The organism is Streptomyces hoynatensis, from assembly GCF_003626535.1.
GTDB lineage: Bacteria > Actinomycetota > Actinomycetes > Streptomycetales > Streptomycetaceae > Streptomyces > Streptomyces hoynatensis.
Genome location: NZ_RBAL01000030.1, coordinates 1 through 56588, shown reverse-complemented (window position 1 = coordinate 56588; position 56588 = coordinate 1). Strand labels below are relative to the sequence as shown.

General features: G+C 71.6%; 52 protein-coding genes, 1 tRNA gene and 2 pseudogenes. 21 read left to right on the top strand and 34 right to left on the bottom strand.

Annotated elements, in window-relative coordinates; translation table 11 throughout:
* On the top strand, positions 1–1123 hold a 1123-nt coding region (locus D7294_RS29610), incomplete at its 5' end, for a class F sortase (protein ID WP_147450937.1).
* 151 nt (positions 1124–1274) lie between these two features.
* On the opposite strand, the gene D7294_RS29605 is transcribed toward D7294_RS29610, so the two are convergent.
* The 7 genes and pseudogenes from D7294_RS29605 to D7294_RS29575 all read right to left on the bottom strand — a co-directional run bounded on the left by D7294_RS29605 (position 1275) and on the right by D7294_RS29575 (position 7319).
* Entirely contained in the window at positions 1275–1688 is a 414-nt protein-coding gene (locus tag D7294_RS29605) for a DUF3151 domain-containing protein (RefSeq protein WP_120684898.1), read from the bottom strand.
* Between the two features lie 44 nt (positions 1689–1732).
* Entirely contained in the window at positions 1733–2755 is a 1023-nt protein-coding gene (gene fbaA / locus D7294_RS29600) for a class II fructose-bisphosphate aldolase (protein ID WP_120684897.1), read from the bottom strand.
* Between the two features lie 244 nt (positions 2756–2999).
* Positions 3000–3536 (bottom strand): phosphoribosyltransferase family protein, encoded by a 537-nt coding sequence (locus D7294_RS29595; protein ID WP_120684896.1) that lies wholly within the window; start codon positions 3534–3536, stop codon positions 3000–3002.
* 103 nt (positions 3537–3639) lie between these two features.
* The gene (locus D7294_RS29590) at positions 3640–4455 is read right to left on the bottom strand and encodes an aldose epimerase family protein (protein WP_120684895.1); all 816 of its coding nucleotides are present in this window, start codon (positions 4453–4455) and stop codon (positions 3640–3642) included.
* A gap of 104 nt (positions 4456–4559) precedes the next feature.
* A complete protein-coding gene (locus D7294_RS29585; protein ID WP_241562713.1) occupies positions 4560–5768 on the bottom strand; it encodes an SRPBCC family protein in 1209 nt (402 codons plus the stop codon).
* Between the two features lie 232 nt (positions 5769–6000).
* Positions 6001–6750: pseudogene (locus tag D7294_RS29580) on the bottom strand (spermidine synthase); the annotation flags it as partial.
* Positions 6747–7319 carry a DUF2617 family protein gene (locus D7294_RS29575; protein ID WP_120684894.1) on the bottom strand — a complete coding sequence of 191 codons (573 nt, stop codon included), beginning with the start codon at positions 7317–7319 and terminating at the stop codon, positions 6747–6749. The pseudogene D7294_RS29580 and the gene D7294_RS29575, both read right to left, overlap by 4 nt.
* Before the next feature lie 388 nt (positions 7320–7707).
* On the opposite strand from D7294_RS29575, the gene D7294_RS29570 reads away from it, so the two are divergent.
* The 5 genes from D7294_RS29570 (at position 7708) to D7294_RS29550 (ending at position 14583) form a co-directional block, all read left to right on the top strand.
* A complete protein-coding gene (locus tag D7294_RS29570) occupies positions 7708–9465 on the top strand; it encodes an ABC transporter family substrate-binding protein (protein ID WP_120684893.1) in 1758 nt (585 codons plus the stop codon).
* Between the two features lie 236 nt (positions 9466–9701).
* Positions 9702–11213 carry an ABC transporter permease gene (locus D7294_RS29565; protein ID WP_120684892.1) on the top strand — a complete coding sequence of 504 codons (1512 nt, stop codon included), beginning with the start codon at positions 9702–9704 and terminating at the stop codon, positions 11211–11213.
* 12 nt (positions 11214–11225) lie between these two features.
* A complete protein-coding gene (locus tag D7294_RS29560; RefSeq protein WP_120684891.1) occupies positions 11226–12227 on the top strand; it encodes an ABC transporter permease in 1002 nt (333 codons plus the stop codon).
* Positions 12227–13372 (top strand): ABC transporter ATP-binding protein, encoded by a 1146-nt coding sequence (locus tag D7294_RS29555; RefSeq protein ID WP_120684890.1) that lies wholly within the window; start codon positions 12227–12229, stop codon positions 13370–13372. The genes D7294_RS29560 and D7294_RS29555 overlap by 1 nt, the downstream gene beginning before the upstream one ends.
* Positions 13369–14583: an ABC transporter ATP-binding protein gene (locus tag D7294_RS29550; RefSeq protein WP_241562712.1), complete on the top strand. Its 1215-nt coding sequence runs from the start codon at positions 13369–13371 to the stop codon at positions 14581–14583. Before D7294_RS29555 ends, D7294_RS29550 begins: the two co-directional genes overlap by 4 nt.
* Before the next feature lie 102 nt (positions 14584–14685).
* On the opposite strand, the gene D7294_RS29545 is transcribed toward D7294_RS29550, so the two are convergent.
* The 3 genes and pseudogenes from D7294_RS29545 to clpB form a co-directional block, all read right to left on the bottom strand.
* Positions 14686–14976, bottom strand: a complete 291-nt coding sequence (locus D7294_RS29545; RefSeq protein ID WP_120684889.1) for an MTH1187 family thiamine-binding protein — start codon at positions 14974–14976, stop codon at positions 14686–14688.
* A gap of 110 nt (positions 14977–15086) precedes the next feature.
* Positions 15087–15671, bottom strand: a pseudogene (locus tag D7294_RS29540) (YbjN domain-containing protein); the annotation flags it as partial.
* 47 nt (positions 15672–15718) lie between these two features.
* On the bottom strand, positions 15719–18328 hold the full coding sequence (gene clpB, locus D7294_RS29535; protein WP_120684887.1) for an ATP-dependent chaperone ClpB: 2610 nt from the start codon (positions 18326–18328) through the stop codon (positions 15719–15721).
* Positions 18329–18503: 175 nt separating this feature from the next.
* Here clpB and D7294_RS29530 point away from each other — a divergent pair, with 175 nt between their 5' ends.
* The 3 genes from D7294_RS29530 (at position 18504) to D7294_RS29520 (ending at position 20462) form a co-directional block, all read left to right on the top strand.
* A complete protein-coding gene (locus D7294_RS29530; protein WP_120684886.1) occupies positions 18504–19088 on the top strand; it encodes a Uma2 family endonuclease in 585 nt (194 codons plus the stop codon).
* Positions 19089–19199: 111 nt separating this feature from the next.
* Positions 19200–19784, top strand: coding sequence for a Uma2 family endonuclease (locus tag D7294_RS29525; protein ID WP_120684885.1), 585 nt, complete (start codon positions 19200–19202; stop codon positions 19782–19784).
* A 111-nt stretch (positions 19785–19895) separates the two neighbouring features.
* On the top strand, positions 19896–20462 hold the full coding sequence (locus tag D7294_RS29520) for a Uma2 family endonuclease (protein ID WP_120684884.1): 567 nt from the start codon (positions 19896–19898) through the stop codon (positions 20460–20462).
* Between the two features lie 149 nt (positions 20463–20611).
* Here the strand turns inward: D7294_RS29520 and D7294_RS29515 are convergent, their stop codons facing one another.
* Positions 20612–21406, bottom strand: a complete 795-nt coding sequence (locus D7294_RS29515; RefSeq protein WP_147450936.1) for a trypsin-like serine peptidase — start codon at positions 21404–21406, stop codon at positions 20612–20614.
* Between the two features lie 287 nt (positions 21407–21693).
* Between D7294_RS29515 and D7294_RS29510 the strand changes: the two genes are divergently transcribed.
* Together D7294_RS29510 and D7294_RS29505 are read left to right on the top strand one after the other, a co-directional pair.
* Complete coding sequence (locus tag D7294_RS29510) at positions 21694–23730, top strand: N-acetylmuramoyl-L-alanine amidase (RefSeq protein ID WP_120684882.1); 2037 nt, start codon at positions 21694–21696, stop codon at positions 23728–23730.
* Between the two features lie 95 nt (positions 23731–23825).
* A complete protein-coding gene (locus tag D7294_RS29505; protein ID WP_120684881.1) occupies positions 23826–24452 on the top strand; it encodes a phosphatase PAP2 family protein in 627 nt (208 codons plus the stop codon).
* 117 nt (positions 24453–24569) lie between these two features.
* Here the strand turns inward: D7294_RS29505 and D7294_RS29500 are convergent, their stop codons facing one another.
* Positions 24570–25169 carry a MarR family winged helix-turn-helix transcriptional regulator gene (locus tag D7294_RS29500; RefSeq protein WP_120684880.1) on the bottom strand — a complete coding sequence of 200 codons (600 nt, stop codon included), beginning with the start codon at positions 25167–25169 and terminating at the stop codon, positions 24570–24572.
* Positions 25170–25312: 143 nt separating this feature from the next.
* Between D7294_RS29500 and D7294_RS29495 the strand changes: the two genes are divergently transcribed.
* The 3 genes from D7294_RS29495 to D7294_RS29485 all read left to right on the top strand — a co-directional run bounded on the left by D7294_RS29495 (position 25313) and on the right by D7294_RS29485 (position 29113).
* Complete coding sequence (locus D7294_RS29495; RefSeq protein ID WP_120684879.1) at positions 25313–26380, top strand: EamA family transporter; 1068 nt, start codon at positions 25313–25315, stop codon at positions 26378–26380.
* A 111-nt stretch (positions 26381–26491) separates the two neighbouring features.
* Positions 26492–28042 (top strand): PstS family phosphate ABC transporter substrate-binding protein, encoded by a 1551-nt coding sequence (locus tag D7294_RS29490; RefSeq protein ID WP_120684878.1) that lies wholly within the window; start codon positions 26492–26494, stop codon positions 28040–28042.
* Between the two features lie 183 nt (positions 28043–28225).
* Positions 28226–29113: an oxidoreductase gene (locus D7294_RS29485; RefSeq protein ID WP_120684877.1), complete on the top strand. Its 888-nt coding sequence runs from the start codon at positions 28226–28228 to the stop codon at positions 29111–29113.
* Here D7294_RS29485 and D7294_RS29480 read toward each other — a convergent pair.
* The 9 genes from D7294_RS29480 to D7294_RS29440 form a co-directional block, all read right to left on the bottom strand.
* On the bottom strand, positions 29082–29999 hold the full coding sequence (locus D7294_RS29480; protein ID WP_120684876.1) for a MerR family transcriptional regulator: 918 nt from the start codon (positions 29997–29999) through the stop codon (positions 29082–29084). The genes D7294_RS29485 and D7294_RS29480 overlap by 32 nt on opposite strands.
* 266 nt (positions 30000–30265) lie before the next feature.
* The gene (locus tag D7294_RS29475) at positions 30266–30718 is read right to left on the bottom strand and encodes a heat shock protein transcriptional repressor HspR (protein WP_120684875.1); all 453 of its coding nucleotides are present in this window, start codon (positions 30716–30718) and stop codon (positions 30266–30268) included.
* Positions 30719–30721: 3 nt separating this feature from the next.
* Entirely contained in the window at positions 30722–31903 is a 1182-nt protein-coding gene (gene dnaJ / locus D7294_RS29470) for a molecular chaperone DnaJ (protein ID WP_120684874.1), read from the bottom strand.
* Between the two features lie 33 nt (positions 31904–31936).
* Complete coding sequence (grpE, locus tag D7294_RS29465) at positions 31937–32671, bottom strand: nucleotide exchange factor GrpE (RefSeq protein ID WP_120684873.1); 735 nt, start codon at positions 32669–32671, stop codon at positions 31937–31939.
* Positions 32668–34518, bottom strand: a complete 1851-nt coding sequence (gene dnaK / locus D7294_RS29460) for a molecular chaperone DnaK (protein ID WP_120684872.1) — start codon at positions 34516–34518, stop codon at positions 32668–32670. The genes grpE and dnaK overlap by 4 nt, the downstream gene beginning before the upstream one ends.
* Positions 34519–34730: 212 nt before the next feature.
* Complete coding sequence (locus D7294_RS29455; RefSeq protein WP_158674718.1) at positions 34731–36035, bottom strand: PP2C family protein-serine/threonine phosphatase; 1305 nt, start codon at positions 36033–36035, stop codon at positions 34731–34733.
* A gap of 47 nt (positions 36036–36082) precedes the next feature.
* Positions 36083–36904 (bottom strand): peptidoglycan recognition protein family protein, encoded by an 822-nt coding sequence (locus tag D7294_RS29450; protein WP_120684870.1) that lies wholly within the window; start codon positions 36902–36904, stop codon positions 36083–36085.
* Positions 36905–36930: 26 nt separating this feature from the next.
* Complete coding sequence (locus D7294_RS29445) at positions 36931–37671, bottom strand: NADPH-dependent F420 reductase (protein ID WP_241562711.1); 741 nt, start codon at positions 37669–37671, stop codon at positions 36931–36933.
* A 62-nt stretch (positions 37672–37733) separates the two neighbouring features.
* Positions 37734–38717 (bottom strand): LCP family protein, encoded by a 984-nt coding sequence (locus tag D7294_RS29440; RefSeq protein ID WP_120684868.1) that lies wholly within the window; start codon positions 38715–38717, stop codon positions 37734–37736.
* Positions 38718–38917: 200 nt separating this feature from the next.
* Between D7294_RS29440 and D7294_RS29435 the strand changes: the two genes are divergently transcribed.
* Both D7294_RS29435 and D7294_RS29430 read left to right on the top strand, forming a co-directional pair.
* Positions 38918–41137, top strand: coding sequence for a (Fe-S)-binding protein (locus tag D7294_RS29435; protein WP_120684867.1), 2220 nt, complete (start codon positions 38918–38920; stop codon positions 41135–41137).
* A gap of 2 nt (positions 41138–41139) precedes the next feature.
* Complete coding sequence (locus D7294_RS29430; protein ID WP_120684866.1) at positions 41140–42033, top strand: Yip1 family protein; 894 nt, start codon at positions 41140–41142, stop codon at positions 42031–42033.
* A 240-nt stretch (positions 42034–42273) separates the two neighbouring features.
* On the opposite strand, the gene D7294_RS29425 is transcribed toward D7294_RS29430, so the two are convergent.
* Positions 42274–42828 carry a DUF3574 domain-containing protein gene (locus D7294_RS29425; RefSeq protein ID WP_120684865.1) on the bottom strand — a complete coding sequence of 185 codons (555 nt, stop codon included), beginning with the start codon at positions 42826–42828 and terminating at the stop codon, positions 42274–42276.
* Positions 42829–42940: 112 nt separating this feature from the next.
* On the opposite strand from D7294_RS29425, the gene dcd reads away from it, so the two are divergent.
* On the top strand, positions 42941–43516 hold the full coding sequence (gene dcd / locus D7294_RS29420) for a dCTP deaminase (protein ID WP_120684864.1): 576 nt from the start codon (positions 42941–42943) through the stop codon (positions 43514–43516).
* Positions 43517–44007: 491 nt separating this feature from the next.
* Positions 44008–44081, top strand: a tRNA-Gly gene (locus D7294_RS29415).
* A gap of 63 nt (positions 44082–44144) precedes the next feature.
* On the opposite strand, the gene D7294_RS29410 is transcribed toward D7294_RS29415, so the two are convergent.
* The 7 genes from D7294_RS29410 to D7294_RS29380 form a co-directional block, all read right to left on the bottom strand.
* Positions 44145–45296: a tyrosine-type recombinase/integrase gene (locus D7294_RS29410; protein WP_120684863.1), complete on the bottom strand. Its 1152-nt coding sequence runs from the start codon at positions 45294–45296 to the stop codon at positions 44145–44147.
* A 1-nt stretch (position 45297) separates the two neighbouring features.
* On the bottom strand, positions 45298–45510 hold the full coding sequence (locus D7294_RS29405) for a helix-turn-helix domain-containing protein (protein ID WP_120684862.1): 213 nt from the start codon (positions 45508–45510) through the stop codon (positions 45298–45300).
* Entirely contained in the window at positions 45510–46946 is a 1437-nt protein-coding gene (locus D7294_RS29400; protein ID WP_120684861.1) for a replication initiator, read from the bottom strand. The genes D7294_RS29405 and D7294_RS29400 overlap by 1 nt, the downstream gene beginning before the upstream one ends.
* A gap of 103 nt (positions 46947–47049) precedes the next feature.
* Complete coding sequence (locus D7294_RS29395; protein ID WP_120684860.1) at positions 47050–47682, bottom strand: DUF2637 domain-containing protein; 633 nt, start codon at positions 47680–47682, stop codon at positions 47050–47052.
* Positions 47683–47721: 39 nt separating this feature from the next.
* Positions 47722–49113, bottom strand: a complete 1392-nt coding sequence (locus D7294_RS29390) for an FtsK/SpoIIIE domain-containing protein (protein WP_120684859.1) — start codon at positions 49111–49113, stop codon at positions 47722–47724.
* Positions 49110–49319: a hypothetical protein gene (locus D7294_RS29385; protein ID WP_120684858.1), complete on the bottom strand. Its 210-nt coding sequence runs from the start codon at positions 49317–49319 to the stop codon at positions 49110–49112. Before D7294_RS29385 ends, D7294_RS29390 begins: the two co-directional genes overlap by 4 nt.
* Positions 49316–49651, bottom strand: coding sequence for an SCO3933 family regulatory protein (locus tag D7294_RS29380; protein ID WP_338325703.1), 336 nt, complete (start codon positions 49649–49651; stop codon positions 49316–49318). The genes D7294_RS29385 and D7294_RS29380 overlap by 4 nt, the downstream gene beginning before the upstream one ends.
* Positions 49652–49811: 160 nt before the next feature.
* Between D7294_RS29380 and D7294_RS29375 the strand changes: the two genes are divergently transcribed.
* Positions 49812–50222, top strand: coding sequence for a GntR family transcriptional regulator (locus D7294_RS29375; protein ID WP_120684856.1), 411 nt, complete (start codon positions 49812–49814; stop codon positions 50220–50222).
* Here D7294_RS29375 and D7294_RS31700 read toward each other — a convergent pair.
* The 3 genes from D7294_RS31700 to D7294_RS29365 form a co-directional block, all read right to left on the bottom strand.
* A complete protein-coding gene (locus D7294_RS31700) occupies positions 50188–50388 on the bottom strand; it encodes a hypothetical protein (RefSeq protein ID WP_147450935.1) in 201 nt (66 codons plus the stop codon). The genes D7294_RS29375 and D7294_RS31700 overlap by 35 nt on opposite strands.
* An 863-nt stretch (positions 50389–51251) precedes the next feature.
* Positions 51252–51530, bottom strand: a complete 279-nt coding sequence (locus D7294_RS34115) for a DUF7848 domain-containing protein (protein ID WP_120684855.1) — start codon at positions 51528–51530, stop codon at positions 51252–51254.
* A gap of 178 nt (positions 51531–51708) precedes the next feature.
* Positions 51709–52017: a hypothetical protein gene (locus tag D7294_RS29365; RefSeq protein ID WP_120684854.1), complete on the bottom strand. Its 309-nt coding sequence runs from the start codon at positions 52015–52017 to the stop codon at positions 51709–51711.
* Positions 52018–52230: 213 nt separating this feature from the next.
* On the opposite strand from D7294_RS29365, the gene D7294_RS29360 reads away from it, so the two are divergent.
* Together D7294_RS29360 and D7294_RS29355 are read left to right on the top strand one after the other, a co-directional pair.
* Entirely contained in the window at positions 52231–52950 is a 720-nt protein-coding gene (locus D7294_RS29360) for a helix-turn-helix domain-containing protein (protein ID WP_174248469.1), read from the top strand.
* A gap of 2 nt (positions 52951–52952) precedes the next feature.
* Positions 52953–53423, top strand: coding sequence for an NUDIX domain-containing protein (locus D7294_RS29355; RefSeq protein ID WP_120684852.1), 471 nt, complete (start codon positions 52953–52955; stop codon positions 53421–53423).
* Positions 53424–53484: 61 nt separating this feature from the next.
* Here D7294_RS29355 and D7294_RS29350 read toward each other — a convergent pair whose 3' ends face one another.
* Both D7294_RS29350 and D7294_RS31695 read right to left on the bottom strand, forming a co-directional pair.
* Complete coding sequence (locus D7294_RS29350) at positions 53485–54360, bottom strand: DUF4238 domain-containing protein (RefSeq protein ID WP_120684851.1); 876 nt, start codon at positions 54358–54360, stop codon at positions 53485–53487.
* Between the two features lie 81 nt (positions 54361–54441).
* The gene (locus tag D7294_RS31695) at positions 54442–56097 is read right to left on the bottom strand and encodes an ORC-CDC6 family AAA ATPase (RefSeq protein ID WP_147450934.1); all 1656 of its coding nucleotides are present in this window, start codon (positions 56095–56097) and stop codon (positions 54442–54444) included.
* Positions 56098–56588 lie beyond the last annotated feature (491 nt).

Here is a 56588-nt window from a genome sequence, read left to right as displayed (position 1 = left end):
CCCTCCCCGCCGCTCTCCCGACCTGGGCGGCGCGCCGCGGGAGCCGCGGGCCGGCCGCACGCCCCGCGGCCCCTCCCCGGCGCCGGCCGAGGGCCCGCGCGCGAGGGCCGGCGGGCCGGGACCGGCCCCCGGCCGCCCGGGCCCGCGCCGGCCGGGCAAGCCGGGTGGGGCGGGAAAGCCGGGAGGACCGGCAGGAGGGGGCAGGCTGCTGCGGGCGGTGGTGCGCGTCCCGCTGCCGCTGCGGGTGGCCTGGCGCCTGGGCACGCTGCCCGTGCGCGCGGCGGGCCGGGCCGCCGGCCGTTGCGCGCGCCGCATCCCGCCCCTGGTGGCCGCGGCCCGGGGCCGCCTCGACTGGGCCCTGGGCCGCGGCCTGGCCACGCCGCGCACCACCCGCCACCAGCGCCTCGCCTTCCGCAGCCGCCGCCTTGAGGTGGCGGCCGCGGTCGCGGCCGTCGCCGCCGGCGTCGGGGCCGGGCTGCTCGCGCCCGGCCCCGGGGACGCCGTCCGCGCCGCCCAGGCGTCCAGCAGCATCGCGGAGGGCGTCTCGCGTCCCGGGGCGGTCGACGCGCCGGCCGACCCACCCGACGCCGGCTCGACCGCGGGCCTCGACCCGTGGACGGGCGAACCCTCGGCGGTGGTGGCCCCGCCGCTGAACAGGTCGGTGCCCACCCGGCTGCGCATCCCGCAACTCGGCACCGACGTCGAGGTCTTCGGCGCCGAGCTCGGCACCGACGGCGGGCCTCCCGCCCCGGCCGAGGAGGACGCCATGCGGGCCGCCTGGTACTCGGGCGGGGTCTCCCCGGGGGAACGCGGCCCGGCGATCATGGTCGGCCACCTCGACACGTACACCGGCCCCGCCGCGTTCGCCGGGCTCGGCCAGCTGCGGCCCGGCGAGACGATCGAGATCGACCGCGAGGACGGGCAGACCGCCATCTTCACCGTCGACTCCGTGGAGCAGTACCCGAAGACCGCCTTCCCCGACGAACGGGTCTACGGCTCGGTGGAGTCCCCCCAGCTGCGGCTGATCACCTGCGGCGGCGCCTGGACCGCCAACGGCGGCTACGACTCCAACATCGTCGCCTACGCCCGGCTCACCGCCAGCATGCCCACGAAAATGCTCTGACGGCCCGCTCTGCGCAAGCTCCGCCGGGCTGCTCCGCCGGCCCGGCGACCGTCCCGTGCCCTCGGCGCGCGGCGGCCGGGGACAAGGCGAAAGGCGCCCCGCGTGCGGGGCGCCTTTCCTTCGTGGCTCCTGGCCGAGCGGGCGGCGGCCCTCAGGAGAGGGTCTCGGCCGCCGTCGGCGAGCTGTCGCGCAGGAACTGCGTGCAGCGCTCGTACTCCTCCTGCTCGCCGATCGCCTGGGCGGCCCTGGCCAGGGCGTGCAGGGCCCGCAGGAACCCGCGGTTCGGCTCGTGCTCGAAGGGGATCGGGCCCTGCCCGCGCCAGCCGTTGCGCCGCAGCGCGTCGAGGCCACGGTGGTAGCCGGTGCGGGCGAAGGCGTACGACTCGATCGTGCGGCCCTCGGCGAACGCGTCGTCCGCGAGCTGTGCCCAGGCCAGCGAGGAGGCCGGGTACTTCGCCGCCACCTCGGCCGGGGCCGTGCCCGCGGCGAGGAGGTCGCGCGGCTCCGGGTCGTCGGGCAGGTGGGTCGGGGGCACGCCCCCGAGCAGGTTCTCGTGAATGGCCATGCCGTCCAGTCTGCCTTCCCGCGCGGCGCTCCGGCGCCCGCGGCCTACTTCAGCCGCGTGCCGGTGGAGCGCAGGTGGGCGCAGGCGGTGGTGACGCGGGCGGCCATGCTCGCCTCGGCCAGCTTGCCCCAGCTGCGCGGGTCGTAGGTCTTCTTGTTGCCGACCTCGCCGTCGACCTTCAGCACGCCGTCGTAGTTGCGCAGCACGTGGTCCGCGATGGCCCGGGTGAAGGCGTACTGGGTGTCGGTGTCGAGGTTCATCTTCACCACGCCGTTGGACAGGGCCGTGGTGATCTCCTCCTCGGTGGAGCCGGATCCGCCGTGGAAGACGAAGTCGAACGGGGCCGGCTTGCCGAACTTCGCGGCCACGCCCTCCTGGAGGTCCTTCAGCAGCTCGGGGCGCAGCACGACGTTGCCCGGCTTGTAGACCCCGTGCACGTTGCCGAAGGAGGCGGCCAGCAGGTAGCGGCCCTTCTCGCCGAGGCCGAGCGCCTCCGCGGTGCGCAGCGCGTCCTCGACCGTGGTGTACAGCTTGTCGTTGATCTCGTGGCTGACGCCGTCCTCCTCGCCGCCGGTCGGGGTGATCTCCACCTCCAGCACGATCTTGGCGGCGGCGGCCTGGGCGAGCAGTTCCCCGGCGATCTCCAGGTTGTCCTTCAGCGTCTCCGCGGAGCCGTCCCACATGTGGGACTGGAACAGCGGGTTCTCCCCGCGGTCCACCCGCTCCTTGGACAGCGCGAGCAGCGGGCGGACGTAGCCGTCCAGCTTGTCCTTGGGACAGTGGTCCGTGTGCAGGGCGATGTTCACCGGGTACTTCTCGGCGACGATGTGCGCGAACTCCGCCAGCGCCCTGGCACCGGAGACCATGTCCTTCCGGTACTGGCCGCCGAGGAACTCGGCGCCGCCGGTGGAGATCTGGACGATGCCGTCGCTCTCCGCCTCGGCGAAGCCGCGCAGGGCGGCGTGCAGGGTCTGCGTCGAGGTGACGTTGATGGCCGGGTAGGCGAACTTGCCGGCCTTCGCCCGGTCCAGCATCTCGTTGTAGACCTCGGGGGTCGCGATGGGCATCTGTCCGCTCCTTGACGTGTGTTGCGGCTGCTCGAAGAGTCACTCGCGGGCTCGGCGCGGTGGGCAGCCAAAGTGGCGGCCACGGGTGAGATCGCGGTGAACGGATAACCGGGGAGTACCCGCGGAACTCCGGGTGCTGACGTCGTCGTCCCGCTTATCTTCCCAGACCCGGGCACCCACCGTACGGACCCGTGAACGGTTTCACGTGAAACCACTACGGAACGTGATAGCCGCTGTTCAGCGGTCAGTCCAGGCCGAGATCGGCCATCGTGAAAACGGCGTGGTACGGCAGCCCGGCCCGCTCGATCGCCGGGGCCGCGCCGCGTTCCACGATCACCGCCACGGCCACCACCTCGGCGCCCGCCTCGCGCAGCGCCTCGACGGCGGTGAGCACCGAGCCGCCGGTGGTGGAGGTGTCCTCCAGGGCCAGGACGCGGCGCCCGGCCACGTCGGGGCCCTCGATCCGCCGCTGGAGGCCGTGCGCCTTGCCCGCCTTGCGCACGACGAAGGCGTCCAGCCGGCGGCCGCGGGCGGCGGCGGCGTGCAGCATCGCGGTGGCCACCGGGTCGGCGCCCAGGGTGAGCCCGCCGACGGCCTCGTAGTCCAGGCCGGCCGTCAGGTCGAGGAGGACCTCGCCGACCAGCGGGGCGGCCTGACCGTCCAGGGTGATCCGGCGCAGGTCGACGTAGCGGTCGGCCTCCAGGCCCGAGGAGAGGGTCACCCGGCCGTGGACGACGGCCTTGTCCTTGATCTGCCGCAGCAGCTCGTCACGCGCGCTCATGGCACGAGACCCTACGTCAGGCTTCCGGACGGCCGGGCGGCCAGGGCGGGCCCGGGGTCCGGGACCCGGGCGCGGGGCCCGGACCCGGGGCCCGATTCCGGGCTCAGTCCAGGCTCTCCCAGGACCAGGTGGTGGAGATCTCCAGCGGCTCCAGCGGGGTCACCAGCTGCGGGTGCGTGTTCAGGCCGTTGGGCGGCCCGGACTGCGGCTCGACGCACACCGCCTCGGGCAGCTCGTCGTAGACCACGGCCCACGGGCTGCGGGAGGCGAGGCGCAGCCGGAGCCGCCCGGGCCAGGTCAGCGTGACCGAGACCCCGTCCGGCATCCCGAAGCAGTCGTCCCAGGGGCCCGGGCGCGGGTCGATGCGCCGCCCGGTGGGCAGGTGGTCCTCGCCGCGCTCCTCCTGCCACGCGGCGTCGAACTCGATCCTCGCCTCCTCGCCCTCCGGGCTCAGGCGCCGCAGGAACCAGGGGTGCCAGCCCGCCTGCGCCGGGAAGGAGTCGCCGAGGGTCTCGACGCCCAGGGTCAGGCTGAGGCTGCCGCCGTCGGGGGCGAGTTCGACGAGCTGGGTGACCCGGCCGCGGTAGGGCCAGGGGTCGGCGAGGTCGGTGAACAGGGCCGCGGAGGTCTCGTCGGCGCCGGCGACGCGCCACTCGCGATGCCGGACGGTCCCGTGGATGGCGTGCGGGCCGGCGTCGAGCGGCAGCTGGTGCACCGTGCCGCCGTTGCGGAACCTGCCCTCCCCGGTGCGTCCGCACCAGGGCGCCATCACGAAGGAGCCGAACCGCTCGCCCTGGCGCAGCAGTTCGGTGCCGCGGACGCGGAGCGAGGAGATCCGGCCGCCCTGATCGGGCCGCAGCGTCAACTCGCAGTCGGCGGCGCGGAGTCGTACTCCGCGGTCGGTGTCATGCGTGGTCACGCACGAACGATAACGATCCGATGTATGTAAATCATAGTGACGCCCTCATGCTGGACGGGTTCACGCGGCCGCCCCGAGGACTCACCCCGTCGGCGGCGGGCGGTTCAGGAACGCCGCCTGCGCAGCACCCGGCCGAGGACGACGGCCGAGGCCAGGGCGAGGGCCGCGGCCGGCGCCGCCCACCGCAGGGCCGCCGGGGAGCCCGGGGAGCGGCCCGGCGCGGGTTCGGGGGCGTACCGGCCGCGCGGCGGGGCGTGGTCGACCTCTTCCGCGCTGCGTCCGATCATCGTGCGCCGGGCGAAGTCGGCCTCGGGCTCGGGATCGTCGGCCCCCGCCGTCGCGAGTTCCTCCACCTCCAGGCCCTCGGCCACGAGTCCCTCCTCCGCCGCCTCCTCGGCGAGCTCCCCGGCCAGCTCGTCCGCGAGGAACTCCCCGGGGAACTCGCCCTCGCCGCCCGCGAACGCGCCGCCGCCCGCGCCCGGCTCCCCGCCGGCCTCCTCCCCCGGCAGGCCCTCCCCGGGGAACTCCCCGGCGAGGTCTCCGGCAAGGTCCCCGGCCACGTCTCCGGCAAGGTCCTCGGCAAGGTCCCCGGCCACGAGGTCCTCCGGGGCGAGTTCGTCGCCCGCGAGGCCCTCCCGGGAGAGGTCCTCCTCCGCCACGGCCTCCCCGGCCGGCTCCTCCGCGCCGTGGGCCGCGGGCCGTGGGCCGCGGCGGGAGGGCGCCTCCTCCCCCGCCGGGTCCTGGGACTCCTGCCCCGCCGCGGCGGCCGCGGCCGCCTCCGGCTCAGGCGCCGCCGGAATGCCGGGAATCACCCGCTCGTTGTCGCCGGGCTCGCCGATGCCGCCCGCGACGGGCGGCGGTTCGGCCACCCGGGCCAGCTCCTCGGTCAGCGTCTCGGCGAAGCGGTCGAACAGCCGCCGGGCCGCCGTGGCCCGCTGCTCCGGGGTGAAGGCGTCGCCGAGCCGCCCGGTGCCCTCGGCCGAACCGCTGAAGGCCAGGGTGGTGCCCGCGCCGTCCGGCACCGGCCGCGCCACCACGCGCAGCGCCACGCGGGCCGAGCCGCTGCCGCGCGCCTCCTCGCCGCGCGCCTCGACGCGTAGCCCGTCGCCCTCCGGGGCGAGGACGGCCGAGCCGCGGTAGGTGATGGTGGAGGAGCCGATGCGCAGCCGCAGCCGCCCGGTGGGGGCGGCCGGGTCGCCGCCCGGCTCCGGCTGAAGCCCGGGAACGCAGCGGGCCACAAGACCCGGATCGGCGAACGCGCCGCGCACGGCGCCGAGGGACAGCGGGACGTAGACCTCGTGCTCCATGGCCATGGCGCGGAGCCTACCCACCAGACTCCGGCGGATCACTCATCCGTGGTCCGGGAGTCCTTTCGTTTTACTGTCCGCTCTGATGGCCGGTGACGGCCAACGCCGGCGCCGGCCATCGGCGCCCCGGCGGGGCCAGGCGCCCGCCCGGCCGCCGCCCCCGCTACTGCTCGTCCGCGGGGTGCGGGGGCGCCGCGGGCGCGGGCGGTCCCGGCGGGGACTCGGCGAGCCGGGTGGCCGCGGCCCGTTCCAGTGGCGTGACGGCCGTGGCGCAGGCGAGCAGCGCGGCGATCACCGCCAGGTTGGCGGCGAGCAGGCGGCGGCGGGCGCGCCGGGAGAGGTCGCCGCGGAAGAGCCAGAGCACCAGCAGCCCGCCCGCGAGCGCGTTCACCACGCCGGTGACCAGCGCGGCGTTCACCTGGCCGAAGAGCGGCAGCAGGAGGAAGGGGAAGGCGAGGCCGCCGAGGAGGGCGCCCACGTAGTCGGCGGCGGACAGGTCGGCCACCGCGCGGCTGGCGTCCTGGGCGCGGATGCGCTGGATCAGCGTCATCAGCAGGGGCATCTCCGCGCCGATCAGCACCCCCATGGCGAGCGAGAAGCCGACGAGCATCGGTATCGCGTCCCCGCACAGCAGGTAGCAGGCGTAGAGGCTGATCGCGGAGCAGCCGCCGACCAGCGCGAGCAGCGCCTCGATGAGCCCGAAGTTCGCCGAGGCGCGCACCCGCAGCCGCTTGGCGCACAGCGAGCCCACGCCCATGGCGAAGACCATCAGCGAGAGGATGATCGAGGTGTGGGTGACCGTGTCGCCGGCCAGGTAGTCGGCCAGCGCGATGAGTTCGAGCTCGTAGACCAGGCCGCAGGCGGCGCAGACGAAGACCGTGGCCAGCACGAGGAACCGCCCGGTCTCGGCCGACACCGGCAGCCCCACCACGGGGCGGCGCTCGGCCTCGGCCCGCTCGGCGCGCTCGGCCTGCGGGGTGCCGATCATGAACCGAAGGCGGCGTCGTACCTGCGCCGCCTGAGGGCCTCGCCCGGGGGTGCGGGCGCCGCGCTGCGCGTCCCGGTTATCCGCGTGCGCGTGACGACGAGCCGCTGCTCCTGGGGGTAGGTGTGCCAGGTCCGCCAGTGGACCTGGTCGTCCCGGCGCTGGGCGAGCAGCGCGGTGAACGCGTGCGGGTCGCCGGGGAACATCCCCGCCAGCCCGTGGGGGTGCTCGGCCACCAGGGCCAGCAGTTCCTGCGCGCGGCCCGCGAAGGAGCCCGCGCTCAGCCGCTCCACCCGGGCGGCGAACTCGTACTCGAAGTTTCCCAGCCGCTTGGAGACGCCGAGGGGCAGCGGGGTGGTGCTGCCCGGCATGCAGGCGACGGTCTCGGAACAGGAGCCGCCGCGGCTTTCGAGCAGCACCTGGTGCGAGGCCCCCAGAATCCTCAACTGCACCTGGGCCGAGTCCAGTTGGAGGTCTAAGGTGGCCAGGGACGGCAGCGGCTCCCGGCCGAGGGACCAGGCCAGATCGTGGGCCCGGGTGTCCGTGAAGGCGGTCTTGATTTCGGTGAGCATGGGTCGGCCCTCGCATGCGCGCAGTCGAGAGTGGTGCGGTGGTACGGACCGCCCCTCGGAGACATCGGGACCACCGAACCACGGAACACCCAGCCACCACAGCGTTTTTACCCAACTTCACCAGGTTTCCATCCAGTCGGGGACAGTGAGGTCAGGTGTTCACCAAGAAGCCGCGCGCTATGCGAACGCATATGCACAGTCAACGCGCGGAGACTCCCGCGAATCGCACCATTCGCCCCTGAATCCACCGAAATGCTGGTCACAGCTCAGCGTGCTTCACATTTCGGCTGCGCAACGGTCACCCTGGCGCACTTGGCAGCGCACGTTCCACTGGCGAAGCTCGGCGCAACTTCACACCCGAAGCCATGACACCGTGGAAGGCCCATAGATGACCCGATTCGGCAGAACGTCGAAGCTCGTCGCGGCCATGCTGGGAGGGGCTCTAGTGCTCTCGGCGTGCAGCAGCGACGACGACGGCGACGACGACGAAAGCAACAACTCCAGCGGCGGCCCGTCCGGCACGGTCACCTACGGCATGGAGCAGCCCTTCGACAGCTACAACAACACCACGGCCGGCGCCAACACGGTGGCCAACGGGCAGGTCCTCAACTCGGTGCTGACCGGCTTCTGGCAGTTCGGCAACGAGGACGGCCAGCCCGTCCCCAACGAGGAGTTCGGCACCTTCGAGAAGGTCTCGGACGACCCGCTGACCGTCAACTACACCATCAACGACGCCGCGGTCTGGTCGGACGGCACGCCGATCGACTGCGACGACGTCATGCTGTGGTGGACGGCGATGAGCGGCGCCTTCGACGGCCTGTTCTCCGCGGTCGGCACCCAGGGCATCGAGGACACCGCGATGCCCGACTGCGAGCCGGGCGGCAAGAGCTTCTCGCTGGTCTACAGCAAGCCCTACGCGGACTGGCTGACCGCGGGCCCTGGCAACGGCAACACGGTGATCATGCCGGCCCACGTGGTCGCCGAGCAGGGCGGCTTCGACAGCCCCGAGGCGTTCCTCGAGGCGCTGCGCGGCGACGACCCGTCCGTCCTGCAGGACGCCGCCGATTTCTACAACAACGGCTGGCTGCTGAACGGCGCGCTGCCCGACCCCTCGCTGATCCCGTCCTCCGGTCCCTACATGGTGACCGGGTACGAGCCCGAGCAGTCGGTCACGCTGACCTACAACGAGAACTACTGGGGCACCCCGCCGGCCGCCGAGACCATCGTCATCCGGCAGATCCCCGACTCCGAGCAGGTCCAGGCGCTGCAGAACGGCGAGATCGACGTCATCCAGCCGCAGCCGACGGTGGACATGGCGCAGCAGATCGACTCCGCCTCCGGCATCGAGTCCCAGGTGTACAACCAGTACACCTACGAGCACCTGGACTTCAACTTCAACCAGGGCCCGTTCGCGGACTCGCTGGCGCTGCGGCAGGCGTTCGCCCTCTGCGTGCCGCGCGAGACGCTGGTGGAGAACCTGATCCAGCCGGTCGTGCCGGACGCCGAGGTGCTCAACGCCCGCAACACCGCCCCGTGGGACCCGGGCTATGACCAGTCCGTGCAGGCCTCGCAGGAGTACATCGACGAGTTCGGCACCCAGGACATCGACCGCGCCCACGAGATCCTGGAGCAGGAAGACGCCGTCGGCACCACCGTCCGGCTCGCGACGCTGGACAACCAGCGCCGCAACGACGCCGGCGCGCTGATCGCCGACGCCTGCAACCAGGCCGGCTTCGACGTGCAGTTCTCCTCGACCGCCGACTTCTTCGACACCAACGGCGCGCTGGCGCAGAACGCCTTCGACGTCGCGATGTTCGCGTGGGCCGGCTCCCCTGACCGCTCCGGCTGGAACTCCACCTACCGGACCGTCCAGGAGTGCACCCCGGAGGGCAAGGGCAACAACAACGGCTGCTACTCGAACCCGGAGATGGACGACCTGCTCGACCAGGTGCTGCGCGCCTCCGACGAGCAGCAGGCCATCGACCTCACCTCCCAGATCGAGGCCCTGCTGTGGCAGGACATGGTGACGATCCCGCTGTACCAGCACCCCGGCATCACCGCCTGGGGCTCCACGGTGGAGAACGTCGTCCCCAACCCGTCGCAGAACGGCATCGTGTGGAACGTGGCCGAGTGGAGCAAGTCCTGATCCCTCACGGATCGGGCGCACCGAGCCGGGCCTGACCCGGCCGCCCTGCCGCACGACCGCACCAACGCCTCGCGGGGCCGGGGGTCTGACCCTCCGGCCCCGCGTTCGCGTGAGGCGGTCCTCCAGGGCGCGGCGGGCGCCGCGGGTCCCCGCGCCGGGCCCCCGCTCCGGCTCCCGTCCTCGCCCCGTCCCGCCCGCCCCCGAATTTTTCCCTCGATCCTCAGGAGTCAGCGCACATGCTCGTCTTCATCGCGCGGCGGCTCTTCGTCTCGGTCTGGGTCTTCCTCGTCGCGACCGTCGTGGTCTTCTTCCTGGCGACGAACATCAGGGACCCGCTGGCCGACGCGCGGCAGCTTCCGGACCAGGCGCGTGCCAGCAAGATCGCCGAAATCACCGAGCGGATGCACCTGGACGACCCCGCGCTCGTCCGCTACTTCCGGTGGCTCGGCGACCTGCTCACCGGCAACTTCGGCAAGGACCGCGAGGGCCAGAAGGTCAACGCCGCGCTGGACCACGCGCTCTCCGCAACGCTTCAGCTGATCATCGGCGCCACGGTCATCGCCATCGTCGTCGGCATCACCATCGGCGTGATCTCGGCGCTGCGCCAGTACACGGCCCTCGACCAGTCCGTCACCTTCGTCGCCTTCGTCTGCTTCTCGCTGCCGCTCTTCTGGGTCGGCACCCTGCTGAAGCAGTTCCTGGCCCTCGACTTCAACGACTGGCTGGCCGACCCCGAGATCTCCCCGCTGTTCATCGGCGGGATCTCCCTGATCACCGGCCTCGGCTGCGGCGCCCTCGTGGTCGGCGACCGGCGCACCCGCTGGGCCGTCTTCGGCATCACCACCGTGGCGATGGTGGCGCTGCTGATCGCCCTCTCGGCGAGCGAGTGGTTCGCCGACCCGGGGCTCGGCCCGATCGTCATCGCGCTCACCGCGGTCGGCGGCGCGCTCGGCTTCACCGCCCTGGTCAGCGGCCTGGAGTGGAAGCCGCCGCTGCAGGCGGCGCTGATCGCGGCGGCCCTCGGCGTCGTGGCCTCCCTCGCCCTCGACCCGGTGCTCGACGACCCGCAGCTGATCACCCTGCTCGGCCTCGCCGTCCTGACGGCCCTCATCTGCGGCGCCGTCGGCTGGTTCCTCGGCGGCGAGCTCTACCGCCGCTCCGCCATCCCGGCCGCCGTCTTCACCGGCCTGTTCACCGGGGCGGTCATCTTCACCGACCGGATGTTCCAGTCCTTCGCCGACTACTCCGACTCGGTCGGCGGGCGCCCGATCTCGACCATCGGCGCCGAGACACCCAACTACGAGGGCACCTTCTGGGAGACCGGCCTCGACTCCTTCGGCCACTTGGCCCTGCCCACCCTGGCGCTCGTGCTCATCTCCCTGGCCACCTACACCCGTTACACCCGGGCCAGCATGCTGGAGGTGATGAACCAGGACTTCGTGCGCACGGCGCGGGCCAAGGGCCTGGGGGAGCGCGCGGTGATCACCAGGCACGTGCTGCGCAACGGCCTGATCCCGATCACCACCCTGGTCGCCTACGACATCGGCACGATCATCGGCGGCGCCGTGGTCACCGAGCAGGTCTTCGGCTGGTCGGCCATGGGCAGCCTGCTGTTCAAGGGCATCGAGGAGGGCGACCCGATGCCCATCATGGCCTTCTTCGTGGTCTCCGGCGGCGCCATCGTGGTGTTCAACACGATCGCCGACCTGGCCTACGCCTTCCTCGACCCCCGCATCCGGCTGTCGTAAAGGAGAACGGACATGACATCCCAGACCCAGACAGCCGAGGCGGGCACGCCCCCGCCGCCCCAGGCGGGGGACGCCGCCCAGGGCCTGAACATCGTCGCCCGCTCCCAGGGGCAGCTGATCCGGCGCCGGTTCTTCCGGCACCGCGGCGCCCTGGTCGGCATGGTCCTCTTCTTCCTCGTGGTGCTGCTGGCCGTAAGCTCCATCGGCTGGGGCCCGATCCCCGGCTGGTGGGACAAGGACGCCACCACCACGGGCACCGTCACCAACGGCGGCGACCCGACCCTCTCGGTGGTGCCGGGATTCCTCGGCGGCGGCGGGGTCCACCTCGGGGAGCACCCCTTCGGCCAGGACAACACCGGCCGCGACTACTTCGCCCTGACGATGCGCGGCACCCAGACCTCGCTGCTCATCGCCATCATCGTCGGCCTGGTGTCCACCCTGGTCGGCACGGTGGTCGGCGCCGTGGCCGGGTACTTCCGCGGCCGCACCGAGTCGGTGCTGATGCGGATCACCGACGTGGTGATCGCCGTCCCCACCCTGCTGCTCGCCGGCCTGATCGGCGTCATCGTCGCCGGCCACGGCATCCTGCTCTTCGCGCTGTTCCTCGGCCTGTGCCTGTGGACGCAGATCGCCAGGCTGGTGCGCGGCGAGGTGCTCTCGCTGCGCGAGAAGGAGTTCGTCGAGGCCGCCCGCTCGGTCGGCACCCCGGCCCGGCGGATCATCTTCAAGCACATCCTGCCGAACACGATGGGCATCATCATCGTCTCGGCCACCCTCGCCATCGCCAGTGCGGTGCTGACCGAGTCCGCGCTGTCCTTCCTCAGCCTGGGCGTGCAGCCGCCCGACACCTCGCTCGGCCGCCTGATCACCGACTACCGCACCGCGCTCTCGGTGCGGCCGTGGCTGTTCTACTGGCCGGGCCTGTTCATCGTCGCGATCGCCCTCTCGGTCAACTTCATCGGCGACGGGCTGCGCGACGCCTTCGATCCCCGACAGACCCGGGTGCGTGACTGATGACCTCCCTGACTCCCCCCGCGAACACGCCCACGGCGCCCGACGTGCCCACGGACGCGTCGATCATCGAGGCGGAAGAAGAGGTGCACGCGGGCCGCACCCTGGCCGACTCCCAGCCCCCCTCGGACGAGGAGATCCTCGTCGTGGAGGACCTCACCGTGGAGTTCCCCACGGACGACGGCCTGGTGAAGGCCGTGCGCGGCGTCGACTACACGCTGCACGCCCGCGAGGTGCTCGGCATCGTCGGCGAGTCCGGCTCGGGCAAGTCGGTCTCCTCCATGGCCGTCATGGGCCTGCTGCCGAAGAACGCCAGGGTCCGCGGCAGCATCCGCTACCGCGGTCGCGACCTGCTGAAGCTGCGCCCCAAGGAGCAGCGGGCGCTGCGCGGCCGGAACATCGCGATGATCTTCCAGGACCCGATGACCTCGCTGAACCCGGTGCGCAGCGTGGGCGACCAGCTCAGCGAGGCGGTCCTGGCCCACCACCTGGTGCCGCGCAAGCAGGCCATGGCCCGGGCGAAGGAGATGCTCGACCTCGTCGGCATCCCGCAGGCCGAGCGGCGGCTGCGCGCGTACCCGCACGAGTTCTCCGGCGGCATGCGGCAGCGCGTGATGATCGCGATGGCGATCATCAACGACCCGGACGTCATCATCGCCGACGAGCCGACCACGGCCCTCGACGTGACCGTCCAGGCCCAGATCCTGGAGAAGCTCCTTGAGGTCAAGGACGCGGTGAACGCCGCGATCGTGCTGATCACGCACGACCTCGGGGTGATCGCCGGCATGGCCCACCGCACGCTGGTCATGTACGCGGGGAAGCCGGTGGAGGTGGGCGAGACCGACCAGGTCTTCTACACCCCGCGCATGCCGTACACCGCGGGCCTGCTCGGCTCCATCCCCTCGCTGGAGGGCGAGCGGGACGGGCGGCTGCGGCCCATCGCGGGCACGCCGCCCTCGCTGATCAACCTGCCCAGCGGCTGCCCGTTCTCGCCGCGCTGCCCGCTGGCGACGGACGTCTGCCGGGAGCGCGAGCCCGAACTGGCCGAGAAGGGCGACGACCACCTGGCCGCCTGCCACCACAGCGACCGACTGGCAGAAGCGGAGGACGCCACGGCGTTCTTCCGGGTCCCCGAGGAGGAACGATGACGAGCCAGGCCCCGGCCTCGCCCGCCGACGGCGCGGACGGCGCGAAGCCCGCCGAGAACGCCAAGAACGCCAAGAACGCCGAGACCACCGAGAACGCCGGGACCGGCAGGGAGGCCGGCACCGCGGGAAACGCCGAAGGAACCGAGAACCCCGAGACCGCAGGCAACGCCGAGGCCACCGGGGACGGCGGGACGGACGGGCGGAGGGAACTACTGCGCGTCACCGATCTGGTGGTCAACTTCCCGGTCCGCGGCGGCGGCCTGATCCAGCGGGTGGTCGCCCAGGTCCAGGCGGTCAGCGGCGTCTCCTTCCACGTGGCCGAGGGCGAGACCCTCGGCGTGGTCGGCGAGTCGGGCTGCGGGAAGTCCACCACCGGGCGGGCCGTGCTCCAGCTGATCAAGCCCACCTCGGGCTCGGTGCGCTTCGACGGGCAGGAGATCACCGGCCTCTCGGCCGCGCGGCTGCGGCCGGTGCAGCGCAAGGCGGGCATGGTCTTCCAGGACCCGTACGCCTCCCTGAACCCCAGGCTCCCGGTGAACGACATCATCGCCGAGCCGCTGAAGGTGCAGGGCTCCTGGCGTTCCGGCGGCAAGGCGCGGGTCGCGGAGCTGCTGCGCCTGGTCGGGCTGAGCCCCGAGCACGGCAACCGCTACCCGCACGAGTTCTCCGGCGGCCAGCGGCAGCGCATCGGCATCGCCAGGGCGCTCGCCCTCGACCCGAAGCTGCTGGTGCTCGACGAGCCGGTGTCCGCGCTCGACGTCTCGGTGCAGGCCGGCGTGGTCAACCTGCTGGAGGACATCCAGGACCGGCTGGGCGTGGCCTACGTGTTCATCGCCCACGACCTGTCGGTGGTGCGGCACATCTCCGACCGGGTCGCGGTCATGTACCTGGGCAAGATCGTGGAGACGGGCACCAGGCAGCAGGTGTACGAGCACCCCTCGCACCCCTACACCCAGGCGCTGATGTCGGCCGCCCCGCTGGCCGACCCGAAGAAGGAGCGCCGCCGCAGGCGGACGGTGCTGACCGGCGACGTGCCCAGCCCCCTCGACCCGCCGAGCGGCTGCCGCTTCCGGACGCGCTGCTGGAAGGCGCAGGAGATCTGCGCCGTCGAGGAGCCGAAGCTGATCAAGCGGGACACGGATCACCCGGTGGCCTGCCACTTCGCCGAGGAGACGGTGGGCACGCCGGCCCCGGCCCCGGCCGCGGCCTGAGCCCCCGCCAGGGGCGTTCCGGGAGGCCCCCCGGACAGCGCAGGGGCCGCCGTCCCCGCAGGTGGCGGGTGCGGCGGCCCTCGTGCGCCGGGGCGCCCGGCGTCAGCCGAGCAGTTCCTCGATCCGGGCGACCTTCCTGGTCAGGCCGTCCGTGACGCCGGGGCGCACGTCGGCCTTGAGGACCAGGCTGACCCGGTGGGAGCGGGCCGAGACGGCCTCCACGGCCCGCTTCACGACCGCCATCACCTCGTCCCACTCCCCCTCGATCGAGGTGAACATGGCGTCGGTGCGGTGGGGCAGGCCGCTTTCGCGCACCACCCGGACGGCCTCGGCCACCTCCTCGGCGACGTCCTCCCCCGCGCCGATCGGGGTCACGGAGAAGGCGACGATCACGCGCCCTCCCCCGGGCCCGCGCCGGGCTCGCCGTCGGCGCCGGCCTCCGGGAGCGGGCCGTTCTCGCCGTTGGTCTCCCCGCCCGGCTCGCCGTTCGCCTCGCCGCTCGTCTCCCCGCTTGTCTCCCCGCTTGTCTCCAGGTCTTTCTCAAGCCCCAGCCGGTCCACCAGCCACTTGTCGAACTCGACCGCGGCACGCACCCAGCTGACCAGGCTCGACACGAAGTGATCGAAGCCGACGCCGACTCCGATCAGCATCTGCGCCTCGCCGATCAGGCGGACGGTGCCCTCGTCGTTGGTGTGCGTGTAGACCTTGGGCCACAGGGTGGTGTGGTGCCACTCGTCCACGCTCTCCAGCAGCCGGGGCTTGTCATCGAGCGTGTACGGCCGGTCGTAGAAGGTCCGCACCGACATGATCCGCTGCTGCTTCTCGCCGCGGAACATGATGTAGGTGCGGAACGACTTCCACGGGGCGACCAGGTCGCCCTGCTTGTCGACCACGTACTTCAGCTTCATCCGCTCCAGCAGCTGCTTCACCAGCTCCTGGTTCGGCAGGATCGGCGCGGTCGGCCGCCGGCCCTGCTGCGGCTGGCCCTGCTGCGGCTGGCCCTGCTGCGGGCCGCCTGGCTGCCGGCCGTCGGGGCCGCCACGTGGCTGACCCCCGAAATTCGGAATTGCGGACGGGTCGACGGACACGGGTTTCGTCCCTTCGTACGGCTTCGGGGCGCGTCCATCCTCCCCCATCACTCCCGGGGCATGGCAACCAGCCTGAGCCCACCGTCGGCGCTGGCGTCGACCCGGACCGTGTCCCCGTCGCGGACCTCGCCCGCGAGGATCTGCCGGGCCAGCGGGTCGCCGATCGCGGTCTGCACCAGCCGCCGCAGCGGGCGGGCGCCGTACGCCGGGTCGTTGCCCTCGTCGGCGAGCCAGCGCAGGGCCAGCTCGGTGACGTCGAGGGTGAGCCGCCGCTCGGCCAGCCGCCGCTGCAGCGCGTCGACCTGGAGCCGGGCGATCCTGCCGAGCTCCCCGGCGCCGAGCGCCTGGAAGACCACCAGGTCGTCGAGCCGGTTCAGGAACTCGGGGCGGAACGCCGCCCGCACCGCGGCCAGCACCTCCTCGCGCCGGTCGGCCGGCTTGGCCAGCGGGTCGATCAGGTGCTGGGAGCCGAGGTTCGAGGTCAGGATCAGCAGCGTGTTGCGGAAGTCGACCGTGCGGCCCTGCCCGTCGGTCAGCCGCCCGTCGTCCAGCACCTGGAGCAGGATGTCGAAGACGTCGTGGTGCGCCTTCTCCACCTCGTCCAGCAGGACCACGGTGTACGGCCGCCGCCGCACGGCCTCCGTCAGCTGCCCGCCCTCCTCGTAGCCCACGTAGCCGGGGGGCGCGCCCACCAGCCTGGCGACCGAGTGCTTCTCGGCGTACTCGCTCATGTCGATGCGGACCATCGCCCGCTCGTCGTCGAAGAGGAAGTCCGCCAGGGCCTTGGCCAGCTCGGTCTTGCCGACGCCGGTCGGGCCGAGGAACAGGAAGGAGCCGGTGGGCCGGTCGGGGTCGGCGATCCCGGCCCGGCTGCGGCGCACCGCGTCCGAGACGGCCCGCACGGCCTCCGCCTGCCCGATCAGCCTGCGGCCCAGCTCCTCCTCCATCCGCAGCAGCTTCTCCGTCTCCCCCTCCAGGAGCCGCCCGGCGGGGATGCCGGTCCAGGCGGAGACCACGTCGGCGATGTCGTCCGGGCCGACCTCCTCCTTCACCATCGTCGGCCGCGCCCCGCCGCCCGACAGCGCGGCCTGCTCCGCCTCGGTGGCGGCGGCCAGCTCGCGCTCCAGGGCCGGGATCTCCCCGTAGAGCAGCTTGGAGGCGGCCTCGAAGTCCCCGTCGCGCTGGGCCCGTTCGGCCAGGCCGCGGGTCTCGTCCAGGCGTTCCTTCAGCTCGCCCACCCGGTTGAGGCCCTGCTTCTCCTTCTCCCAGCGGGCGGTCAGCCCGCGCAGCTCCTCCTCGCGGTCGGCCAGCTCGCGCCGAATCCGCTCCAGCCGCTCCCGGGAGGAGGTGTCCGACTCGCCCGCCAGCGCCATCTCCTCCATCCTCAGCCGGTCCACGGAGCGCTGGAGCTCGTCGATCTCCACGGGCGAGGAGTCGATCTCCATCCGCAGCCGCGAGGCGGCCTCGTCCACCAGGTCGATGGCCTTGTCCGGCAGGAAGCGGGAGGTGATGTACCGGTCGGAGAGCGTGGCGGCGGCCACCAGCGAGCCGTCCGCGATCTGCACCTTGTGGTGGGCCTCGTAGCGGCCCTTGAGCCCGCGCAGGATGGCGACGGTGTCCTCCACCGTCGGCTCGGCGACCAGCACCTGCTGGAAGCGGCGTTCGAGGGCCGCGTCCTTCTCGATCCGCTCGCGGTACTCGTCGAGCGTGGTCGCGCCGACCATCCGCAGCTCGCCGCGGGCCAGCATCGGCTTGAGCATGTTGCCCGCGTCCATGGCGGAGTCGGCGCCCGCGCCCGCGCCGACGACGGTGTGCAGCTCGTCGATGAAGGTGATGATCCGGCCGTCGCCGGCCTTGATCTCCGCGAGCACCGACTTCAGCCGCTCCTCGAACTCGCCGCGGTACTTGGCGCCCGCGACCATCGCCCCGAGGTCGAGCGCGACCAGCCGCTTGTTCTTCAGCGACTCGGGCACGTCGCCCTTCACGATGCGCTGGGCGAGCCCCTCGACGACGGCGGTCTTGCCGACGCCCGGCTCGCCGATGAGGACCGGGTTGTTCTTGGTGCGGCGGGCGAGGACCTGGACGACCCGGCGGATCTCGTGGTCGCGGCCGATGACGGGGTCGAGCCGGCCCTCCCTGGCGGCGGCGGTGAAGTCGGTGCCGAACTTCTCCAGCGCCTTGTACGTGCCCTCCGGGTCGGGGCTGTCGATCCGCTGGCCGCCCCTGGCGGCCTGGAAGGCGTCGAGCAGCTTGCGGTCGGCGGCGCCCTGGGCGGCGAGCAGCTCGGCGGTCTGCCCGCCCTTGGCGGCCAGGCCGATGAGCAGGTGCTCGGTGGAGACGTAGGCGTCCCCGAGCTCCTTGGCGCGCGCGGCGGCGTCCGCGATCACGGCGAGCAGCTCCCGGTTCGGCTGCGGCTTGGCCACGGAGGCGCCCTGCACGGTCGGCAGCGAGCCGAGCAGCCGCTCGGCGCCCGAGCGCAGCACCGCCTGGTCGGCGTTCACGGCGGCCAGCAGGTCCTGGATGTTCTCGTTGTCCTGCCCGGAGAGCAGGGCGAGCAGCAGGTGCGCCGGGGTGATGTCGGGGTGCCCACCGGTGAGCGCGCGGTCGTTGGCCGCACTGATCGCGTCCCGGCTTCTGTTCGTCAGCTCGGCGTTCACGGGCGGTACTCCTCCGTAACCTGTGATCTTCTACCGTACGGGCTGCCATGCCCAACGTGCGATAAGTTGAGTCTATTCCACTCAACCAGCTCGTACGAGTGAAGATGATCGCCTTTCCCGCCCGCCCCTCGCCGCCCCCGGGCGACACTGGCCGCCGGAGCGGAGAGGAGGCACCATGACGGTCATGGCCACCCACGGACGGCTGCCCTCGCAGGCCGACCTCCTCGAAGAGGGATTCCTCGCCCTGAGCACCCCGGAAGGCTTCAGGGCCGAGCTGATCGAGGGGGAGATCGTCGTGAGCCCACCGCCGGACGGCGGCCACGAGAGCTGCCTGAGCGCCGTCATTCGCCAGGTCGTACGGCAGGCAGGCACCGACATGGACGTGTCCGGGCACAAGGGCCTGCTGCTGCCAGGGGGTGAGACGTGGCCGGGAAGCCGCGTCATCCCTGATGCCACCTTCGCCCCCCGCCCCCTCGACCTCTTCCGCGCGGCCCCTCCCTGGATGGACCCGGCAGGGGTCGCCATGGTCGTCGAGGTCACCAGCAGCCGCGCGGAGCGCGACCGGGTCGCCAAGCGCCGCTGCTACGCCCGCGGCGCCATCCCCCTCTACCTCCTGATCGACCGGGAACACCGCAGGGCCACCCTGCTCAGCGAGCCCGCCGGCAAGGATTACGCACACAGCCACAGCGCGGAGTTCGGTAAGCCGCTCCCCCTCCCCGAGCCCTTCGCCTTCGACCTGGACACCGCCGAGTTCCTGTAGCCCCGGGCCCGCGGCTCCCGCGCCGCCCTTTCGGGTGAAGCGGATCGCCTTTCCCGCCCGCTCCTCGCCGCCCCCGGGCGACACTGGCCGCCGGAGCGGAGAGGAGGCACCATGACGGTCATGGCCACCCACGGACGGCTGCCCTCGCAGGCCGACCTCCTCGAAGAGGGATTCCTCGCCCTGAGCACCCCGGAAGGCTTCAGGGCCGAGCTGATCGAGGGGGAGATCGTCGTGACCCCACCGCCGGACGGCGGCCACCAGGACACCATCGACCTCGTCGTCCGCCAGGTGTACGCCCACTCGCGGGTCGCCATGCAGCAGTCCGGCAACTCGGGGCTCCTGCTCCCGGCGGGGGAGGGCTGCCCGCGCAATCGCGTCATTGCCGACCTCGTCTTCGCCCCGCTGCAGGCCCGCCTCTTCGCTCACGCCGGGTCGTGGATGCCCCCGGACGGGGTGGCCATGGTCGTCGAGGTGACCAGCAGCCGTGCGGAGCGCGACCGGGTCGCCAAGCGCCGCTGCTACGCCCGCGGCGCCATCCCCCTCTACCTCCTGATCGATCGGGAGGAGTCGGCGGTCACCCTGTTCAGCGAGCCGTCGAACGCCGACTACCGGGCCCACACCACCACCCCCACCGGCAAACCCGTCCCCCTCCCCGAGCCCTTCGCCTTCGACCTGGACACCGCCGAGTTCCTGTAGCCCGGGGCCCGCGGCTCCCGCGCCGCCCTTTCGGGTGAAGCGGACCGCCCTTTCCGCCCGCCCCTCGCCGCCTCCGGGCGACACTGGCCGCCGGAGCGGAGAGGAGGCACCATGACGGTCATGGCCGCCCACGACCCCCTGCACCGGGGGACGCACCTCCTCGACACCTTCCTGGGCCTGGAGCTCCCGGACGGGTACCGGGCCGAGCTGATCGAGGGGGAGATCCACGTGAGCCCGCCGCCGGACGGAGACCACGAGGACCTCGTGTACCGGGTCATCGCCCAGGTGGTGGCGAACTCGGCGACGCGCATGGCGTTTTCGGGCAACAAGGGGTTGCTGCTCGCCGAGGGCGACCACGTCATCCCCGACATCACCTTCGTCCCCCACGCGTCGCGCCTGTTCCGGGGCGCCCCCTCCTGGATGGAGCCCGACGGGGTCGCCATGGTGGTGGAGGTGACCAGCGGGCGCCCCGACCGCGACGAGACGGTCAAGAGGCGCCTCTACTCCCTCTCCGGCATTCCGCTGTACCTGCTCGCCGACCGCGGCCGGTCCACGCTCACGCTCCACAGCGTGCCGGCCGGCGAGGACTACAAGGGGCGTTTCACCGTCGCCTTCGGCGAGCCCGTCCCCCTCCCCGAGCCCTTCGCCTTCGACCTGGACACCGCCGAGTTCCTGTAGCCCCGGGCCCGCCTGGCCCGTCACGGCGGCCCGCCCTGGGGCCCGGGCGCCGCCATCCGGCCACCGCCGGGCCGCCGGCGCCGGGCCGCCGCCGCCGCCGGGCCGCCGGCGCCGGTCGCCGCGGGCGGGCCCGGCCCCGGGGCGGGCGTTCAGGCGGCGCCCGCGGCCGCCAGCAGGTCGCGGGCCTCGGCGGGGAAGGGGCGGCCGACGATGTCGCCCCGGCCGCTGCCGACCGAGACGACGGCGACCAGCGTGCCGGACTGACTGGCCGGGTCGTAGTCCTGGAGCCAGGGGCCGCCGCTCGCCCCCGCCGTCAGGTCGCAGCCGGGGAGCAGGAGCCCGCCGAGGTTCGGGTCCTGCGCCTCGCCCTCCCGCAGCACGTCGGTCGTGCCGCGGCAGTACCGCAGCGTCTCCCCGTCGTAGGGGGCGGCCGCGGGGTAGCCGAGCACCGCCACCTCCCGGTCCTCCCGAACCGGCTCGAAGGCCGCCCGGTTGGCCCCGTAGACCTCCTCGACGGTGCGGCCGTCCCGCCGTTCCAGGGTGAGGAACGCGTAGTCGTGGTGCAGGATCGCCACGGTCTCCCGCGTGACGTCCCAGCCCGCGGGCGTGTGCAGGGAACGCACCCGCCAGCCGTCGGTGCGGTAGGTGTCCCGGCCGTGGTCGTAGGCGGGGACGAACCACAGCTCCCCCGGCGGCTGCGCACTCTCCCGGGAGCGCACGCAGTGGGCCGCGGTGGCGACGACGCTGCCGTTCGGGGCGTCCACCACCGCGCCGGAACACAGGCCGAGCCGCCCGTCCTGCGTCTCCCAGATCAGTTTCCCGACCGTGCGGACCGTGCCCTGCGACCAGGGTTCGGCCTCGGCCGCGGCGGGCGGCGCGGTCAGGCCGAGCAGGGAGACGACGGTGACCAGGAGCGGAAGCGTCAGACGGGGCACGGAACGCATGGGGACACCCTCGAAGTCCCCGCCCGGCCTGTCCACTTCGGGTCATCCGATCGGGTGCGCCGCCGGGCAGGAGAATGAGCCGGGGTAAAGATCGGGCAAAAATCCCCGCAGGGCAACGGTCTCGACCAGTGCCGCGCCGCAGGCGGAGGACTCGCCGCGCCCGAAAGGCCATCAACGCGCGCCACACGGGTAACTTCCGGGTATTCACGGTGCATTGACGCCACAGCGGGTGGCGATCATGCTCATGCTCACCTGTCCTACGGCGAACCCAGCCACCGGAGGCCGCCTTGCCAGGACCCGCACCACACGGACCCCGAGACCGGCGAAGGACCGCGGCGCGCGCGGTCACCGCCGCCGCAGCGGCGGCCCTCGCCCTGCCCCTGCTGGCGGCAGGCCCGCCGGCCGCCGCCGACACCGCGCCCGCCACCGGCGCCACCGCGCTCCAGGCCGCGTTCGACGCCGCGGCGCGGGAGTACGGCGTGCCACAGAGCGTGCTGCTCGGCGTCTCCTACCTGGAGTCACGCTGGGACGGCCACCGGGGCGCGCCCAGCGTCTCGGGCGGTTACGGCCCGATGCACCTGACGGACGCGGCCGCGGCGCTCGCCGCCTCGGGCGGCCACCACACCGACGGCGCGGAGGACCCGCGCGGCGACGACGCCCGCCCCCTCAGGCTGGAGGACCGGACCGCGGGCGGCGCCCAGAGCCCGGCCGCGGCGACCGCCGCCGCGGCCGAGGACGCCGCCGCCGTTCCGGCCGCCGCCGGGGCCCAGACCCTGGAGCGTGCGGCGGAACTCACCGGGCTGCCCGCCTCCCGCCTGCGCACCAGCGCCGCGGCGAACGTGGCCGGCGGCGCGGCCCTGCTCGCCGCGGCCCAGCGCGCGCTCGGTGCACCGGCGAGCGAGGACCCGGCCGACTGGTACGGCGCGGTCGCCGCGTACGCGGGCGCGCGGACCCAGGAGGCCGCCGAACTGTTCGCCGACGACGTCTACGACCTCATCAACGAGGGCGCCTCCCGCGTCACCGACGAGGGCCAGCGGGTGGAGCTGACGGCCCGCTCCGTCACCCCGAGGACCGCGACGGCCCGGGCGCTCGGCCTCCCGCACGAGGAGCGCGACCCGCACGTCGAGTGCCCCCGCAACGTCTCCTGCGCCTGGGTGCCCGCCCCCTACCAGGAGCTGGGCGACGGGGACTACGGCAACTACGACCTGGCCGACCGCCCCGGCGCCCAGGACGTGGACTACATCGTCATCCACGACACCGAGGCGGACTGGCAGACGACCCTCGACCTCGTGCAGGACCCGACGTACCTCGCCTGGCACTACAGCCTGCGCTCCACCGACGGCGAGATCGCCCAGCACGTGGCCACCAAGGACGTCGGCTGGCACGCGGGCAACTGGTACGTCAACGCCAAGTCGATCGGCGTGGAGCACGAGGGCTTCCTCACCGACCCCGACGCCTGGTACACGGAGGCGATGTACCGCGCCTCGGCCCGGCTGGTCGGCTACCTGGCCCGGAAGTACGACATCCCGCTGGACCGGCAGCACATCCTGGGCCACGACAACGTAGTCGGCCCCACCGACAGCACGGTCCCCGGCATGCACACCGACCCCGGCCCCTACTGGGACTGGTCGCACTACTTCGAGCTGCTCGGCGCGCCCTTCCACGCCACCGCGGGCCGGCACGGGGGCCTGGTCACCATCGCCCCCGACTACGACACGAACACCCCGGAGTTCACCGACTGCGACGCGGCGGGCAGCGGCAACCCCTGTGCCCCGCACGGCTCTTCCGCCGTCCGGCTGCACACCGCGCCCAGCGAGGACGCGCCGCTGGTCGCCGACCCGATCACCCACCCCGGCGGCCCCGCCACCCCCGGGGTCAACGACGGCGGGGCGCGCGCCTCGGCGGGCCAGCAGTTCGCGGTGGCCGACCGGCAGGGCGACTGGACCGCGATCTGGTACCTCGGGCAGGAGGCGTGGTTCCACAACCCGGCCGACGCCCCCACCGCCCTGAACGCCCAGGGCCTCGTCGTCACCGGGCGCGAGGGCCAGGACACCATCCCCGTCTACGGCCGCGCGTACCCGGAGGCGGCGGCGTACCCCGAGGACGTGCCCGTCCAGTCGGTGGTGCCGCTCGGCTACGAGATCCCGGCCGACCAGGAGTACGTCCTCGGCCTGCGCACGGACAGCGAGTACTACTACGCCGTCACCTTCGACCCGGCGGGCCACCGGGTGGTGAGCGGCGAGCCGTACTACCAGATCCAGCTCGGCCACCGCATCGCCTACGTCAAGGCGGACGAGGTGCGCGTGCACTGGTCGGCGCACTGACCACCCGGCGCGCCGGCGCACCCGCGGAGAACGGAGAGCGCCGGCGCGCCGCACCCTGGGACGGGCGCCGGAGCGACCCCGTACGATCCGGGTCCATGCCCTCGCGCCGAGCGCTCGCGACCGCGACCCTGAGCACGCTGCTGCTGGCGGCCCTGATCCTGGCCGTGGCGGCGCGCGACGGCGCCCCCTTCCCCGTGGACACCGCGCTCCACGACTGGTCTCTCGACCACAGGACGGGGGCGCTGACCAGGACCTTCGAGATCATCACCGCCAGCGGCAGCGGATGGCCGGCCCTCGCCCTGGCCGCGCTCGCCGGCGCGGCGGCGGCCCGCGGCACGTATCTGCCGGGCGCGCTGGCCGCGGTGGCCGCGCTGCTCGCGGCGCAGTTCCTGCGCCTGCTCCTCGTCAAGGCCGTGGACCGGCCCCGCCCCCCGGCCGCCGACTGGGCCATCCACGTCCACTACCCGGCCCTGCCCTCGGGCCACGCCGCCACCTCCGCCCTGGTCGCCATCGGCGTGGCGGCCCTGTTGCTCCGCCACGCCCCGCGGCCGCTGGCCCTCGGCCTTCCCGCCCTGTGGGTCCTCGCGGTCGGCGCCAGCCGGGTCTACCTGGGGGTGCACTGGCCCACCGACGTCCTCGCCGGCTGGCTCTTCGCCGCCGCCCTGACCAGCCTCTTCCTCCCCCCACTCGGCCGCCTCCTGCACCGCCTCGGCCGCCGCTGACGTACCGCCCCGCCCGCCGCTGAGGCCCGCCCCGGCGCTCGCTTGCCGGACGGCCCGGCCCCCGCTGACGTACGCCCGGCGCAACCGCCGCCGCGCGCCCCGCGCCCCGCGCGCCCCTCAGCGCCCCTTGCCGCCCTCCGAGCCCAGGTGGGTGTCGCCGAGGGAGACGAGCAGGCGGCGCAGCGCCCGGTCCAGGGCCCGCCGGTCCTCCTCGCCGAGGGCCTCCAGCATCCGCTCCTCGTTGGCGATGTGCAGGCCGACGACCCGGTCGATCAGCTCCAGGCCCCGCGGGGTCAGCCGGACCCTGATCACCCGGCGGTCGTCCGGGTCCGGGCGCCGCTCGACCAGGCCCTTGCGCTCCAGCTTGTCCAGCCGGTTGGTGATGGCGCCCGAGGTCACCATCGCGGACCTGAGCAGCCCGCCCGGCGTCAGCTCGTGCGGGGCGCCGGCCCGCCGGAGCGTGGCGAGCACGTCGAACTCCTGTGATTCCAGGCCGAACTGGGCGAAGACCGGGCGCATGCCCTTGGCGAGCAGGTGGGAGGCGCGGTTGATCCGGCCGACCAGGGCCATCGCGCCGAGCCCGTCCAGGTCGGGCCGCTCGCGCGCCCACTGCCCGCGCAGCTCGTCCATGGCATCGCCCGCGCTCCCCTGGCCGTCCTCCGCCCCGCCGCCCTGGCCGTTCTCCGGGACGTTCGGCTCGCTGCCGGGACCGCCCATCGCCTCACCCTCTGCTCTCTCAACGTTCAGATACTTGACGTTCCCCCCATCTTAGCGGCAGTATTCTCTCAACGCTAAGAAAACGAGAGACGAGAAAGCGAGAGCTGAGAAGCTCAATGCCGAAACGAGCGAGAGGAACCCCGATGCCCCGCTCCCTGCCCGTCCCTTCCGCCCCTTCCATCCCTTCCGTCCCTTCCCTTCCTTCCGCCCCCTCCCTCCGGTCCCCCCTGTCCGCCCTGTCCCCCCTGTCCGCGCTGTCCGCCCTCGCCGCCCGGCGCCCCGTGGTGGCGGCGCTCGCCGCCCTCGGCCCCGCCTCCTGGGGCACCACCTACGTGGTCACCACCGAGCTGCTTCCGCCCGGCCGCCCGATGCTGGCCGCGGCGCTGCGCGCGCTGCCCGCCGGCCTGCTGCTGCTCGCCGTCACCCGGCGGCTGCCGCGCGGCGCCTGGTGGGGGAAGGCGGCCCTGCTCGGCCTGCTCAACTTCGGGGCCTTCTTCCCGCTGCTCTTCTTCGGCGCCTACCGCCTCCCGGGCGGCGTCGCCTCCACCGTCGGCGCCGTGTCCCCGCTGCTGGTGGCCGCCTTCGGGGCCGGCGTGCTGCGGGTGCGGCCCGCACCCGGCACGCTGCTCGCCGGGCTGCTCGGCCTCCTGGGCGTGGCGCTGCTGGTCCTGCGCTCCGACGTGGCGGTCGACCCGGCGGGCGTGGCGGCGATGCTGCTCGCCACCGCGCTGATGGCGCTCGCCGTCGTGCTGGCCAAGCGGTGGGGCCGCCCGGCCGGGGTCTCGCTGCTCGCCCTCACCGGCTGGCAGCTCACCGCGGGCGGGCTCGTGCTCGCGCCCCTGGCGCTCGCCACCGAGGGCGCGCCCCCCGCCCTGGACGCGGGGAACGCCGCGGGCTACGCCTACCTCGGCCTGGTCGGCACCGCCCTGGCCTACGGCCTGTGGTTCCGCGGCATAGAGCGGCTGCCCGCCTCGTCGGTGTCGTTCCTCGGCCTGGTGAACCCGATCGTCGCCACCCTGGCCGGACTGCTGGTGCTCGGCCAGACGCTCAGCCCCTGGCAGCTCGCCGGGCTGGCCCTGGTGCTCGTCAGCGTGCTCGCCGGGCAGCGCGCCGCCCGTCTCCCCACGCCGGGCGCCCGCCCCGCGGTGCCCGCCACGCCCCTGCCGGGCGCCGCCCCGGCGCGCCCCGCCGCCCCCGCCAACCCCCGATGAACTCTCGGGGAAGTCTCTCCGCCGCCCGCCGTCAACCGCCGTGCGTGGACATACGTTTGACTCCGGAGCGGCGGTTTCCGGAGGGGCGGTTCGCCGAGGGGGTGGAGGGCCGTGGACTTTCTGCGCTGGGATGTGGTCCTCGCCGTACTCGGCGTGGCGATACCGATCGCCGCGGCCCTGTGGGAGTTCGTCTTCGTCGGCCGCAAACGCCTCGGCTACCGGGTCCAGATGGACACCACGGCCTCGGACGAGGTGCATTCCGCCTACGCGGGAGCCCTCCAGCAGCTGCGGCGCACCGGGGGCGGGCGCCTGGTCGACCCCTCGTTCGTGCTGCTCCGCATCGAGAACGTGGGCGCCACCCTGATCGACGAGCAGGACTACGCGGCCCTCGGCGCCGACGACATAGGCATCCGCGTCGACTTCCCCGGCCGCCGGGTGGCCGGCGCGGTGGTCACCGAGCTCAGCCACGAGTTCCTGCGCCCGTGCTTCGAGGGCGAGCACGGCATGCGGGTGCGGGACAACGCCATCCTCCTGCCGAAGGTCCCGCTCAACCGCTCGGCCCACTACAAGGTGCTCGCCGCGCTGGAGCGCGACCCGGCCGTGACCACGCCGCCCGGCCGACCGTTCGCCGACCCGCACGTCGTCGGCGGGGTCAAGGGTGGCGTGGGCAGCGGAACCATCAGGAAGACCGAGAGCCACACCGGGATTTCCCGGCCGGCCGCCGCGCTGATCTGCTTCCTGGTCGTGCTGCTCGTCGCCCAGCTGCTCTTCTCCCTGAACGGCCGGGAGGAGGCCCGGGCCGCGCCCGGCGACTGCGCGAGCGGCAGCCTCACCCTCACCGGGTCCACCGCGTTCCGGCCGGTCCTCGAGGCGGCCGCCGCCGGCTACGAGGAGACGTGCACCGACGCCCACATCGACGTCGAGACCCGGGCCAGCGGCGAGGGCCTGGAGGAGCTGAACCGCGCGGGCGAGCAGGCGGGACCCGACGGGCCCGCCATGCTCGCCTTCTCCGACGGCCCCAAGGAGGACGGCTTCACGCGGCTGCTGCCCCGCCCCGTCGCCTTCTCGCTGTTCACCCTCGTCGTCAACGAGGACATCGGCGTCCTCGACCTGACCCTCGACCAGATCAGGGCCCTGTACGAGGGGACCCTCGGGAACTGGGCGGAGGCCGGCGGGCCGGACCAGCCCGTGCGCCTGGTCAGCCGCGGCATCGACTCGGGCACCAGGCGCACCTTCGAGAGGCACGTCCTCGGCTTCCGGGAGCCCATCACCGCCACCTCGGACGACTGCGAGACCCTGGGCGCGGGGGCGGCGGGAGACGTCGTCCGCTGCGAGGAGAACGAGACGCCCGACGTCCTCGACGAGGTGGCGAGCACCCCGGGCGCCATCGGCTACGCCGAGCTCGGCGCCGCCACCGCCCACGACGGCCTGCGGCTCCTGCGCATCGGCGGGAACGCGGCGACCCTCGAAGCGGCGGTCCAGGGGGCCTACCCGTTCTGGGAGACCGAGTACGCCTACAGCTACGGCGACCCGCCCACCGACTCGCTCGCCGCCGGTTTCCTGCGCTACCTGACGGACGGGGTGGGCAAGGACATCATCCGTTCCCCCAGTCAGCGCCCCTGCGCCGAGATGGACAACCCGCTGCTCTGCCGCCCCGCCTGACGGCAGCAGGCCGCGGCCCACCGCCGCCTGCACCCGCCACCCCACCGCCGCCCGCCCGCCACCTCACCGCCCCACCGCCCCCGTGTTCCCCGGGGGGCCGGCCGCGCGGAGTTCGCGCTCCCCACCCGGGCGCGTCGTGGCAAAACCGGGCCGCGGCCCGCGCAGTGCCTACGCTGAGGCGGCGTGAGCACTCCCGAGCTGGCGTCCCAGGCCGGGCGCACCTTCGTCATCACGGGCGCCAACAGCGGCCTCGGACTCGTCACCGCCCGCGCGCTGGCCGCCGTCGGCGCCCGCGTCGTCCTGGCCGTGCGCGACCCGGCGCGCGGCCGGGCGGCCGCCGCGGACATCGAGCACAGGACCACGGCGGAGGTGGAGGTCAGGCGGCTGGACCTGGCCGACCTCGCCTCCGTGCGCCGCTTCGCCACCGACTGGGGCGAGCGGCCGTTCGACGTGCTGATCAACAACGCGGGCGTGGCCCACGCGCCCCGGCAGCGGACCGCGGACGGATTCGAACTGCACATCGGCACCAACCACCTCGGGCACTTCGCGCTCACCTGCCTGCTGCTGCCCCGGGTGACCGACCGGGTGGTCACCGTCGCCTCGAACGCCCACCGGCGCGGCTCCCTGGACCTGACCGACCTGTCCTTCGACCGCCGCGTCTACCGCCCGCAGGCCGCGTACGCCCAGTCCAAGCTGGCCAACCTGCTGTTCACGCTGGAACTTCAGCGCCGCCTCAACGCCGAGGGCTCCCGCGTCCGCGCCCTCGCCGCCCACCCGGGGGCCGTCGCGACGAACCTGAACCGGCGCCTGGGCCCGGTGATGTCCCTGGTGGCCGCGACGGCCGGGCGGCTCGTGCTCAGCAGCGACGAGGCCGGGGCCTGGCCCCTCCTGTTCGCCGCCGTGCAGGACCTGCCCGGCGGGGGCTACGTGGGGCCGGGCGGCCTCGGGGAGCGGTACGGCGCCCCGGCCCTGGTCGGCCGGAGCGCCGCGGCCAGCGACCCGCGCCTGGCCAGGGAGCTGTGGCGGCTGTCCGCCGAACTCACGGAAGCCGGGCTGTCAACGCGGCGATGAGCCAGTCGAAGTCCGCCGCGTGCGGGGCCTCCGGCTCCTTGCCCCTGATCGTCGCCACGAGACGCCGGTAACGGTCGGCGTCCGCGAAGCTGCCGGCGCGCAGCCGGCGCAGCACGGCGGCCCGGTCGGCGTCGCCGAGCAGCCGGTCGAGGAGTTCGCCGGCCTCCGGGGAGCCGGGGGCCACCCCGCGCTCCCTCGCCTCGCCGGCCAGCCTGGTCAGCTTCGCCGCGAACCAGCGGTGGGCGCCGGGCCCGGCCGCCTGCCCCCCGTCGGCCCGCCCGCCGGCGTGCTGTTCGAACATGTCCCGCATCCGCCGCCTGAAGTCCGGGTCCTGGACCAGTTCGGCCAGTTCCACCCACGCCTCGACCTGCGCGGGCGCCGGGTCGTCCGGCAGGTCCGCGGGCACGTGCCGCAGCCGCTCCGACAGGTGCGGGTCGGCGTCGAGCCCGCCGAAGACCTCGCGGTGGAACTCCTCGATGATGCGCCGCCGCTCCTGGGCGGACTGCCGTGCCAGCCGGTTCACCATGGTCATCTCCTCGGTGCCGAAACGCCGCCTGACGACCGCGCTCAGGACCGCGCGGCTCAGCCGCAGGGACCTGATGCGGGCGTCGAGGGCGGCCAGGTGGACGGCGGCGACGGCCTCCAGGGAGGTCTCCCTGGCCAGCAGCCGCCGCACATCCGCGAGGCCGATGCCGAGTTCCCTGAGGGTCCTGACCAGTTCCAGCCTGGCGACGGACTCCACGGCGAACCTGCGGTGGCCGCCGGGGGCGCGCCCGGCGGGCGGCAGGAGGCCGAGGTCCGACCAGTAGCGGATGGTGCGCACCGGGAGGCCGGTGCGACGGGAGAGCTCGCCGATGCTGAGCGGCTCGGGGCCGTCGTCGCTCATGTGCCCGACACTGGTCCCTCCAGCGGCTGGAGATGCAAGCCCCCGGCGCGTGCATCCGCCGGGGCAACGCCCCGGACGCCCCGGACGCCTCGGGGAACGGACGCCCGAGGGAAACGAACGGCCCACGGGAAACGAACGGCCCACGGAACGGGAAAGGCCGGGAGTGGGGAAGAGCCGACGGGAACGGCCGGGGTCCCGGGACACGGAACGGCCCCGGGGCCGGGAGTCCCGGGCCCGGGGGCACACGGAGATCCGGACGACGCGGCCTAACGGCCCCGGTCCGGGCGCCAGACCACGATCGCCGAGGACTGGCGGACGTCCTGGTAGGGCACCAGGTCGCGCCGGTAGGAGGCGTGCACCTGCGCCTCGCGCTGGCGCATGGCCACCGCCGCGCCCTCCAGGGCCTGCTGCAATTCGCCCAGCTTCGCCTGCAGGGCGGCCACCTGGGTCTCCAGCTCGATGATCCGCTTGATGCCGGCGAGGTTGATGCCCTCGTCCTGGGAGAGCCGCTGCACCTCGCGCAGCAGCTGGATGTCCCGCGCCGAGTACCTGCGGCCCCGGCCCGGCGTCCGGTCCGGGGAGACCAGGCCGAGCCGGTCGTACTGCCGCAGCGTCTGCGGGTGCAGCCCGGAGAGCTGAGCCGCGACGGAGATGACGTACACCGGCGTTTCATCGGTCAGTTCGTAGGGGTTGCTGCTCTGTCCGTGCCGGCCGTCCACCGCTTACTCTCCCTTCGCCGCCTCGAACAGCCCTGCCCGAGGATCCTCGCCCTCCGCCGCCATGCGGTATTCCTCAAGTGCCTTGCGTGCCGCGTCGCCCAGGTCCCGTGGGACGGCCACCTCGATGGTGACCAGCAGGTCGCCCCGCGTGCCGTCCTTGCGCACGGCGCCCTTCCCGCGGGCCCGCATGACGCGCCCGCCGGGCGTGCCCGGCGGCAGCTTCAGCGTCACCGGGGGGCCACCCAGCGTCGGCACCTTGATCTCACCACCCAGCGCCGCCTCCGGGAAGGAGACCGGCACCGAGATGGTGAGATTGTCACCTCGCCTCCCGAAAACGGGGTGGGCGTCCACATGCACGGTGACGTACAGGTCGCCGCCCGGACCGCCGCGCTCGCCCGGGGCGCCCTTGCCGCGCAGCCGGATGCGCTGCCCGTCGTCGACGCCGGGCGGGATGCGCACCTGCATGGTCCGCGAGCTGGTCGCCCGGCCGCTGCCCCGGCACACGGGGCAGGGGTCCTGCGCGATCAGGCCGCGGCCCTTGCAGTCCACGCACGGGTCGGTGAGCGAGAAGCCGCCACCGCCGCCGCGGCTGATCTGCCCGGTGCCCACGCAGGTCGGGCACACCCGCGGGGTGCCGTTCTTGTCGCCGGTGCCGGAACAGGTCTTGCAGGCCGCGCTGGAGGACATCCGCAGCGGGACGGTCGCCCCGGACACGGCCTCGGTGAAGCTGAGCGTCACCTCGGACTCGATGTCCTGGCCGCGCCGCGGCGCCGCCCTGCCCGTGGTCCCGCCGCGGTTGAAGAGGCCGCCGAAGACGTCCCCTATCCCGCCGCCGAAGCCGCCGGCGCCACCGGCGCCGCCGTTCGGCGGCTGGGCCCCGCCGAAGAGGTCACCGAAGTCGAAGTTGAACTGGCCGGCCCCGCCCGGTCCGGGGCGGAAGCCCCCGTTCCCGAACAGCGCGCGCGCCTCGTCGTACTCCTTGCGGCGCTTGGCGTCCCCGAGCACGTCGTACGCCTCGGAGACGCTCTTGAACCGCTCCTCGGCCTTCGCGTCGCCCTTGTTCGCGTCCGGGTGGTTCTCCCGGGCGAGCTTGCGGTACGCCTTCTTGATCTCCGCCTCGGTGGCGTCCCTGGGCACGCCGAGGACCTTGTAGTAGTCCTTCTCGATGAAGTCCTTGGTACTCATCCCCGGCGCTCCTCCTTCCCCGCCGCGCCGGCGTCAGCCCTCGTCCGGGCCACCGCCGTTGTCCCCATTTTCCCTGTCGGGTTCCCGGTCCCGGCCTCCCCTTTCGGGCGCACTCTCCTCCTGTTCGGCGGGCTTTCCCGGCTGCGGCTCGGCCACGCCGACCCGCGCCGGGCGGATGGTCCGCTCGCCGATCCGATACCCGGGCTGAAGAATCTGCACGCACGTCGTCTCCGTGACGTCCGGCGAGTAGCTGTGCATCAGCGCCTCGTGCACCGTCGGGTCGAAGGGCTCGCCCTCCTTGCCGAACTGCATCAGCCCCATCTTCGCCGCCACCGTCTCCAGCGACTCCGCGACCTGCTTGAAGCCGCCGACCAGCTCGCCGTGGTCCCTGGCCCTGCCGATGTCGTCGAGCACCGGGAGCAGCTCCGTCAGGAGGTTGGCCACGGCCACCTCCTTGACGGCGACCCGGTCCCGCTCCACCCGCCGGCGGTAGTTCTGGAACTCCGCCTGCAGGCGCTGGAGGTCCTGGGTGCGCTCGGCGAGCGCCGAGCGGGCCTGGTCGAGCTGGGCCGTCAGCGCCACCTGCTGCAGGTCCTGGGCGTGGGCCTGCTGCTCGTGCTGCCGCGCTTCCGTGGAGCCGTCCCCGGCCGGGGCGGCCTCGGAGCCGCCCGGCTCCGGGGCCTGACCCTCGGCCGCCTGCTCGGGATTCGCCGCCTCGGCGTCGGGGACCTCCGGCTCCTGGTCGAAGCCCTGGGGGTCCTGGGTCACGCCGCACCGCCCTTCGGCTTGTCGTCGTCCACGATCTCGGCGTCCACGACGTCCTCGTCGGCGGGCTGCCCGCCGGCCTGGGCGCCGCCCGCACCGCCGGCCGCCTGGGCGGCCTGGGCGTCGGCGTACATCGCCTGGCCCAGCTTCTGGCTGGTGGCGGCGACGCGCTCGGAGGCCTCGCGGATCTCCGCGGTGTCCTCGCCCTTCAGCTTCTCCTTGAGGTCCGCGACCGCGGCCTCGACCTCGGTCTTGACCTCGGCCGGCACCTTCTCCGCGTTCTCCTTGAGGAAGTTCTCCGTCGTGTAGACCAGCTGCTCGGCCTGGTTGCGGGTCTCGGCGGCCTCGCGGCGCTGACGGTCCTCCTCGGCGTACTGCTCGGCGTCGCGCATCATCCGCTCGATGTCGTCCTTCGGCAGCGCGGAGCCGCCGGTGACGGTCATCCGCTGCTCCTTGCCGGTGCCGAGGTCCTTGGCGGAGACGTGCATGATGCCGTTGGCGTCGATGTCGAAGGTGACCTCGATCTGCGGGACGCCGCGCGGCGCCGGCGGCAGGCCGGTCAGCTCGAACATCCCGAGCTTCTTGTTGTACGCCGCGATCTCGCGCTCGCCCTGGTAGACCTGGATCTGCACCGAGGGCTGGTTGTCCTCGGCGGTCGTGAAGATCTCCGAGCGCTTGGTCGGGATCGTGGTGTTGCGCTCGATGAGCTTGGTCATGATGCCGCCCTTGGTCTCGATGCCGAGGGACAGCGGGGTCACGTCGAGCAGCAGGACGTCCTTGACCTCGCCCTTGAGCACGCCGGCCTGGAGGCTGGCGCCGATGGCGACGACCTCGTCCGGGTTGACGCCCTTGTTGGCCTCCTTGCCCCCGGTCAGCTCGCGCACCAGGTCGGCGACGGCGGGCATGCGGGTGGAGCCGCCCACGAGCACCACGTGGTCGATCTCGGACAGCTGGATGCCGGCGTCCTTGATGACGTTGTGGAAGGGGGTCTTGCAGCGCTCGAGGAGGTCGGCCGTCAGCTGCTGGAACTGCGCCCTGGTGAGCTTCTCGTCCATGTGCAGCGGGCCCTCGGCCGAGGCCGTGATGTAGGGCAGGTTGATCGTCGTCTCCGAGGAGGAGGACAGCTCGATCTTCGCCTTCTCCGCCGACTCGCGCAGCCGCTGGAGGGCCATCTTGTCCTTGGAGAGGTCCACGCCGTGCGCGTTGGCGAACTGCCGGACCAGGTGGTCCACGATGCGCTGGTCCCAGTCGTCGCCACCGAGGTGGTTGTCGCCGTTGGTGGCCTTGACCTCGACCACGCCGTCGCCGATCTCCAGCAGCGAGACGTCGAAGGTGCCGCCGCCGAGGTCGAAGACGAGGATGGTCTGGTCGTCCTTCTCCAGGCCGTAGGCGAGGGCGGCGGCCGTCGGCTCGTTGACGATGCGCAGGACGTTCAGGCCCGCGATCTCGCCGGCCTCCTTGGTGGCCTGCCGCTCGTGGTCGTTGAAGTACGCCGGGACGGTGATCACCGCGTCGGTGACCTTCTCGCCCAGGTACGCCTCGGCGTCCCGCTTCAGCTTCTGCAGGATGAAGGCGCTGATCTGCTGCGGGTTGAAGTCCTTGCCGTCCAGGGCGATCTTCCAGTCGGTGCCCATGTGGCGCTTGACCGACCGGATCGTCCGGTCCACGTTGGTGACCGCCTGGCGCTTGGCGACCTCGCCCACCAGCACCTCGCCGTTCTTCGCGAAGGCCACGACGGACGGCGTGGTCCTGGCGCCCTCGGCGTTGGTGATGACGGTGGGCTCACCGCCTTCAAGCACACTGACGACAGAGTTCGTCGTGCCCAGGTCGATGCCGACCGCACGTGCCATTTCGTTTCCTCCAGCTGATAGCTTGAGCGTGACAGGCTCAAGGGTGCCTCAGCCCATGACCCCAGTCAAATGACCTGAGCGTCATTCGCTCAAGTCTTATCCGCCTCTTACGCTCATACTCAACGCCCGGGCCCCCGTATGCGTTCCCGCCCCTTCCCGGGCGCCGCGCCCGCCGGGCGCCGCGCCCCCGCGCTCACCCCCGCCGCACCGGCTTACGGCGGCACGCTCAGGGACAGCAGCGCGACGTCGTCCTCGATGCGCCCGGTGAACTCGGTCAGGTCCCGCCAGACGAAGTCCACGAGCGCCGCGGGCCCCACCTGCCCCTGCCGCCACTCGCCCTCGCGCAGCCGCTGGGCGATCCGGTCGGCCAGCGGGTAGAACGCGCCCTCGGCGTTCCTCGCCTCCGTCACGCCGTCCGTGTAGCCGAGGAGCACGTCCCCCGGCCGCAGCGCCACCGTCGTCTCCCGCGGCCCCGGCTCGTCCGGCAGGTTCAGGCCCAGCGGGGGCGAGGGGTCGACGGCCAGCTCCCGCACCCCGCCGTCGCGCAGCAGCAGGGGCAGCGGATGCCCGCAGACCACCAGCCGCAGGGTCCCGGCCCGCGGCTCCGCGGCGCCCTCCCGCTCGGGCCGCGCGCCGGCGTGCGCCTGGGCCGCGCCCTCCCCGGCCTCCCGCCCCGCGGGGGCGAACTCCATCAGCAGCGCCGTCGCGAACATCTCCGTCGCCCGCTGGGCCTCCCCGGCCGCCTCCTCCCCGGTTTCCCCGGCCTCGTCCGCCTCGTCCGCCTCCCCCGCCTCGCCCGCTCCCCCGGCCTCCCCGCCCTCCCCGGCCCGACCGTCACGCCCCGCCGCCCCGGCTGCCGGGCCGAGCCCCGCCTTCCGGTCCACCAGGAGCCGCCGGTCCAGGCGCCCGGCCACGCCCCGCAGCTCCGGCTCGTCCAGGACCGCCTCCCGGAACGCGCCCAGCATCGCCGCCACCGTGCCCACCGCGGCGAGCCCGTGCCCCTGGACGTCGCCGACCAGGGCGCGCACGCCGTACGGGCCCGCGCGCACGTCGTACAGGTCCCCGCCCACCAGCGCCCCCACCTGCGCGGCCCGGTACAGCCCGGTGCACCCCAGGTGCCCCACCCGCTCCGGCAGCGGCGGCATCACCGCCCGCTGGACCGCCTCGGCCACGTCCCGCACCACGATCAGGTCCCGCGCGTACCGGGACCTGATCCACGAGATCAGCACGCTGAACAGCGCGATCACCGCCACCGCGGCCAGGTCGGCGTCGCTGATGTGCGGGGCCCGGGTCACCGGCAGGATCAGCAGCACCACCACGGCCACGCCCAGCAGCGCGGTGCGCACCGGCCCGTAGATCAGCGAGGTGAGCGGGGGCAGGGCGGCGAAGAGGAAGCCGAGCTGCACCCAGTGCGGGGCGAGCGACTGGGCGACGCCCACCCCCACGAGCAGCACGAGCGGCAGCACGCGCAGCCAGCCGGGCAGCAGCCCCGGCTCCGCGGGGCGCGGCCGTCGCATGCGCCTCACGCCATCGTGGCCACGCCCGGGCCGCCGCGCCGCCCGCATCACCTGTCCGGGTGCCCGCCCGCGGCCGCCTCCCGCGGGCCGCGCGCGCCGTCGTGGGCCGCGCGGCGCGGGCGGTGCGCCTCCTGCCGCAGCCGTGCCGCCTCGGCGCGGATCTCCGGCAGCTTCGCGTAGAGGGCCTCGCCCGGGCAGTAGGTCTCCACGATGTCCCGGTGGCCGGAGACGACCCGCAGCCGGGCCGGGTCGCCCTCGGGCACCCGGCTGGCGTCGTTGGTCGACACCAGCCGCACCGTCTCGCGCGGGTCGGTGCCCGGGCGCAGCTTCCAGGCCGCGATCTTGGCGATCGCCGTCACCAGGGCGTCCGGCACGCTGCCCGGCACGGCGAAGTCGCCGATCGCGGCCACCCCCACGCTGTCGGCGTTGAAGCCCGTGGTGTGCGCGCCCTGGACGTAGCGGTTCATGCCGCCGCCCCTGCCCTCGTAGATGGTGCCGCAGCGGTCGACGACGAAGTTGTAGCCGAGGTCGTCCCAGCCGTGCCGCAGCACGTGGTCGGCCTGCATGCCGCGCAGCAGCTGCGGCACGTCGGCGCAGTCGTAGTCGTCGGGGTGGTTGGTGTGGTGGATGAAGACGGCGCGGGCGGGCCCGGTGTAGGTGACCGGGTCGGAGCGCAGGTCCTCGTCCGCGCCCCACTCCTTCCTGGCCACCACCTCGGGCGCCCGGATGGGCCGTTCCACGGGTTTCAGCACCCGCTCGGTCACCCGCGGGGCGGGCCGCGGCGCGGGCGGCGGCAGGGGGGCGTCCCAGGTGACCAGCGCGGCGACCGGCAGCACGGCGGCCCACAGGGCGATCCGGCGAGACCACATGCGCACGCCCTCCCGGTCCAGGCTGTTCAGGAAAGAATCGTGACGGCGCTGAACGGCCCGCACCCGAGCCGCTCCGTCGCCGCCCGGTGCAGCAACCGCAGCCCCTCCAGCTCCCTCGCCCGGCACAGCGGGCCCACGTCGAGGGGCCGCAGCCCGCAGCTGGAGGCCAGGTGGGCCACCGAACGCTTGGCGTCCCCTTCGTCCCCGGCGATCAGCACGTCGAGCGGCCGGCCGGCCACCCGGCCGGTGAGGAGGGTGTCGGCGGTGTTCGTGTTGAACGCCTTGACCACCGGCGCGCCCGGCGGCGCCTCGGCGGCGATCTGCTCGGCCGCCGAGGTCCCCGCGGGCAGGACGTCCGCGCCGGAGGGGCCGGACGGGCCGGAGGGGCCCGGGGCGCCGGGGGAGCCGGTCCGCGCCGCGCAGGCCCCGGGCTCCTCCCTGGGCCGCGCGGGCCCCGGGGCGCCGAGGGAGTCGCTGGGGTTCGACACGTCCACGAGCACCGAGCCGGTGAGCGCGGTGCCGTAGTCGACGGCGATGTCGCGGCCACGGGGATAGGGCACGGCGAGGATCACCAGGTCGGCGTCCTCGACGGCGATCGCGTCGGAGCCGCACACCTCGCCCGCCCCGTTGCGGGCCCGCCGCCGCAGCTCCTCGGCGAGTTCCGCGGCCTTCGCGCGCGAGCGGTCGACCAGCCGCACGCGGTGGCCGCCGGCCAGTGCCCGGGTCGCGAGGCCGCGGGCCATGCGCCCCGCGCCCACAATCGTCACGATCACCCCTTCATGCCACCACGGCACCGGGTGCCCCGCATCTCGGCGGGGCGGCCACCGCGTCAGGAGGGCAGCGGCCGGTCGGCGCGCAGGGCGGCGAGGAACGCGTCCGCGGCGGGCTCGTCGAGGGCCAGCCGGTTCTCCTCGGTGGGGTGCGGCAGCGTGGGCAGGGTGTGGAAGGACAGCCCGGAATCGGGCACCGCCCGCAGGTCACCGGCCAGGTCACGCAGTTCGGCGAGCGAGTCGAGGCCGGGGTCCGCGGTGAGCGCGGAGGTGGCGGCCGAGAGCACGGAGTAGAGCCGGGAGGGGTGGGTGAACGTCCCCCGGTCCACGATCTTGTCGTAGAGCCGCCGCAGGAAGTCCTGCTGCCGGGACATCCGGTTCAGGTCGCTGCCGTCGCCCACGTACACCCGGGCCCTGACGTAGGCGAGGGCCTGCTTCCCGTTCAGCAGGTGCTCCCCGGCGCTCAGGTGGTGGCCGACGTTCGGGTCGTCCTCGTCCCGCTCCAGGGTCACCGGCACCCCGCCCACCGCGTCCACCAGCTTGGCGAAGCCCTCGAAGCCGACCACCAGGTGGTGGTCCACGCGGATTCCCGTCAGCCCCTCGAAGGTGCGGATGGTGCACGCCGTGCCGCCCCACTGGAACGCCCAGTTGAACTGCGCCCGCCCGGCCTCGCTGGTGCCGCCGTCCGGCGTACGGCAGCGGGGGATGTCCACGATCAGATCCCGCGGCACCCCCACCACGTCGGCGCGCTCCCCGTCGCCCGAGAGGTGCAGCAGGACGACGGCGTCGGAACGCGCGTTGCCGGTGCCCGAGCCCCAGTCCTGCCCGATGAGCATGATGTTCCTGGCCCGGCCCGCGGCCGGGGCCGGCCGCTGCGCCGCGCGCTCGCGCAGTTCCTCTGCCGCGGCGTGATCGGTGCGGATGTTGCCGTCCAGCTTCTGGTACGCCCACAGCGCGGTGCCGGCCAGGATGGCCAGCACCGCCCCGAAGGCGAGCAGCAGCCACCACAGGACTTTCTGACCGCGGGACATGTGGAAGGCCATGCGCCCATCGAAGCCCCAAACGGCCACACATAAGTCATCACGGACTATTTGTCGACAGCTTTCCCCCGATGAGGCGTGCGTGAGGAGTCCGATCGGCGGAAAAGTTACCGTCTAGTAAGCTGGGTGCTGGGCTATCTTCGAGGCCCTGCCGTCCCGCCCGTCCCGTCCGTTTCCCGCCGCCGCGGGCCCGAGGAGCCGTCATGCAACTCGCCGCGATCGTCGTCACCCTCGTGCTCACCGCCGTCGCCGTCGCCCTCTTCGGCCGGGCCACGGCGCAGATCGTCCGCTTCCTGCGGCTGGGCAGCCCGGTTCCCGAGGGCCTGCGCACGGACCGGCCCGGCACCCGCACCCTGACCCTGGCCAGGGAGTTCCTCGGGCACACGCGGATGAACCGGTGGGGCATCGTCGGCTTCGCGCACTGGTTCGTCGCGATCGGCTTCCTCACCCTGGCGCTCACCATCGTGCAGGCGTTCGGCCAGCTCTTCGAGGCGGACTGGACCCTGCCGGTGCTCGGCGGCTTCGTGCCCTACGAGGCGTACGTCGAGTTCATCGCCGCCATGACCACGCTCGGCATCCTCACGCTGATCACCATCCGGCGGCTGAGCCTGCCCACCCGCCTCGGGCGCAAGTCCCGCTTCGCCGGCTCCACCGCCTGGCAGGCGTACTTCGTGGAGTACGTCATCCTCGTCATCGGCCTGTGCATCCTCCTGCTGCGCGGCCTGGAGGGCGCCCTCCACCACGTCGAGGGCTACGGCGCCGCCCACTTCGTCAGCCACCCGCTGACCGCCGCGTTCGACGGCCTGTCCACCGGCACCCTGCAGAACCTGGTCTACCTGGTCGCCCTCGTCAAGCTCGGCACGACCATGGCCTGGGCGATCACCGTCGCCCTGCACACCGACATGGGCATCGCCTGGCACCGCTTCCTGGCGTTCCCCAACATCTGGTTCAAGCGGGAGGCGGACGGCTCCCCCGCGCTGGGCGCCCTGCAGCCGATGACCTCCCAGGGCAAGCCGATCGACTTCGAGACGGTCTTCGAGGAGGAGGGCGGCGAGGACACCCGATTCGGCGTCTCCGAGATCGAGCACTTCTCCTGGAAGGGCCTGCTCGACTTCTCCACCTGCACCGAGTGCGGCCGCTGCCAGTCCCAGTGCCCCGCCTGGAACACCGGCAAGCCGCTCTCCCCGAAGCTGCTCGTCATGTCCCTGCGCGACCACGCCCACGCCCGCGCCCCCTACCTGCTGCCGGACGCCGGGGCGCAGGGCGCGGGGGGCGCGGCGGACGGGGGCACGGGGGGCGCGGCGGACGCGCCGGAGCGCCCCCTCGTCGGCACCGCCGAGCAGAACGGCGTCATCGACCCCGACGTCCTGTGGTCCTGCACCACCTGCGGCGCCTGCGTCGAGCAGTGCCCCGTCGACATCGAGCACGTGGACCACATCGTCGACATGCGCCGCTACCAGGTGATGATCGAGTCCGCCTTCCCCAGCGAGGCCGGCACCATGCTGAAGAACCTGGAGCGCCGGGGCAACCCGTGGGGCCTGCCCAAGAAGAAGCGCCTGGAGTGGACCAAGGAGGTCGACTTCCCCGTCCCCGTCCTCGGCCAGGACGTCGAGGACCTCTCCGAGGTCGACTACCTCTACTGGGTGGGCTGCGCCGGGGCCCTCGAGGACCGCGCGAAGAAGACCACCAAGGCGTTCGCCGAGCTCCTGCACATCGCCGGCGTCGCGTTCGCGATCATGGGCGGCGACGAGTCCTGCACCGGCGACTCCGCCCGCCGCCTGGGCAACGAGTTCCTCTTCCAGCAGCTGGGCCGGCAGAACGTCGAGACCCTCGACGAGGCGTTCGGGGAGCGGCAGGACAAGAGGATCGTCACCACCTGCCCGCACTGCTTCAACACCCTCGCCAACGAGTACCCCCAGCTCGGCGGCCGGTACGAGGTGATCCACCACACCCAGCTGCTCCAGCACCTCGTCGACGCCGGCCGGCTGGTCCCCGTCACCCCCGTCGACGGCCTCATCACCTACCACGACCCCTGCTACCTGGGCCGCCACAACAAGGTCTACACCCCGCCCCGCGAGATCATCGGCCGCGTCCCCGGGCTGCGCAACGAGGAGATGCACCGGCACCGGGAGCGCGGCTTCTGCTGCGGCGCGGGCGGCGCGAGGATGTGGATGGAGGAGCGCATCGGCAAGCGGATCAACGACGAGCGCGTGGACGAGGCCCTCTCCCTCGACCCGGACATCGTCTCCACCGCCTGCCCGTTCTGCCTCGTCATGCTGAGCGACTCCATCAACGGCAAGAAGGCGCAGGGCACCGCGAAGGAGGACCTCCGCGTGGTGGACGTCGCGCAGCTGCTGCTCGACTCGGTCCGAAATCAGGGTGATCCCGGAGACCGCACCCCCGCGGAGACGGTACGTTCGTAAGCGTGGCCGGATTCAGGAGAAGGCGCGACGAGCAGCCGCCGTACGGGCAGCAGGCTCCGTACCCCCCGTACCAGGGACAGCCCACCTACCAGGGCGGGCCCCCCTACCAGTCAGGCCAGGCGTACCGCTCCGGCCCGCCCGCCCACCAGGCCGGCGGCCCCGGCTATCCGGCCCCGCCGCCCGCCTACCAGGGCGGCGACCCGGGTTACGCCCCCGGCCCGCACCACGCGCCCGCGCCCCCCGAGTACGGCTACGGCTACCGGGACGACTACGACGACCAGGGTTACGACGGCCAGGGTTACGCAGGCCCCGACGGCGGGTACGGCGAGCCCGCCGCGCCCGCGCCGCCTCCCCTGCCCCCGCTGGGCTGGCGCGCGCTGCTGACCGGCATCGTCTTCCGGCCGAGCGACACGTTCTGGCGGATGCGCGACTACCCGATGTGGGTCACCGCGCTGATCGTCACCTTCCTCTACGGCCTGCTCGCCGTCTTCGGCCTCGACGACGCCCGCGAGTCCCTGCTCAACACGACGGCCTCGGCGATGGGCCCCTACCTGCTGGTCACCGGCACGGCGATGGTCCTCGGCGCGCTGCTGCTCAGCACGGTCACCCACAACCTGGCCCGCCAGCTCGGCGGCAACGGCCTGTGGGCCCCCACCGCCGGCCTCGCCATGCTGATCATGGCCCTCACCGACGTGCCGCGCCTGGCCTTCGCGCTCTTCCTCGGCGGCGGCGCCCCCCTCGTGCAGGTGCTCGGCTGGGCGACGTGGCTGGGCGCCGGCGTCCTGTTCACGATGATGCTCAGCCGTTCCCACGAGATCGCCTGGCCCCGCGCGCTGGCCGCGGCCACGATCCAGCTGCTGGCCGTCCTCATGCTCGTCAAACTCGGCACCATCTGACCCCGCCGGGCGGCACCATCCGAGCCCCCGCCGGACAGCCCCGCCCCCAGGCCGCTCCTTACACGTCACCCGCACCCCCCACGCGCCCCGGCCCCTCGCGGCCACGGCGCCGCCCTCGGGCGTCCCCGGGGGGACGGGGCGTGGCGTCCCCGGGGGACGGGGCCTTGTGGCGTCCCCGGCGGACGGGGCCCTGTGGCGTCCCTTGGGGAGGGGCCCCTGTGGTCTTTCGAGCCCGGGCCCTCAAAAGTCCATCCGCACCCGGTCGTCGACCCGCCCCACGGACTCCTGCCCGAACCGCTCGCAGTACTCGCGCCTGACCTCCTCGATCGCCGCGTCCCGGTCCTCCCCGGCCGGGAAGTACAGCACCAGCTCGTAGGACCGCTCCCGCTCGATCACCCCGTGCGCGTCGAGGTACTGCCCGTACCCCTCCTGCACCGACAGGCCCTCGGGGAACCGCGGCGTGACGAACTCCGTGACGAAGGCCCGGAATTCCTCCTCGGTCACCGCATCCCCGCCGCCGGGCCGCGCCGTCCCGAACAGCAGCCGCGTCTCCTGATACACGCCCCCGACGTCCGCCGCCCCCGCACCGGACGCGTCCCCCGCCCCCGTGCCGGGCGCGTTCGCCCCGCCCTCGTCCCCCACCGGCACCGTCGTGGCCCGCAGGCTCGCCGGCCCCACCGGCGGCTCGCCCTGGCTCCCCCAGGCCGCGTACGCCAGCCCCGCCGAGGCCCCGCCGCCGAGCAGCACCCCACCCAGCACCAGCGCCGCCACCCTGAACCGCAGCCGCACCCTCATCGACACCGTCCCTCCCAGCCGTCACGGCCGCGCCGCGGCCACCGTTTCCGGGCGGGTTCAACGAGTCGCCCTGCCCCCGGTCACGGCCGGGCAGCTCCGGTAGCCTCGGGGCGTGCTTCTGTCAGACAAGGACATCCGGACGCAGATCGAGACCGGCCGGGTGCGGATCGAGCCCTACGACCCGGCGATGGTCCAGCCCTCCAGCATCGACGTCCGACTCGACCGCTACTTCCGGGTGTTCGAGAACCACCGCTATCCGCACATCGACCCCTCGGTCGAACAGCCGGATCTGACCCGGACGATCGAGCCCCCGGGGGACGAGCCCTTCATCCTGCACCCGGGCGAGTTCGTGCTGGCCTCGACGTACGAGGTGATCACCCTGCCCGAGGACCTCGCCTCACGCCTGGAGGGCAAGAGCTCCCTCGGGCGCCTCGGCCTGCTGACCCACTCCACCGCGGGCTTCATCGACCCGGGCTTCTCCGGCCACGTCACGCTCGAACTCTCCAACGTGGCAACGCTGCCGATCAAACTCTGGCCCGGGATGAAAATCGGCCAACTCTGCATGTTCCGGCTGACGACCCCGGCCGAACGCCCCTACGGCTCGGCCGGAGTCGGCTCCCGCTACCAGGGCCAGCGCGGCCCGACCCCGTCCCGCTCGTACCTCAACTTCCACCGCACGCGCATCTGAGGGGCCCTCCGGGCCGTGGGGCCGGGGACCGGGGGCCAGGAGCCAAGGGGCGGCCGGGCTGGCCGGAGGGCCGCCGGGGCCGTTGGTCCGGGGGGCGAACTCCCCCACCCCTCACGGCGAGGAACGCCTCCGCCGCAGGCGCAACGGACGCCCCGCCCCGCCACGACGGCCAGCCGCCACGCTCACCCGACGGGCACGGCACTCCGCAACCGCGCACACCGCGGACACCGCAACAGCCGCGCGGGCCCGATCCGCTCCCGCCCGAGCTGCCGCATCGGAAACCGCGACGTAAGGAACACGTGCCCCTCGGCACAGCGCACAACGGTGGCGACGTCCTGCAACGCTTCCTACTCCCCTGGCTCCCGCGCTCCCGACAACGCCCGCCACCCTAAGCGATCTCCCCCACGCCCCCGACCAACCCCACCCCACGCCCCCCGGCAAGCCCACCGATGCGCTAAGCTGTACCGCACAGCAGCCTCTCCGGCTGCGAGGCGGGCGTAGTTTAATGGTAGAACATGAGCTTCCCAAGCTCAGAGCGCGAGTTCGATTCTCGTCGCCCGCTCCACAGGTAAAGGCCCAGGTCAGGGACATGATCCCCAACCTGGGCCGTTGTGTTGTCTAGACCGATTTATGACCCGCGTGCCAGATCCGTGCCAGATCGCTCGGCAGCAGCGCGCTGTGCCTCAACCCGGGCGTTGATCCCTTCCGCGACCTCACGCTGACGCTCACGGTCGGAGTGCTGGTAGATCATGGCCGCCTTCTCCGAGGACTGGCCGGCACGGACCATGGTGTCCTTCAACGTGGCCCCGGACTGCGTGGCGAGGGTATGCCCGGTGTGCCGAAGATCGTAAAACCGAAAGTCGTCGGGCAACCCGACCTTCTCCCTCGCCTTACGCCACTTCCGTCCAAAGGTGGACCGCCGAAACGGCTTACCCCTCTCGCCGACGAACAACAGCCCGTCCGGCTTCTTCTCCGCGTACCACTCCAGATGCCGCCGGAGTTCCTTCTCCAGGAAGACGGGCAGCACGATGAACCGCTTTCCCGCCTCGGACTTCGTGGGACCCACGGCCCGCCGCCCAGTGGTCAGCTCCGGGGCCGCTTTTCGAACCCACACCCCCGGAGATGCCAGGTCCACATCCGGCCGCCGCATCTCCGCCAGCTCCTCCGGCCGAGCCGGGCCGTACGCGGCTATGTAGACCATCAGCCGCCACCGCGGCCCCATCACGTCGGCCAGTGCGTCCACCTGGACCACGGTCGCGGTCGGCCGCTCGGCCGCGGACTCCTTCCCCGCACCCCTGATCCGGCACGGATTCCGGCGGATCAGCTCATCATCCGTCGCCGTCTCCAGGATCGCCTTCAACAACCGGTAGGACTTGGCAACGGTCGTCGCCCCGGTCGCCTTCAGCAGCTCCGACCGCCAAGTCCTGACCCGAGGCGGGGTGATCTCGTCCAGGTCGAGCTCGCCGAAGGTCGGCAGGATGTGCAGCCGAAGAAGCCGCCGGTACAGCTCCTCGGACGTCGCCGCCAGGTCCCGCTCATCGACCCACTGAACGGCGTACTCGCCGAAGTTGACCGCCCCCGCGTCGGGATCGCGCCACTCCCCGCGCCGCATCTCCGTGCGCTTCTCGGCCAGCCAGTCATCCGCGTCACCGCTGGTCTCGAACGTGCGATCCGCCGGCCGCATGACACCATCCGGGCCGGGATACCGAGCCTGCCAACGCCCGGACGGCAGCTTGCGAACGGCACCGAACCGGCGACGCCTTCCCTTGCTGTTCGCCATCTCAGGCCGCCCTTCCGTACCGCGACCGCCGCCGCTGAATCGGCCGCACGGTGTTCGCCTCCAGGTACGCCGCAAGCGCACTTTCGGGTATGCGGACGTGTCGGCCGACCTTGACGAAGGTGATCCGCCGCTCAGCGATCAACCGCCGGGGAAAGCGCACGGTGGTGCCCAGCACCTCGGCCACCTGCTCCACGCTCAGGTACCGGTCCCCCATCAGTGCACGCCTCCTTGCGCGAACTGCCGGGCCACAGCGCGCTCATAGCGCACCGTCGCCGCCAACAGCTCCTCACCCGAGCGGTAACCCGACCCGATGTAGGACAGCGACGACTCAACGACGAGCGTGCTGCCCTCACCGGGCACGGGCAGCCCGAGACGGGCATGCGCCTGTTCCCGCCGCCAGGCACGGCGCACGTCGCGCAGCGCGCCGAGCGTGGTCGAGTAGCACCGCGACTTGGTGGAGAAGTGACCCCGGAAGCCGAGCATGTGAGCCCACTTCCAGAGCTTCAGCCCCGCGAAATCCGGGAGCTGCCCCAGCTCCCAACAGGTCCGGATCATCTGCCGGGCATGTCGCGCGGCAGGTAGAGACGCGACGAGCTGCCGTTGGCCAGTGCCCTCACAGGGACGGCAGTCGAGGCCCGCGATCCGTCCGCGCCCGTCACACGCACGGCAGTACACCGGCTGGTCGATGGTGCCTGAGGACTCCGCGCCCTTGGTCGCGTACTTCGCCACGTAGGCGGCAACCGCCTTGTCCGTCAGCTCAGCCCCACCGCCGAAGCCCGCGATCTCCCGGACGTCGAGCTGCCTGCCCCACCGGAACACCCGCTCGCCCACGGCGTCGGAGGTGAGGGCGAGTTCCACGCGGCGCGCGGCGTTCCGCACGGCGCGAATCAGCACGTCGGCCGTGGCGTCGCGGGGCGGGGATGTCATGGTTCCTTTCGGCCCGTCGAAACGGATGACCGCGTGGAAGTGGACCAGGCCGCGCCGCTGGTACTCGGCGACCTTGGCGAACGACACCCGCAGCACCGCCCGAAGTGCCTTTTGCGTCATGCCCAGCAGGGCAGCGACCTCCCGCCGCAGGTAGGTGGTGAAACGGGCCCACAGCGCAGAGGCGTGCGCGTTCCACAGCACGGCGCCCGCGTAGTCGTAGGTCGCCGGATCCACGGGAGTGCCCAGGGTCGAGGCGTCGGGCCCGTGCCACTCGCCGCAGCGGCAGGGCAGGCGTCGACCCGTGGGCGTGGTCGGTCGGGTGTGGACCGGGCCGAACGAGGGCGCGGTGAGCGTGGCGAAGACGCGCGGGTGGCTGCGCACACTGTCCGGCACGCTCTTGCCCCCGGTGAGCCCGGCCCGGATGAGATGGAACGTGTCGGCCGCGTACACGCGCGAGCAGGACGGGCATCGGGACGACCGGCGGTTGCCGCACGGGACCAGGAGGCGACCGGTCGGTTCGTCGGCGGTGTTGAAGGTGTGCAGGACTTCGCCGGTAGCGCTGTCCAGGGTGGTGCTGCGGCCGACGAGCTGCACGGGGCAGGCGCACCCGCCAACGCTCTCGACCTGGCTGCGGACCCGGTCAAAGTCGTCGAGGCTGGCCAGCTCTATCAGATCCCGCACAGCGGGGCCGAACCGCTGATACGGGGCAGGTGGGGATGTCATGCTGAGGTGTCCTCCGAGGAATCGGCAGGGGCACCCCGGCCGGGGACGGCTCGCTTGCAGGCAACAGACGTCCCCGGCCGGGGCATTGACTGACGTGTGAGGCTCAGGCGGAGAGCTGAGCGTGTGCGGCGAGGGCCAGCGGCTGGGCGACGCCGAGCCGGGCATGGAGTTGAGCAGGGGTGATCGGTTCGCCGTGTTCGGCGCGGTGCTGCTCGGCGACGCGGCGAGCTGCCGCCAGCAGGGGCGCGGGAACGGTCGGAAGCGTCGCAGCCGGCGGGGCCTCAGCGGCCGGGACGGCGGTAACGGCCGGGACTCTCGGACTCGGGATCGGCAGCGCGACGGTGTGGAAGTGGCGCAGGAGCTGCGGCCCGACCTGGCCCCAGCCCAGCAGCAGGATCGGCGCGACGGCGTCCAGCGCGGCCCGCCCGTAGTGCCCGGTCAGCACCGGCTCAGCGACGTTGAGCCCGAGCGTCAGCAGGCCGGACAGATGCATGAGCCGAGTCGCCCCTTTGAGTTCGGCCGCCGGCACGCCGCGCAGGGAGAGCGAACGCAGGCCGACCAGCAGCCCCAGGACGGACAGGTCCACCATGGGCGCGATCAGCGGCGCGATCGGCCGGGGCACGCCGAGCCGCAGCGCCAGCGCCCAGACGTTCCCGAAGGAGAAGACGAACGCCAGGCCAGCGATCAGGGCCATGACCACGGTCACGACGCGTTGCGTCATCCGATCTTCCACCATGAGGGATTCACCTCCTTCCGTCCTTATCGAAGTGGCGGTTCACGCGGCTTCCGCGCCGTTGCCGTTCCATCGCGCCTCGCCGACCACCAGGGCGGCCGGATCACGCGTGAGATGGGTCGTATCAGCGGCGATGCGCGCCGCGTGCGAGTCGTCCACGTACGGAGTGCGCACGCGGGTGAAGCCCGCGCGGCCCTGCACCGTCATGACGGCGACGCCGACATAGGTCGGGTCCTGCAAGGCGACCGGACTTGCTTCCGGCCAGTTCCGAATGTCCTCACCGAGCGCCGCAACGGCCGCCTCGATCGTCTTCTGTGCGAAGCTCAGTCCGACCGGGCACACGTCGCGGATGAACGTCGGGATCGCGTCGCCGGTCGCCTTCTGCGTGGCGAGGATGACCAGGATTCCGACCGAACGGCCCTTCTTCACCAGATCCTCGACCAGCCGGGCGTTCTCTGCCGCCAGCGCGGCGAGCTTCTTGGTGCCTGGGTCGTTGCCCTTGTGCTCCCGGAAGAAGGTGTGCGCTTCATCGATGATGAGCACCACCAACGGCCAAGAGTCGCGCGGGCCGCAGTGCCATACGTTCCGGACACCCAGCGTCGAGCGGATGGCCGCCGAGCGCGCCCGCCGGAGCTCAACCATGCGGTTGAACAGCTCGTTGCCCGCCGCCAAGTCGTCACCGACGAAGGCGAACAGCCGGTCGGCCACGTCCGCATAGTCGCCCTCGGCCGCTGTGGACGCCTTGCCATCCGCCACCGCGAACTGAACCGCCGACGACGGCGCCAGGTCGCAGATCAGTTTGTTGATCAGCGACGTCTTCCCGAACCCGGGCAGACCCGCCACGGTGACGCCGGGCACCTCGGCCAGGCTCACCACCACCTCGGCCGCGTACTCGTCCAGGCCCAGGTTCCACCGGCTCACCACCTCGGGTGCCTGGCCCGAAGGCACGTGATCGGTCGCCGAGGCCAACGGGTCGTGCCGCACCGCGCGGATTCGGACAGCTCCCGGACCGTCCGGCAGCACGGACACCCGGGTGCACCGCCACGCGTCGGCCAGGTAGGGCGCGGCCTTCTGGTAGTCGGCCAGACCGACCCGGGGCAGGGTCGTCGCCCGCACCTCCACACCGAACCTGTCGGCCCGGACGCGGATCTTCGGCACCAGTACGCGCGGCTCCTGCGGCTTGCTCTGACCGCCATTGGCGCCCGCGCTCACCTGCGCCCAGAAAGAGGGTGTCCGGTCCGTCACCGTCAGCCCCTGCATCCGAGCCAGGCGCCGCCAGCTCCGACGAACACGGATCGCCTGCCGCATGCTGACCCGCATCATCCGGTCAGCTCGGATATAGCGAACCAGCCACACGACACCCCGGAGCAGAACCAAGGCCAGGACCGCCCCGGCAACCTCCGGGGCGAGTCCCACGATCTCCGGCGGAGTCATGCGCCCACCGCCCCCGCCACCGGGCCGTACAGGAACCGGGACAATGACAACTGCAACTCAACCAGGTCGCGCCCGCTGGTGACCGGCGGATAGCCGTGCGCCTCGATGACCTGCCTCACGTCGTACAGCAACCCGAGCGTGAATCGCGGATCGTCGTCGCCGTCCGACGGAGCGACCGGGTAGATGCGTCCGTCCGGGCCGCTCACTTGACCAGCTCCACCGCGTCCGCCCGGTACGCGATGCCGTCGCTGAGCTGCCCGTTGAAGATCCGCGCCCAGGGCAGCGCGATCAGCCGCACCGGCCGAACCGGGACCCCCTGGACCAGCCCGTCCGAGAGACCGGACTCCGGCACGGTGATCTTCAGAACGTCCGCCCGGCCGTCCAGCATCTCAACCACACCGATCGTGTAGAGCGTTTCGCCGGTGTCGCGGTGCGTGGCTATCTCCCCCGTCTGCGGGTCCCTGACCTTGGGCGCGGCTGGGGTCACCAGCAGGAACGACGACTGCGTGATGTCCTTCTGGATCGGGTGCATTGCCATGTTCTGTCTCTCCTTGCGTCGTGGTCGCGGGTGCGAGCCAAGACCGATAGTGCACTAGGTGCGCTAGCGCGTCAACTCTCATATGCCGCCTAGCTCACTGCGAGGCGGGATCTAGCCGGCATGGGTGTGCTGGCTTAGCTAGGCGAGCTACCCTGCGGGCATGAAGTTTCCGCAGCATTCGGGCACCCCGCCGTACCGGCTGGTGGCCGATGCCCTCCGGGAGATGATCAGGGCCGGCCGACTCGCCCCGGGCGACAAGGTCCCGTCCTCGCGCGACCTCGAAGCCGAATACGAGATCGCCAACATGACGGCCCGCAGCTCGCTCCGCCTGCTACGTGAGGAAGGGCTGATCTACTCCATCCCCGGCCGCGGCAATTTCGTCGCCGACCCGCTGCCAGCCGAGTCGTCGGGTGAGCGCGCCGGGGAGGGGCCGGAGGGCCCCGAGCGGATCAGCAGCACCGAGTTCCGGCAGCTCTCCCGGCGCCTGGACGAGCTGACCGAACGTGTGGACCGCATGATGGATCTCGTTGAGCGCATCACGGACGACCGCCCTCATCAGGGGAAGAGGTAGCCACAGCAAGCTCAGCGAGCATCCGTTCCAGACGCTCCACCTTGGTCGCCAGCTCGACCATGCGGCCCGCGATGACTTCGGCTTCCTCCGCGCTCAGTCCAGCAGCGAGTTCTTCCACCTCGGGCAGGCCCAGTGCTCCGCCCAATGTGCTCGCGTCGTCAGTCATCCTCGTTCCTCCCGTGCTCAGCGCAGGAGCAAGACACCACGTAGACCGCGACTTGGCGTACCCGGAAATCTGTGGCATGACTGTCCCGCTCCCTTCTCAACCCGCCTTCACCAGAACCAAGGAGCGGCAGCCGGCCGTTTGTGACCGCCGACGCCCAACTTTCTCGGAGCCCATCCGCAGACGAGGGCGCACCCCACAGCAGGCGCGCTGAGCGCATGCCAGCGTCCCGCGGACGCCCACCGGCAGCCCTGCCGACGCTGTTCAAAGTTTCTCTACTTGATCAAGGCGGCCCGCACAGCGGGCCGCGCGGCGCGGCGCCCCGGCCGCCGCTTCGCTCCTGTCTGCCGCCCCGCTTCGCGACGGCCGACCGCTCGCGCCGCACCAGCCCACGACCGGCAGCCAACACAGCAGGACTTCGCCCACCCCAGCAGGGCTGAGCGCGCTTCTCATGCGGCGCCATCCGCCACCGACGCCCGGCGGAGAGCACCAGCGCCACGAAGCGATCCTCCATGCCGGCCACGACGAAGAGGACATGATCAGCGTGGTACCGACCGGTGGCACAGCAGGTGACCACGCGCGCCAGACGGCACATCTGGCGGCATCGCCGTGGCGCACCTTCGCCGGTTGAGGTATCGAGGGGGAGAGGGGAATGGATTGTGCACGCATCGCTCAAGCTCCGCTACTAGCTGGTCACTTGGCCTCTGACCTCGGGGAGCGACACGCGTGGCACGACCGCAGCCCCGATACCATCGGCACCGGGGTTCTGCGGAATCCCAACCGGACCACCTCGGAAGCTGCCAGGCCAAGGGGTGGTCCGGTCTCATATGCGATTGACGTTCCTCACGACGCAGACGGCAGCCGTCTCACGACTCAGCTTCCTGCTCCAGCTCGAAGTACGGGTTGCCGGGCGCCGGGCAGACTCGCCAGAGCCATTCCGTGGTGAGCTTGAACTGACGATGCGTCGGGTTCAAACCGGTATGCCGGAGGGTCCACATCTCGACCGGCTGAGGCTCGTTGTTCACCGCCTCAGACCTCGCCCCGCACGTCAGGCACTCCACGAGGAAGACCGCCCGAGACGCGCCCTCGGCCGTCTCCTCCGTCAACGTCCACTCAGCGGCCTTGATGATCGCCCGCGGACTCATCGCGACCTCGAATCGTCGTCTTCCGCCGGCTCGACCTGATCTGCCCAAACGTCCCACTCGCAGCCACCGCCCACCGGGCGAAGCCACACGCGACTCGCGTGGTGATCGACGACGCGACCGACTGCGCCGCACGATGCGTCACGAGCCAGTGCACCGATCTCCGGGGCCTTCTGCTCGCTCACGAAGCGACCACCACCCCGTGAATGCGTCGCGGCCCCGCGTCAACCCCGAACGAGACCAGCCACAACGCCCGCCGCCGCTCGCGCTGCAACCTCCACTCGCGACGTTCCCCGGACGTGAGCACGTACGGCCGGACCAAGGTGTCGTCGTCGGGGCTGTCCCAGGCCCGCATCACGGGCGCCAGCGTCAGCGTCGGCAGGTCCTCACGGACCGGTTCGGCGGGCGAATCAGCGCCCCTGTGACGGCCGGGCGACGGAAACAATCGTTGCAACAGCCTCTCGAAGATTGAGGCGATACAGTGCGGCACGTCGGCGCTCCTTCACAGCGTTGGCCACTCCCCCGGGCCGTCCACCACGGCCGCGGGGGCTCTTTCGCTGGAGGATCGTCCTGCCGCCGACCGGGACGTAGGAACCTCGGACCAACCCCACTTAGGGACGTCCCGCATGGTGTAGAACGTCCCTAGTGCTGTCCCCACACCCGGAGAGAGACTGTGCCGCCGAACGAAAGGCTACGTGCTGCCCTGGCAGCCGGAGGCTGGACGCATGCCACGCTTGCGAAGGAAGTCGAGGTAGATCCCAAGTCCGTTGAACGGTGGGTCAACCGCGGCCGCACGCCACGTCGAGCCACCGCTGTGCTGGCAGCGGAGACGTTGGGAGAAGACGTGCACGCACTATGGCCGGCACTCCGCCAGTCACGCCCCGCCCGCGCAGTAAGCCCCGAACTGGTGGCCCTCCATGACCAGCGTGCCGACGTGCCGACCTCGGCATTCGTGGACCTACTCACTCAGGCCAGCGAACAGATCGACGTCCTGGTCTACGCCGCCGTGTTCCTCCACGAGGCGTACCCCCGCTTCAACGACCTCCTGCGCGAACGAGCTGCCGCTGGCTGCACCATCCGCATCGCCATCGGCGACGCCGACAGCCCCAACGTCCAACAGCGTGGCAAGGAAGAGAAGTTCGGCCACGGCATCGAATCCCGCTGCCGCCTGGCCCTCATGCACTACCGCCCACTGATCGACACCCCCGACATCGAAGTCCGAACGCACGGCACGACGCTCTACAACTCCATCTATCGCGCCGACGATCAGATGTTCGTGAACGCCCACGTCTGGGGCGTGAACGCGTACGGTTCCCCCGTCTGGCACCTCCGCCGCAGCGAGGAGGGCGGCGGCATGTTCGACACCTACGCCGACAGCTTCAACGCGGTCTGGGCAACCGCGGCCCCGATCGAGGAACACTGACCATGGCACGCACCGAGTATTACGACGACCCCAACGCCCCCAAGCCGAACAGTATGGTCGTCGCCGCATCCGCAGTCGTCACCAACGACGAGGGCCACATCCTCCTCCAACGCCGCCGCGACAACGACCTGTGGGCACTCCCCGGCGGAGCCATGGAGATGACCGAATCCCTCCCCGAGGCAGCGATCCGCGAAGTCAAGGAAGAGACCGGCCTAGACATTCAGATCACGGGCCTGGTCGGCACGTACACCGACCCCCGCCACATCATCGCCTACACAGACGGCGAAGTCCGCCGCCAATTCAACATCTGCTTCAAAGCCCACATCACCGGCGGCCAACTCGCGATCTCGGACGAGTCCACAGAACTCCGCTTCGTCAACCCGGATGTTCTTGCCGACCTCCCAATGCACCACACCCAACGACTACGACTGCAGCATTTCCTAGAATTCAACGACAAACCTCACATTGGTTGAAGCTCCCCCGAGCCACCGAGAATTGAATATCCAACACACCTCGGGAAGGCTCTCTTGGCTCCTACTCAGTCGATGGCGGGGCATACATATCCGTACCGACACTCTCCCAGAATGCCCGCTCGGATGAAAACGATTTTTGGCAGGAAATGACGAATCGAGACGCCATAAACACTTGAGCCGAGTTGTCGCTGCCAACCATCCCAGCCGTCAACGTTACGGGTGAGATTTGACAATCGAATCGCCGGACTCGGGCGTCACGCCATAACCCCTCGTCTGGATAACAATACATGATAACGTCTGGCGACAGGGGATATACAACATAGGTACCTTCGCTGAATAACGCAGCCTTGAGCCACATGCGATTATCCGCAGCTCTGAAGGCTACCGGGTTATCCGAAGTGACGAATGGCTTCTCGGTCTCGTTGAGAGCAAAGAGCCAGGAGCAGTGGCCGATACGGCGCGCGAAGCGCGAGACCAAATCTTCATCCCACAAAAGTTGTGCATGCAGAGAGCGAAGTTCTCTCTCTGCGGCTAATACATTTCCCGCTTCCGCAGAGACGGCGGCTAAAATCGCGCGAGTATCACTAGTCCGCAGGAATTGAAGCGCGACAAATAGGCTAACTAGTTCTCTATTCACCTCAGGCATCGGCAGACGATCACCAGGTAGTCCATTCCGAATCCACTCGAGCCACTGACCTGTAATTATCGACACCTCTCCTTCAAGCTCCGAAAATTGCCTCTCCATTAAAATTGCGTCCTGGCCCAACTCGGCCAGTTCGGGCAAGAGGTAGAAATTGGACTCTGCCGCCATCGATTTAGCTTTGGTGCGAAAGATCCTATCGCGCCTCTTGTCCCAAACCCATATTTTATCTACTGAATCCGCGAAACGCCGTAAATAGAATTGGGGAACATAGTGATGCAGCTTCGGGTCGCCCATCCAGTTCCTCCTAGCCGAGCGGAGCGAGTAGCCCGCCTTTGTCTTTAGCGTGCCAGATCAGCAACTGAACACACCGCCGTCCTATGAATTTCCCTCTCCAAGTCGTCGCAAGGCTGACGGAAAGTCGAGAACGGCACGCCTGATAGCTCGGTAGTCATCCTCAGGCACTATAAATCCGTTCCCTTCGCCATAGGCATCTGGCTCGCCAGTATCACCTTCATAAAAGAGCCCCATGAAAAAATCATCGTCCTCAGATCCCTCACCGAAAAGGAAGCGCGGAGCATTGGCTGTCTGGAGCAACTGAACATAGCAGCCATAGTCGATCTGCAAGACATCGAAGCGAGCACCAGGTTGGCTTTTGCTGGAATATCCCCTCTTGATGACGTGCAAGATCCGTTCGTCAACTAGTTGGCGCACGAGAGGATGTGATACATCATCTGGCGACAGGAGGAAGGCCCTTGCTTTTTTCTGGTTGATCACGTCATGAATGATGATGTCCAGAAGTTGACGTGCCTGGGGGTTGGCATTCAACAGTGCTTGTTTTGTTGTCTGGTATACCTGACTCGCGGCTCGTCGAACGTGGTCTGTGCTGATGGGGCGAGTTCCTGCCCTCAGGGCTGCTCTGGATGCGATTAGCAAAGCGTCGCGCGGCACGCCTTCTGCTGCTCGTACCAATTCTTGGAGAGCCGTAGTCTGCGTGAATAGCAGACGAACCATTTGCCCCGACCCTTCGAGTTGCTGCACCCCTTGATCTTTGAGAACTTGGTTCAAGTGGCGAGTGAGCAAACGCTTGTAGAAGTCTGTGGCTCTACTAGTTTGCTCTTCACGATTCCTTGCAGGAAAGACAACAAACTCATCAAGGTCGAGGATTGGGAAAAGCTCTGCTCCAACCTCCACTCCGATATAGCCACCGTCTTCCCGCTTCAGACGCCAAGCGGTGCGGTGAGGGATTGCAGCGATCCTTACACTGACCTTTGGGATCGAGAAAAAGAGTCTCCGGAGCATTTCCGCGAGATATGGCTGCAAATCCATGGGCAGGCCACTCCACTCGTCAATCAGCAGCCAGAAACGAGGGGCGGGGTGGGCCGCGACAACTTTGCCTAGCAACGACCCAAATGCACCGAAATGGACACGATGACGGACCACACCCATCTGTGTTACGCGAGTGGAGTCCGAAAGTCTTTCATTTGATTCAGCCTTGGCGCTGAGACCGAGTCGTGGACTCATGCTAACGTTCCCCGATAGCTCAGCAGATCCAGACCGCAGTGACTCTGACTCTGCTGTCCTTTCAACCTCTCCTTGCTCTGACACGAGAATCTTTCCGAAGTGATCGCACATGATGTCAATGTCATCCAAGTAAGCATCGAGAGGTCCATCGAACGCTTCCTCTACGAGGCGGTTATGGATGATCCCTAGAACATCGACTAACAATCTGGTAGCTCGCTGTACCACGCTAATGCTAGTATCCGAGTAGATACCTTCTGTTGACCCGAGATCTCGTTCGATGTCAATATAGATCACCAGGGCTTCGTTAGCCGTCTCGGTCTGCTCCAGGTACTTTAGGGCATGAGTTTTCCCGGTTCCTCGCCGACCATAAATAATTCCATTATCGCGATTAGCCAGAGCATCAGAAATGCCCCCACTATCAACGTATGTTGCAACTACATGCTCGTCGCTGACCCGTTCTGTACGCTTCTCAACGCTTTGCAGAGCCTTCAGCAAATCTGTGGTCTCCACTTGTGCCCCCCTTTGCCCTTCGCTCGCTGTCCCTACGTCACGCAAGAATAGTGCTTAATTGCTTAGCGTGAGGACCTTTTGGGCGAAGAGATGCGCGCCACGAACGCCGCAGCTTTGACTCGGCCGCGCGTCGACATCACGGGCGTCCCGCACCGTTGCCGCAGGTCAGCTGTCCGCTCCCAGGCTCGTCGACTTGTACCGAGGTGCAAGGTGGCGCCCAGCTGGCACGGAGAGACCGTAGGCCATTGGCTCGTACGCCGGGCCGGGATCGTGCCCGATGCGTGCCCGATGGACTGGCGAACCACGGGCAGTACGGGTCTCCAGCAGCACTGCGGAACACTGCGCCGGAACGGTGTTTGTGCAGGCTAAAGGTTGTCTCGTAACTGTTGTGGCTGGTGCGCGTTGGGCTGATCGTGCAGGTGCTGAGTGCGGAACGTCGTGACGTGATCGAGGTGTTCACCGGTCTGGCGCCGGGCCGCTTCCGGCGGCTG

What these genes read in the sequence shown, in the direction of transcription:
- D7294_RS29605 (WP_120684898.1), bottom strand. Translation starts at nt 1,688, where the DNA reads ATGGCCATTCACGAGAACCTGCTCGGGGGCGTGCCCCCGACCCACCTG.
- fbaA (WP_120684897.1), bottom strand. Translation starts at nt 2,755, where the DNA reads ATGCCCATCGCGACCCCCGAGGTCTACAACGAGATGCTGGACCGGGCG.
- D7294_RS29595 (WP_120684896.1), bottom strand. Translation starts at nt 3,536, where the DNA reads ATGAGCGCGCGTGACGAGCTGCTGCGGCAGATCAAGGACAAGGCCGTC.
- D7294_RS29585 (WP_241562713.1), bottom strand. Translation starts at nt 5,768, where the DNA reads ATGGCCATGGAGCACGAGGTCTACGTCCCGCTGTCCCTCGGCGCCGTG.
- D7294_RS29575 (WP_120684894.1), bottom strand. Translation starts at nt 7,319, where the DNA reads ATGCTCACCGAAATCAAGACCGCCTTCACGGACACCCGGGCCCACGAT.
- D7294_RS29570 (WP_120684893.1), top strand. Translation starts at nt 7,708, where the DNA reads ATGACCCGATTCGGCAGAACGTCGAAGCTCGTCGCGGCCATGCTGGGA.
- D7294_RS29565 (WP_120684892.1), top strand. Translation starts at nt 9,702, where the DNA reads ATGCTCGTCTTCATCGCGCGGCGGCTCTTCGTCTCGGTCTGGGTCTTC.
- D7294_RS29560 (WP_120684891.1), top strand. Translation starts at nt 11,226, where the DNA reads ATGACATCCCAGACCCAGACAGCCGAGGCGGGCACGCCCCCGCCGCCC.
- D7294_RS29555 (WP_120684890.1), top strand. Translation starts at nt 12,227, where the DNA reads ATGACCTCCCTGACTCCCCCCGCGAACACGCCCACGGCGCCCGACGTG.
- D7294_RS29550 (WP_241562712.1), top strand. Translation starts at nt 13,369, where the DNA reads ATGACGAGCCAGGCCCCGGCCTCGCCCGCCGACGGCGCGGACGGCGCG.
- D7294_RS29530 (WP_120684886.1), top strand. Translation starts at nt 18,504, where the DNA reads ATGACGGTCATGGCCACCCACGGACGGCTGCCCTCGCAGGCCGACCTC.
- D7294_RS29525 (WP_120684885.1), top strand. Translation starts at nt 19,200, where the DNA reads ATGACGGTCATGGCCACCCACGGACGGCTGCCCTCGCAGGCCGACCTC.
- D7294_RS29520 (WP_120684884.1), top strand. Translation starts at nt 19,896, where the DNA reads ATGACGGTCATGGCCGCCCACGACCCCCTGCACCGGGGGACGCACCTC.
- D7294_RS29515 (WP_147450936.1), bottom strand. Translation starts at nt 21,406, where the DNA reads ATGCGTTCCGTGCCCCGTCTGACGCTTCCGCTCCTGGTCACCGTCGTC.
- D7294_RS29505 (WP_120684881.1), top strand. Translation starts at nt 23,826, where the DNA reads ATGCCCTCGCGCCGAGCGCTCGCGACCGCGACCCTGAGCACGCTGCTG.
- D7294_RS29500 (WP_120684880.1), bottom strand. Translation starts at nt 25,169, where the DNA reads ATGGGCGGTCCCGGCAGCGAGCCGAACGTCCCGGAGAACGGCCAGGGC.
- D7294_RS29495 (WP_120684879.1), top strand. Translation starts at nt 25,313, where the DNA reads ATGCCCCGCTCCCTGCCCGTCCCTTCCGCCCCTTCCATCCCTTCCGTC.
- D7294_RS29480 (WP_120684876.1), bottom strand. Translation starts at nt 29,999, where the DNA reads ATGAGCGACGACGGCCCCGAGCCGCTCAGCATCGGCGAGCTCTCCCGT.
- dnaJ (WP_120684874.1), bottom strand. Translation starts at nt 31,903, where the DNA reads ATGAGTACCAAGGACTTCATCGAGAAGGACTACTACAAGGTCCTCGGC.
- dnaK (WP_120684872.1), bottom strand. Translation starts at nt 34,518, where the DNA reads ATGGCACGTGCGGTCGGCATCGACCTGGGCACGACGAACTCTGTCGTC.
- D7294_RS29455 (WP_158674718.1), bottom strand. Translation starts at nt 36,035, where the DNA reads ATGCGACGGCCGCGCCCCGCGGAGCCGGGGCTGCTGCCCGGCTGGCTG.
- D7294_RS29450 (WP_120684870.1), bottom strand. Translation starts at nt 36,904, where the DNA reads ATGTGGTCTCGCCGGATCGCCCTGTGGGCCGCCGTGCTGCCGGTCGCC.
- D7294_RS29440 (WP_120684868.1), bottom strand. Translation starts at nt 38,717, where the DNA reads ATGGCCTTCCACATGTCCCGCGGTCAGAAAGTCCTGTGGTGGCTGCTG.
- D7294_RS29435 (WP_120684867.1), top strand. Translation starts at nt 38,918, where the DNA reads ATGCAACTCGCCGCGATCGTCGTCACCCTCGTGCTCACCGCCGTCGCC.
- D7294_RS29425 (WP_120684865.1), bottom strand. Translation starts at nt 42,828, where the DNA reads ATGAGGGTGCGGCTGCGGTTCAGGGTGGCGGCGCTGGTGCTGGGTGGG.
- D7294_RS29410 (WP_120684863.1), bottom strand. Translation starts at nt 45,296, where the DNA reads ATGGCGAACAGCAAGGGAAGGCGTCGCCGGTTCGGTGCCGTTCGCAAG.
- D7294_RS29405 (WP_120684862.1), bottom strand. Translation starts at nt 45,510, where the DNA reads ATGGGGGACCGGTACCTGAGCGTGGAGCAGGTGGCCGAGGTGCTGGGC.
- D7294_RS29400 (WP_120684861.1), bottom strand. Translation starts at nt 46,946, where the DNA reads ATGACATCCCCACCTGCCCCGTATCAGCGGTTCGGCCCCGCTGTGCGG.
- D7294_RS29395 (WP_120684860.1), bottom strand. Translation starts at nt 47,682, where the DNA reads ATGGTGGAAGATCGGATGACGCAACGCGTCGTGACCGTGGTCATGGCC.
- D7294_RS29390 (WP_120684859.1), bottom strand. Translation starts at nt 49,113, where the DNA reads ATGACTCCGCCGGAGATCGTGGGACTCGCCCCGGAGGTTGCCGGGGCG.
- D7294_RS29380 (WP_338325703.1), bottom strand. Translation starts at nt 49,651, where the DNA reads ATGGCAATGCACCCGATCCAGAAGGACATCACGCAGTCGTCGTTCCTG.
- D7294_RS29375 (WP_120684856.1), top strand. Translation starts at nt 49,812, where the DNA reads ATGAAGTTTCCGCAGCATTCGGGCACCCCGCCGTACCGGCTGGTGGCC.
- D7294_RS31700 (WP_147450935.1), bottom strand. Translation starts at nt 50,388, where the DNA reads ATGACTGACGACGCGAGCACATTGGGCGGAGCACTGGGCCTGCCCGAG.
- D7294_RS34115 (WP_120684855.1), bottom strand. Translation starts at nt 51,530, where the DNA reads ATGAGTCCGCGGGCGATCATCAAGGCCGCTGAGTGGACGTTGACGGAG.
- D7294_RS29355 (WP_120684852.1), top strand. Translation starts at nt 52,953, where the DNA reads ATGGCACGCACCGAGTATTACGACGACCCCAACGCCCCCAAGCCGAAC.
- D7294_RS29350 (WP_120684851.1), bottom strand. Translation starts at nt 54,360, where the DNA reads ATGGGCGACCCGAAGCTGCATCACTATGTTCCCCAATTCTATTTACGG.